The organism is Pedobacter cryoconitis, from assembly GCF_014200595.1.
Taxonomy (GTDB): domain Bacteria; phylum Bacteroidota; class Bacteroidia; order Sphingobacteriales; family Sphingobacteriaceae; genus Pedobacter; species Pedobacter cryoconitis_C.
In genome coordinates this window covers 115,344-173,014 of sequence record NZ_JACHCG010000002.1, presented here as the reverse complement: position 1 = coordinate 173,014, position 57,671 = coordinate 115,344, and the positions used below count along the sequence as shown (strand labels likewise).

Genomic DNA, 57,671 nt, shown 5'->3' with positions numbered 1-57,671 from the left:
TACCTTTAAAATCAGGTCAGCCAAGACCTGTATTAGAAGATGTAGCCGAAATCAGCCTGGTTAAACTTCCCGGTCAGGTGAATCGTCAGGGGCCAAACAGGTATGTGACTGTACTGGCAAATATTCACCAGAAAGATATGGGAGCAGCTTCAAAAGCAGCACATCAGGTGATTAAAGAGGCAGGTCCCCCACCCAGAGGTACGCTTGTTTCTACTGAAGGGCAGGTCGAACTGCTGGAAGAAACGCTTGCTGGTTTACAAACTGGTTTGTTGGTAGCAATCGTGGTTATCTTTTTAATGCTCACTGCTTATTATCAGTCATTTGCAGTTTCAGGATTAATATTATCTGTTGTGCCGGCAGTTATTGGCGGTAGTTTGATGCTCTTACTTTTATCAGGGAGCACCTTAAACCTTCAGTCTTATATGGGGATTATTATGTCTGTTGGGGTTTCCGTTTCAAATGCGGTTTTAATGATCAATCAGGCAGAAATTAACCGGTTAAAACGTAGTATGCAGGCTAAGCAGGCTATTTTTCTTGCTGCTTCTTCCCGGTTACGACCAATTACAATGACCACCATGGCCATGATTGCGGGAATGATTCCGATGGCTATTGGTATGGGGGAAGGTTCTGAACAGGTTGCTCCGCTGGGTCAGGCAGTTATTGGCGGTCTGATCTTGTCAACTTTGACTGCCTTGTTGATTTTACCACAGGTATATACCCTGATCATGAAAAATAAAACCAGAGAGAGCCTGACATTGGATCCTGATGATCCGGCAAATAAAAACTTATTGATTCACCCTGCTCCTACCCAGGCATAAACAGCTATTATATATGAAACTTAACAGTTATATCTTAAAAATTTCTATCCTATCTACTTTAATTTTTGCCGGTTGTTCTGCTGATCAGGTCAGGAAGAAACAACCACAAAATCAAAAGACCGGAGTGGTTCAGTTTATTCATCCAGTTTCTGATCAGCCTTCTTATGCTCTTTCTCTGCCCGGAGAGCTTAAACCTTATGAGGAAGTTATCATTTATCCAAAAGTGAAAGGGTTTGTCAAAAAGATATTTGTTGACAGAGGCAGCAAAGTGAAAAAGGGACAGCTGCTGGCCATTTTGGAAGCACCCGAGATCAGCCAGCATTATCTGTCAGCCCGGGCTGATGAGAATAAATTTCATGAAGATTATCTTTATAGTCTCCAGGCTTATGAGCGCTTAATGAAAGCGGCAACCAGAGCCGGAGCTGTTGCTGCAATAGAGCTGGATAAGGCAAGAAGCAAGTTCAGAAGCGATAGCGCTGCCTATGCAGCTGTAAAAGCAACCACAGGTGCTTCTGCACAATTACAGCAGTATTTACGGATTATAGCACCTTTTGATGGAACGGTCATCCATAAAAATATATCTGCGGGAGCTTTGGTTGGTGATCAGGTCCCTTTGTTTTCAATTGCACAGACGAGCCGCCTGAGACTAACTGTAGCTATACCAGAAAAGCATGTACAAGCTGTGGGTAAAGACACGAAAGTATCTTTTACGGTTAGTGATCATCCGGGGCAGCTCTTTTTTTCTGTCCTCTCCCGGAAAAGTGATTTATTACAACAGGAATCCCGCGCTGTCACCGCAGAATTTGATATATCCAATACGCAGCATGTTTTGAATGGTGGTGAGTATGCCCAGGTAAAGTTAACACTGCAAAGACCCCATGCTACTTTATGGGTGCCTGTAAGCAGCATTGTCGTTGCGCAATCGGGTATATTTATTGTGAAGATAGTGCAGGGTAAGAGTAAAAGGGTCAGCGTAACGGCTGGCACCCGTAAAGGAGAGCTTCAGGAGATTTTTGGCCCGGTCAGGGAAGACGATCAGATTTTAGTAAAGGGAACAGAAGAGCTGGCTGATGGAACTGAGGTCAGGTTGGAATAAAGTAATATATAGGGCTATCAATTAATTATAGCCCTATAATTATTTAAATGTTCCAAACAGCCTGTCCCATATACTTGTATAAAAACCGTAATTATAATCCTCTTTTAAGTGATGGTTATGATGAAAAGAGGATGTTCCCAAGTACTTGATCAACGGTAAATTCCGGGTTTTCGCAGGTAATGGCTCTATACCAAGATGACCAGTCATTCCAAATAAAACATTAATAATCAAATAAATGATAACAGCGTAAATATTAAAAGGATAAATAAGCAGCAATATCAGCCATAATGCACCAAAAGAGATTGTCTCTATTGGATGCAGGATAAATAAATCAATTGGTTTTGGATTAATAGCCTGGTGATGTAATTGATGGACAAATTTATAGAGTAATGATTTGTGGATCAGGTAATGGAAAATGAACATCAGCAAATCCATCGCAAAAAACAGGAGTAAAAAATCTTTGAAAATAGTCAGTGAAATATTTGTCGTCATCCTGATAATCCCATGTTTCCAAAGCCAGAATCCAGCGTAGGTAATAAGCGTATTCAGGAAATTGGTCAGGATGCAGATTTGCCATTCCCTTCGTGTATAAGTATAAGGGACGAAAGGGGCTGTTGCAAATTTTTGCTGTATTATTTTTCCAAAAACCAAGACCAAAAGTGTAATCAACCCATTTTCTATCAGAAATATCAGTCCTGCTGACAGTGCTGGTAACCGCGATAAATAATGCATTACGTTATTGAGATAAGAAACATCCGGCATAAGTGCAGTATAGTGAATTAAGTTAAATTTTGAATGTTTTTATTCAAATTATGTAAATCCATCAAAGCAGTTATGGAGTATATTTGTTTAACATGAAAATCCAGCGTTCCACTATGCTTAAAACAGCCTTTCTTATTATTGTATTCTTTTTGAATACGGTGGTAGGTTTTGCTTGTGTTCTCGGAGCTGATATGGGATTTAATATGATGCAGCATCATCAGGATGTATCACATCATGCTGAAAAAACCGGTGCCGATCATCACGATGCCGGGCAAAAAGATAATTGCTGTAAAGATGAGGTTACGAAGTTGACAACAGCTGATAAAGAAGCACAGTCTGTTCCTTCTTTTAGTTTTCAGCTCTCCTGTTTAGCCGTTTTACCTGCGCCTGTTTATATTCAGGATAGTATAATTGCTATTCCTGCGAATATTCCCAATACTTATTTTGCAAGGCATTGCCGTGCCCCTATCCCGGATGTACGCATTGCCATACAAAGTTTTCAGATTTGATTTAAGGGTTTAATTTTTACATGGGCCTGTCCTGTTGTTGTAATAATTCACCATTAAAATCAATAAAAATGAAAAAGATATTTTATATGATTGCGCTTATAGCCGTCATCTTCGTGCAACCTGGATTTGCACAACAAAACACGAGTCAATCTACCGGTTTGTTATCCTCTTATTACGAAATTAAAGATGCACTTGTAGCAGACAATTCCAAATTAGCCGCTACCAAAGCAGCTGAATTCGTCAAAATCCTGGCTAAAGGAGATCTTCAGACAATTGATGCAGCTCAACAAAAAGCCTTAGCAGCAGATGCAGCTAAAATTAACGCCAGCAATGCGCTGAGTAGTCAGCGCGACTATTTTTCCGTTTTGTCTGCGCACCTGATTTCGACAGCCAAAACTTCGAAATTATCAGCTGAGCCGATCTATGAACTTTACTGCCCAATGAAGAAGAGCAGCTGGTTAAGTAGTAAACAAGCCATTAAGAACCCTTATTATGGAAGTACTATGCTAACTTGTGGTAAAGTAACGGAAACTATAAAATAACTTATCTTTAAATAACCATTGATCTCCTGTAGATCAATGGTTTATAAAAACACAAACATGAAAACTTTCTTGTTAAGCATCGCTATAGCCACTATTTTTTTAAGTGCCTGTACCAGCAATCAAAAACCGGCACAGCATCCTGCTATTGCTACAAAACCAGCAGCTCAAACTTCCTCTTCTCCAATCAAAGAGGTCATCATGGCTTATTTACAGCTTAAAAATGCATTGGCAGCTGATGATGATCAGGGGGCAGCAGCGGCTGGCAATACCTTAAAACTGGCAGCAGGAAAAGTCACAATTGCTGCACTTAATCCAGCTCAGTCAAAAGTCTTTAGTGAGATTGCAGATGATGTTAAAGAGCATGGGGAGCATATTGGGGCTAACGCCGGCAACATCAAACATCAGCGGGAACATTTCGAAATGTTAAGTCAGGAGATTTATGAACTGGCTAAAGCTGATGGGAAATCTGGTCAGAAGTTATATTATGAGCATTGTCCGATGTACAATAATAAAAAAGGCGGGAACTGGATCAGCGAAACTAAAGTGATCAAAAACCCGTATCTGGGCAAAGAAATGGTCACCTGCGGAAGTATCAAAGAAGAATTAAATTAAGCCGGTGGACCGGGTTAAAGTCATATTGATTGTTATGCTGATTTTCTTAATCGCTATACAATTCGTACCGGTTATCAATAATCAGGATAACCAGTTTAAAAACACGGATATCACAAAGATTTATCCTGTACCTGCAAAGGTACAGGCAATCTTAAAAAAGTCATGTTATGATTGCCATAGTAACCATACGCAATATCCCTGGTATGCTAAATTGCAGCCTGTAAGCGGATGGATGGCTGCACATATCAGCAACGGAAAAAAAGAACTGAACTTTAGTGAATTCGGCAGTTATTCAAAGTATAAACAACAAAGTAAATTAAAGGCTATTATTAATAGTATCCAGGATGGAACTATGCCTATAGCTTCTTATACCTTCATTCATAGAAAGGCTAAACTTGTCCCGGCAGCGCAGACATTAGTTCTCAATTGGATGGAGAAAACGAAAGACAGTCTTTCCTTAACAAATCAGCAATGAAATCATTAATTATATATATCCTGTTCACCGGGCTCTTCGGTTTAACTTTAACGCAGGCCCAGGAGAAAAATCACCGGTCAAAAGTTGTTCGTTATGACCTTTATGTCAATGACACGACCGTTAATTATTCCGGGAAACCAAAAATGGCAATGGCTGTTAACGGAAGTATTCCCGGCCCTGCACTGGTTTTTACAGAAGGTGATACCGCAGAAATCTATGTGCATAACCTGATGGATATGGAAACTTCTATTCACTGGCATGGTGTATTCCTGCCTAATAACATGGATGGTGTTCCTTATTTAACTCAAATGCCAATTAAAGCGCATGCTACTTTCTTGTATAAATTTCCGGTTATTCAGAACGGTACTTACTGGTACCATAGTCACACTATGCTGCAAGAACAAAGCGGAATGTACGGAGCGTTAATTTTCAACAAGAAAAATGAGCCTGCTATCCCTGCAATTCCGGTTGTATTAAGTGACTGGACTGATATGAAACCAGAAGAAGTGGACCGCTCGCTCCACAATGCCAATGATTGGTTTGCCATTCGTAAAGGTACAACACAAGGTTATGCCGAGGCGATACAAAAGGGTTATTTTAAAACTAAAGTCATTAACGAATGGAAGCGGATGAATGCGATGGATGTGAGTGATGTGTACTATGAGAAATTTCTAACGAATGGGAAACATATCAATGAACAGCCTCAGTTTAAAGCTGGCGACAAGGTAAAACTCCGGATTGTTGGCGGCAGTTCGTCTACTTATTTCTGGTTAACTTATGCTGGTGGTCAAATTACTGTGGTGGCTAATGATGGTAACGATGTGCAGCCTGTTGAAGTTGACCGGCTGATTATCGCTCCTTCTGAGACTTATGATGTGATTGTCACGCTCGCTGAGGATAAAAGTTATGAGTTCTTATCTACAGCCGAAGACCGCACTGGCTCTACTTCTTTGTGGTTGGGCAGTGGAACCAAAGTACCTGCCAAACCTTTAGGGAAGTTAAAATACTTTGAAGGGATGAAGATGATGAACGGCATGATGAAGATGAATGGTGACATGGAGCCGATGGGTATGGAAATGAGCAATCAGCAAATGGACATGAACGCGGTTATGTACCCGGAAGTAACCGGAGATAATTACGGAAAGAAAAAAGCTGCTGCTGAACCTAAAATGAATATGCCGGAAATGAAAGGGATGGATATGGGTGAAAAGGCAGACTTGGTTACGCTTAATTATGGCATGTTAAAGGCCACTGAAAAAACGACTTTAAGAAAGGGCCCTGAGAAATTATTACGTTTTGAGCTGACTGGAAATATGAACCGTTATGTCTGGACGATTGATAATAAAACAGTCTCAGAGTCTGATAAAATCCTGATTAAAAAAGGAGAAAATGTAAAAATTATATTATACAATAATTCAATGATGCGTCACCCTATGCATTTGCATGGGCATGATTTCCGTGTGTTGAATGGCCAGGGTGAATATGCTCCTTTAAAGAATGTTCTTGACATTATGCCGATGGAAACCGATACAATCGAGTTTGCAGCGACAGAAAGCGGAGACTGGTTTTTCCATTGCCATATTTTATACCACATGATGAGCGGTATGGGCAGAATCTTTAGTTATGAGGATTCTCCTCCTAATATGCTGATCCCTGATCCTAAAGCTGCAATTCAGAAACTGTATGCCGATGACAGAAAAATGCACCTGATGACCAATATAGGATTAGAAAGCAATGGTAGTGATGGTATTGCACGGTTAGCAAATACCCGTTACAGTATTTCTACGGAATGGAGATTGGGATTACAGGCACGTCATGGATTTGAAAGTGAAACTTACTTCGGGAGATATATAGGCAAAATGCAGTGGTTCATGCCTTTCATCGGTTTCGACTATCATTATAACAGCAGAGATAATGATAGTGAGAAAAATATGTTTGGACAATTGACCAACCAGTCTAACAGAAAAGCATTTGTGATGGGTATGCAGTATACTTTACCGATGCTGGTAACCGCAGAAGCCAGACTGGATAGCAAAGGAAAATTACGTTTTCAGTTAAAGCGTGAAGATATCCCGATCACGAACAGGCTAAGGTTAAACCTTTCCGGAAACACAGACAGGGAGTATATGGCAGGTTTCAGATATGCGATGACTAAATATTTCTCCTTGTCTACACATTATGATAGTGATATGGGTTACGGCGGCGGAATTACAATAACTTATTAATAATTTTCAATTTCACAGATAACATTTCTATTTTTACGGGTCCAAAGCAATAAAAACACCGATTCAGACCAATATTAATTACATATTTAAATAAATGGAAGAAATAAACTACAGAAATGCCACAATATCCGACTTAAAAACTATAGTATCCATTTATAATTCAACAATTGCCTCAAGAATGGTGACCGCAGACACTGAACCGGTTACCGTAGAGAGTAAAATAAAGTGGTTTGAGCAACATACAGCAGAAAAACATCCACTTTGGGTCATTGAAAACAAAAATAATGAGATTATTGGCTGGGTAAGCTTACAGGCTTTTTATGGCAGGCCTGCCTATAACGGTACCGCAGAAATAAGTATTTATCTGGATGAAAATCAACGCGGTAAAGGAATGGGTAAAAGAACACTGGCTGATTCATTAAGCAAATGTGCTGCATTGGGCATAACCACTGTTCTGGGATTTATATTTGCTCATAATGAGCCTAGTTTAGGATTATTCAGGCATTTTGGCTTTGAAGATTGGGGTACTTTACCTGACGTAGCCATACTTGATGGTGAAGAAAAAAGCCTTAAGATCTTAGGAAAAAGAATCTCAGCTTAATAAAAGCAAACAGGACGTGCAGGTTTATCGGCATGTCCTGTTTGTTATTTTATTGACCAAGAGAAAAACTGATCGGAATATTATACTTTACCCGGACCTTTCTTCCATTCTGAATACCAGGAGTCCATGCCGGACTTGCTTTTAATACACGGATAGCTTCTTCATCCGTACCATAGCCCAGTTTCCTTTCTACCTTGATACCCGTCAGTTTACCATCTGTTTCTATGATGAAAGATACAAAAACCTTACCCTGCACATTAGCTTCCTGAGCTGCTTCAGGAAATCTTATTGCCTTTGACAGGTAAGCATAAAATTGAGCTATTCCTCCGGGAAAAGCAGGCTGAACTTCCAGAGTTACAAACTCATAAACCTTCGTGTCTTCTACTGCCGCCGCTTGTTTTGCAGGCCCGTCACCGGTTGGCCCCGTAACTACAACTTGTCCATCCGGATCACCAACGATGTTCTTTTGTCCCGGAGTTGCATTCACCAGATCTTTAATCTGCACCGGATCTGTTTCCACCTCTCTGTCCACAACAATCGGCGTTGTAAATTTAACATTTGGTACTTTTGCACGGGGTGGTACAACCGCAGCAGGTGGCGGAGTTTTATGTTCAACCACCGGAGGAATAGCCTGAACTGTGACTACTCTTGTCGTTTCCTGATGTTCGTCCAATGAACTACTGCCTTTGATCAGGCTAATAATTTTAGGGGATAAAAATAGCAGGATAAACAGTGTTCCTGCAATAAAAAGAGCTTTAACTGTATCGGAAGAACTTTGTCTGCGGAGCATATAAGCGCCATAATTTTTGTTTTTCTGATCAAATACTACATCAAGCCACTCATTGCCAAATAAATCGATTTTTGAACCTAACATTGCTTTAAAATTTAGAGGTTAGCACCAGACTATAAAATACTTCTTACCCATTTATAATATGGATGCTAATCGTTCTGGCTTTCCATAAGCTTAACAGCTATTTCTTTTTCAGCTACAACATTTACCATTTCGGTTACAGTCTTCTTTCAGTTAGTACTGACTTTTGTAATAGTTTATACATACACAATAAATACGATTCAAGATGAAAACAATCTTTATTACTGGCGCATCAGCCGGATTAGGTAAAACTACTGCTCAGTTATTTCAGGCAAAAGGCTGGAAAGTAATTGCAACCATGCGCGCTCCGGAAAAAGAAACCGAACTCAATCATTTAGAAAACGTGACGTTATTGAAGCTTGATGTAACGGATGATAAGCAAATTGAAACGGCGGTAAAAGCGGCCATTGAACTGGGCGATATTGATGTCGTATTTAATAACGCTGGTTACGGATTAATAGGGCCTTTGGAATCCTATACAACAACCGAAATCAGGAGTCAGTTTGAAACGAATTTCTTTGGGGTAGTCTGGATTACGAAGGCATTTATTCCTTATTTCAAAGCAAGAAGAAAAGGACTTTTTATAACCACGACTTCCTTATGCGGACTGGCCTCTTATCCGCTTAGTTCCATATACAATGCTTCCAAATGGGCATTGGAGGGCTGGAGCGAGAGTATGTCTTATGACCTCGCACAATTCAGCATCGGTATCAAAACTGTGGCTCCCGGAGGTATTAAAAGTAATTATATGAATGTTATGAAAGTTGCAGAAGATAAGAGCTATGATCCATTGATGCAAAGAATGACCGAAGGATTTAGCGATGGAACATTAATGGAGTTTTCTGAAACAAAGTTGATAGCTGATGTAGTATACCAGGCCGCTACTGATGGAAAAGATCAACTCAGATACCTTGCTGGAAATGATGCAGTAAGAATTTATACTAAAAGACTTGAAGAGGGCACTGAGGCTTACAGGAAAAACCTGACGACTTACCTTAATCTTGAAAGTCCATATGCTACGGCTACTTTATAAGTATTAACCCGGTCTGAGAATCTATAAAAAGATTTTCAGACCGTTGGTTATTAAAATCATCCTATATTTGGAAAAGATAAGTTCTGTTTCGATGAAAAGCGCAATTAAAAATTTCTTCCTGCTGGGTTTTACCCTATTGTCATCAGTGACTTTTGCACAAAACAAAATGCAAAGTCTGAATGAGTTAATTAACCAGACAGATCCGGCCTGGCCATTGGTTCAGAAGTGGGTTGATTCTGCAAAAAATAAAGTTCAGGTACTTGAATTTGATTCAGCCGAAGCTAAAAATGTATTATTCAATACCCAGGTTTCTACTTATTCCACTTTGGGTGCAGTGATTTACAATAGCGGCGGCATTATGGTAGATGATGGCTGGTTAAGAATTTTAGGCTCAGGCAGCAAAAAATTAAACCGTTCTGTTTCAGAGTGGAACAAAGGAAAAACAATTCAGGAATATGGTGATAAGCCAGCTTATCTTTTAGTAGCTGATGATGCTGCCGGTGGCTTTTTTGCTATAAATTATGGTGCATTTGGAGAGGACTTAAAGAACGTTTATTACCTGGCGCCTAACAGTTTAAAATGGGAACCGCTTGGTCTTGGTTACAGTGAATTTATTCGTTTCTGTTTTGACAGCGACCTTTCTGCTTTTTATAAAGGGTTAAGGTGGTCAACATGGAATCAGTTCATCGCAAATCTGGACGGAAGTAAATCTTATAGTTTCCGCCCCTATTTATGGTCGGAAGAAGGGACAGATATAGAAAAATGCAAACGAAAGTTAGTCTCCACTGAAGAACTTTTCAAGTTTAATATAGAGAAACAAAAGGAATTAAGTGCTAAAGGCACTACTGAATCGCAATAAAAAACGCTTTTCAACTTAATTGTATTTGATTCACATTAAGAAGACTTCCTGCCAACAAATCTGATTACGGCGCTTTTTCCAATATGATATTCTCCTTCATTTAAAAAGGCTTCCTCTTCCTCCAGAATCAGCGGATCATAATTTTCAAAGTCAGCAGCTATTTCTGCTTTAGAGAACAACATATCAATATCTTTTGGCCCGCCAACTTTAGGATCAAGGTTATTCAGGTGCAAATGCTTTTTACTGAAAGCTTCCAGGATAATGATACCTCCTGGTTTGAGGTAACCAGCTAATTTCTGATGAAGTAAAGATTTTCTATCTGCTGCAAAATGTGCATACACAAGCCCAATCGCATCAAATGATTCTTTTTCAAATTCAAGTTGTTCCAGGTCTCCAACAATGTATTCCATGGTAACCTGATTCTCTTTAGCAAGTTGTAATGCCTTTGATTTTCCTGCTGTACTCAGATCCAATGAAGTGACTTCCCACCCTAGCTGCGCAGCAAATACGCCGTTACGTCCTTCTCCGTCGGCAGGCATTAATATAGATCCTGGTTTAAATTTATAAAGCCATTCTTTAAAAAACAGATTAGGCCCTTTCCCGTAAGCATAATGCGCTTCCTGATAGCGGTTATTCCATTTATTTTCTTCTTCTACAGACTTATTCATATACATTGGTTTAAAATTTCCTGGAAACAATTCCTTTCCTTGCTACAAAAGTACCATCACGGGTTAAATGCATAGCAGGACAAAAAATTAGTATTATAGGATTTATTTCAGCTTCTGTCTGAATTGTTCAGGTGAATACCCTGTATGTTTTTTAAAGAACCTGATAAAGTAGGAAACATCTTCATAGCCTAAATGAGAGGCTATCTGATTGATTTGATTCGCTGTTGCCAAAAGATTTCTTTTAGCTTCCAGGATCATATGTGCGTTAATAAGCGCTGAACAGGTTTTGCCCAGCATTGACTTGGCGATTGAATTCAGCTGATACATAGAAAGATTTAATAGCGCTGCATATTGAGCTACCTGCTTATGTTCAAAAACATGTTTTTCTAATAATGCTGAAAACTTCTCCATTATTTCCTGGGAATAAAGGTTGTGATGTTCAGAAATACCACTGGTTTGCTGTCTGATAAGCTCAATTAAGAAAATGTCCAGGTTTGCTTTAATAACTTCCTGATACTGCTGTTCTTTGCTGATATATTCCTGAAAGATATCATTTAGTATGATTTGTATTTTTTGAAATTTATCCGGATTAAATTGATAATAATTGAGGCTGCCTGCTTTGCGTAATAGCTGTTCTGATACTTTTTCATTGGAGAAACAGAATTCATTTCCAAATTGTATCAGATACCCTGTACTTTCTGCTTTTAACCGGAGTTGGTGTACCTGCCCCGGACGCATGAAGAAAACAGAATGATCACAAACAGGATAAGCTGTGAAATCAATTTCATGATGACCAATTCCTTTTTTTAAAATGAGAACATAAAAGAAGTCATGCCGGTGAAGTTCCTGTAGCATATCTTTTCCAGCAAGCACATCACTGATATCCCGGATACTGAGGTTCCCGTATAAATCCGGTTCTTTTCTTGCTTCATTTATATGTCTGATCGGTATAGTTTCCATTTTAAGGTAATTGACATCAAGTCAAATGTAATTACATTTTGTAAAACAATGCAGCTGATGTTTCACAGAACAGCTGATCTGCAACCTGAACGTGTATCAGCAAGCGTTGTCAGGAAATAGTCAAATAATTATAAAAGCAGGGAGTTATAGTACTGATCATAGGGAAAACAAATACATTTGAAAACATACTAATTAGTATCTTATGAAGAAGGCAGCGCAAACACGTTTCAGCATATTGGAAAAATCATTTGAATTGATTTATGTCAAAGGCTATCAGTCAACCAGCATTGATGATATTCTTTCTTCTATGGAAGTAACTAAGGGTGCTTTTTTTTATCACTTTAAAAATAAGGAAGAAATGGGTTTGGCGTTAATTGCTGATATCCTCCATCCGCAGATGAAACACTTTTTGATAGATCCGCTGAATTCCTCAGCAGATCCGATAAAAAGCATCTATCAAATGATAGCAAACCTTTTGAAAGATACAGTGAATTTCGATGTCAGATATGGCTGTCCGGCAGTTAACCTGATCGAGGAAATGAGCCCGCTGAATACTGCATTCCATAAACAATTAAAGAACATCGTAATCGAATGGACTGGCGCAATAGAAAAATGTCTGATTACAGGAAAAGAAAATGGTAAGATTGGCTTAATGATCAACCCCGCAGATGCAGCTGCCTATATTGTATCAGGATATGCAGGGATTAGAAATATGGGCAAAACGTTAGGTACATCAGTCTACCAGGCTTATCTGAAACAGTTCAAATTATATCTTAACAGTTTAAACTAAAAAAATTTGCCCTTTCAACATACTAACCAGTATGTTATACAATCCAATTATTCTTATGTTTTCAATTCTGCTTTTCTTCCACTCCATTTTCAGGTGGCTGGTTTTAATCAGCCTTAGCCTCACTATTTACAACTCAGCAACCAGCCTGGTGACTAAGAGCCTATTTACTAAAAAGGATGACCAATACAGGCATTGGACAGCAACGATTATCCATATTCAGTTTATGCTTGGCATGGTCATGTATTTTAAAAGTCCCGCTGTAGCCCGTTTCAAAACAATCGGCATAGCTACGGCCAGAGGAATTACTGAATCAACTTTTTTCGGGGTTATACATATATCAATGATGATAACGGCAGTAATTCTTGTGACTTTAGGTTCTGCCTTTGCCAAACGGTACCAAGAGGATAAGAAAAAATTCAGCATCATGCTCTTGTGTTTCAGTATAGCCTTATTGATCATTCTGGCTGCGATTCCATGGCCATTTTCACCGATGGCTCAACGTCCATTCTTAAGACCTTAATAAACATATAACATGCTTAAACTATTCAAAACAAACATCGGTCGTTTAAGACTGATTGGACTATTAGAGGGTATATCCCTTTTAATCCTGGCAGGAATCGCCGTACCATTAAAATATGGACTTCATCAACCCGCTCTTGTCAGCAAGATGGGCCCTGTACATGGTACACTTTTTCTGTTATTTGTCTTCAATACCTTCAGTGTTGCTATACAGCAGAAGTGGGACAAAGCCACTACAGTTAAAATACTCCTCTCCTGCTTCATTCCTTTTGGCACCTTTTATATAGATTATAAAATTCTCAGACCATCCTATGAACAGGATATTAAGCTTAATAAAGGTTTATGAGGTCAAAGATCATTGTCGTTCTTACGCTTGCCCTGCCTGTTTGTTATGTTTTCTCCTGCAATAGAACAAACAAAGCAGTAGAAAATAATCAGCAGGTTTTCCCCGAATCTCTTGCTTCAACAGGGCTTTTTAAGGGAAAATTAGACAGTCTTTTACCAGCCGATGGTGTAGAGGTTTATCAGTTATCTTCAACCCTGTTTACCGATTATGCAGAGAAACAGCGTTTAATGAAGATCCCTGCGGGTAAAAAGCTCAGGTTAAATGGTGACGGATTACCGGAATTCCCTGAAGGCACTATTCTGGCTAAAACTTTTTTCTATTCCCGCGCAAAGACAGGGAAAAATATAAAGCGTCAGATCTTAGAAACCCGGCTTTTGATATTAAAAAACGGTAAGTGGTCAGCAGGTACTTACAAGTGGAATCAAAACCAGGATCGTGCAGTATATGATCCTTTAAGCGCCGAAGTTAAGGTGACCTGGCTGGACAAAAGCAACGCGCCTCACCAGGTAAAATATCATATTCCATCTGCAAAGGAATGCGTAAGTTGTCATCAATCTGCTGATGAAATTATCCCGATCGGCCCTAAAGGGATGAACTTAAATAGAGAAATCATGGTCGGGAAGAAAAAAATAAACCAACTGATTCATATGCAGGCAAAGGGAAAATTGATATTGGAAAAGAGTGCCGGCAAGTTATCAGCATTACCGGATTATGAGAATAAGAACATTGATTTGGAACACCGTGCCAGAGCTTATATGGAAATTAACTGTGCACATTGCCATAATCCGGATGGTATTGCTTACAGGCAATCGATCATGCTCAATTACAAGGTACCAGTTAAAGAGTCAGGAATAGCGTTCCAGAAAAACAATATCGTTGATCGTATGGGCAATATGGGACAATTCCATATGCCAAAGTTGGGAACAACAATTTTGGACAAGGAGGGTGTAGAGCTGATCAGAAAATATATGATCAGTCTGAATTAATGAGCTTTAAATTCTTCCAATCCCCACCAGAGCCATTCCCTGCCCAATAACCAATCATTTTTCCATGGGTATGAGACAATGATTTTACTTTAAGAACCGGCTGTTTACTGCTATTTACATAAACACTGACGAATTCTCCAGCTACGATTATTTTCACATGAAACCATTGATTTGGATCAGGGGCAGGTGAAATAGGCTGTTCATATTGATTGGGAAAACTGGCCCGGAGCTTTGGCCAGTCATATGCTGGATTAGCAATATATTGTACTGCGTGAGACTTCCTGTCGGGATCACTTGCACGGAAATTAAAAGGTCTGAAATAAATAGACTCATAAATACTGTCATTTAGTCCATGAAAGGCAATACCGAGAAAGCTGCCTTGAAACTTGTCCTTTCCCTTCACCTCAAATTCAATTGTCCCTTCGGTAAATTCCTTATTGTTGATCCAGGCAATACCAGCGCCTTCCGCTTCGTTGAGTTGTATGGCTCCGGATTTTTTATCCAGATTGATCACGCGGTTAACCACTTTGTATTTCTCCTTTAAATTCTGGGCCCGGGTGACTTCAGTACCCCCAATAATGCTGCTCATGATCAGTAATGAAACAGTAGTTTTGAATACTCCATTTTTTGAGCAATGAATAAGCCTTAAAAGACTGGTTACTATTTTTGTCATAAATTGTTATACTTTTAAATGAATAAGTTCAGCAAATGTGAATAATAACTATAACAGAGCATATTCAATGCTGCGCCAAATTCGTGCAAACGTATGCAAGTCTGTAATTGATTGAGATTAAAATGAATAACAACCCGGAAATAGTACCTATCAAAAAGTGTTTGGAGTTAATAGAGAATAAACTAAACCGGGGTGCAGGCAGTGAATGGACAAGCTACGATTTTGAAATGCTGAGTAATGATATCCAAACAGCCACTGGTGTAATATTGAGTGTCACCACCTTAAAACGATTGTGGGGAAGGCTGAAATATGGCAGCACACCTACCACTACCACATTGAATACATTAGCGAAATTTGCGGGATATAACGATTGGCGGGAGTTTAAGCACAAGCTGCCTTTGGATCATTTGCCAATGCCCATCGCAGAAAACTTACCATTAGAAACAGGTGTAAAGAAAGCAGATGGAAAATGGAAATATTGGTTATCAGGCTTATCACTATTACTGATTACAAGCTATGTTATACTTTTATTGTCTACTAAAACCAAAGCCTCCGTTGAGCATACCGTCTATAAATTCAGCAGTAATAAAATCAAAACAGCAGGCTTACCAAATTCTGTTATTTTTAATTACGATGCCACAGCTACTGATAAAGACTCTGTATTTATCAGCCAGTCATGGGATATAACCCGTAAAGTAGTGGTGCCAGCGCAGCAGCATACTTATTCTTCGATCTACTACACTCCTGGCTATTACCGGGCAAAGTTAATTGTTGGCCAGCAAATCGTAAAAGAACATGATTTGATGATCTCATCTGATGGATGGCTTGCTATGGTCCATAAAGATGGGGGTGTTCCGCTATATTTTAAAAAAAATGAGGTACTGAAAAACAATAAGATAGAAGTTAATGAAGAGGTATTGTCAAAGTATAATATTCCTTTACAGCCAGCATTGCCGGAATTGCGTTTTTATAATGTACGGGATATGGGAGATATCAGGAATGATCACTTTATTTTGGAAACTACACTGAAAAGTGATTTTCACCAGGGCAATGCAGCTTGCCAGCGTGTTGAAGTATTGATTCTTTGTAAAGATGAAACGATTATTATTCCGCTGTGTTCTAAAGGATGCGTAGGTGATCTTTCGCTATATGTGGCCGGTACCACGGTAGAAAGCAAAAATACAGATCTTTCAAAGTTTGGTTGTAATCTGGATGAATGGGTCAAAGTGCGGGTGGAAAGTAAAAACCGGCACATGCGTTTCTTTATCAATGGTGAAGAGGCCTATTCACTTAATTTTTCCAGTAAGCCTGCGGCTATAGTTGGATTGCAATATCGCTTCAATGGTACTGGCGCCGTGAAAGACACGCGGTTTATTAAAGATGAACGCATTATTAATTTTTAAAACACGAACTGCCATTACTAGTGTTGACAGCCCGTGTTTCTATTGCATTAAATAAACTAATATTTTAACTTTTAATAAAGGCTAAAAGATCTGCATTGATAGTTGCAGCTTCAGTAGTTGGCATTCCATGAGGAAAGCCCGGATATGAAATAAGCTTTCCGTTTTTTAAAAGCTTCACGGCTTTCGCTCCTGAAATAGGAAATGGAACAATCTGATCATCTTCGCCATGTAAAACCAATACAGGAATGTCTACGCTTTTAAGGTCTTCAGTAAAATCTGTTTCTGAAAAAGCTTTGATACCGTCATGATGTGCTTTTACTCCCCCCATCATTCCCTGACGCCACCAGTTATCTCTGACACCTTGTGATATTTTTGCTCCTTCCCGGTTATATCCATAAAATGGGATCGTAAAATCCTGAAAATATTGTGCCCTGTTTGTTGCAGTACCTTCACGTATCTCATCGAATACAGTTGAAGGAACGCCATCCGGGTTACTTACAGATTGTATCATTATTGGGGTAACGGCACTGATCAATACTGCTTTGGCAACGCGTCCCTGTCCATACTTTGCTACATACCGGATAACTTCACCGCCACCTGTTGAGTGACCTATATGTATGGCATCTTTCAGATCGAGTGCCTTTGTAAGTTCAGCAACGTCTGCCGCATAAGTATCCATATCGTGTCCGCCAGAAGCCTGACTGGATCTTCCATGCCCTCTGCGGTCATGTGCGATCACTCTGTATCCATGTTTCAGGAAAAACATGAGTTGTCCATCCCAATCATCTCCGGATAAAGGCCATCCGTGATGAAAAAAAAGTGGTTGTCCGGTTCCCCAGTCTTTGTAATAAATTTCAGTTCCGTCTTTTACTGTAATCTTACCCATTTCTTTTGATTTTAATATTTGTATTTAAGACAATTCAGGAGTCCTACTTGTTTGCATTCTTATGAATTTGTATGCCTATTCCCATCAGTATGTTACATAGAATGCTTACCGCTGCACTTTAAAATATGTAATTTAAGTTTTTAAACCTAAACTGCTTATGGGATATAACCGACGACATTTTATAGGAAACAGCCTTGCGGTAACCACTGCATTACTTTTACCTGCATTGAACTTATTCGGATCGTCCGGCCCCGTCTCCGATCAGCCGGAAAAAGGCTTTGCATTAAAAATCATGGCTCCCTACTGGGGATTCGATGGCTCAATAACTGACTTCTGTAAAAAAGCAAAAAATGACGGATATGATGGGATAGAGATCTTATGGCCGTCTGATCATATCAGGCAAAAAGAGTTATTCACCGCATTAAAAGAATATCAGTTAGCTGCGGGATTTCTTTGCCGGGGAGACGAACCAATCCCGGAGCATAATTTTATGACTTTCAAAAAGGTAATCGCCGAAGCAACTGCGAATAAATACCAGCAGCCATTATATATCAATGTCCATTCAGGAAGGGATTTTTTCACTTATGAACAGAATAAGCAGTTTATAGATTTTACTGTTCAGTATTCAAAAAAGACAGGTGTTCCTGTTTATCATGAAACGCACAGGTCACGCATGCTTTATTCAGCCCCTGCGGCTTTGCCTTATTTACAAAGAAACCCTGAACTGAGGCTTACACTGGATATTTCACACTGGTGTAATGTTAGCGAAAGCTTACTGGAAGATCAGCCGGCCACCGTTGAACTGGCTATTTCCAGAACTGATCATGTCCACTCCCGCGTTGGGCACGCGGAAGGCCCGCAGGTAAGTGATCCCCGTGCCCCGGAGTGGAAAGCGGAAGTGGCTGCTCATTTTGCCTGGTGGGACAAAGTTGTTGCCCTCAAAAAGAAACAAGGTAAAATGCTTACGATGTTAACCGAATTTGGCCCTCCTTCTTATATGCCAACCATTCCTTTTACGAATCGTCCTGTTGCTGATCAGTGGGAAATAAATGTGTATATGATGAATGCCTGGAAAAAAAGGTACCTGTAAATAACTTAGCTCATGAATATCTTTCAAACATTCTACAACGAACTCACTGGTTTCTTCGGTATCGGCGGTATTGTAAAAATGGTACAAACCGGAAATTACGGATCGCTTTCAACTTTTGAAGGTATACAGCATATTATTGCCCCGATTATACCTTTGCTGTTATTGTTAGAAATAATAAGGGCATTTTTTTATAAACGCTTTAAAATAGATGAATACCGCATCCCATTTTTCGTGTTTGTGGTCAACCGGTTTATATCCAGATTTATATCCATTGCTGCGGTAGCGTTCTGTATTGGAATACTTGAAAAACATGCTATTTTCACGACAACCTTTACCTGGTACTGGCTAATTTACGGTTATATTATCTGGGAGTTTTCTCATTTTGTTTACCACGCTTTAGCGCATAAAGTCAGGATTTTATGGTGCCTTCATTCTACCCATCATGCGCCGCAGCAAATGAACCTCTCTGTTAATTTTGCCCACTTCTTTTTAGAGGCACCTTATGCAGATGTAATCAGAACCTCAATTTGTATACTTCTTGGCGTTAATCCAGCTTTGTTATTTTTCATTATGTTCATCGATGGATTCTGGGGATCTTTTATTCATATAGGGGAAAACGTCATTAAGGACGGAAGATTGGGCTTCCTGAACAGGATTTTGCTTACGCCTTCACATCACCGGGTACATCATGCAAAAAACCCATTGTATATGGACACCAATTTCTGCAACCTGCTGAATATCTGGGACCGGATTTTCAATACTTATCAGGATGAAAGAAAAGATATCAAAATAGAGTATGGCATTACCAGGGAGATGAATCCCAATAGTCTGTGGGATGTTTATTTTGGCGAATTTATTTGTTTAGGAAAAGACATTGTTGCAGCACCTGGTTTAAAAAACAAGTTCTTGTATATCGTGATGCCACCGGGATGGAGCCATACAGGAGACCATAAAACTGCTAAAATTACCAGGCAATCATTTATTGAAGAACAGCAGCAGATGAACAACTCCCCGATAAACAGCTAGTCCCTGAGCTTCCCAACAATTGAAGTTTGGACTTTTCAACAAAGCATGATATCAGATTAGCTTTCATCTTTGTATCCTGATTTCATGAATATGCTGAAGGAAAATAATCAAATATTAATTTTAGTAACAGGTGGTACGGGCTTTGCAGGTATTCATGCATTCCATCAACTTTTGCAAAAAGGTTATCAGGTATGCTTTATTGCATTAGCAGGCGGCACCATGCCCCTACCAGAAAGTTTATTAAAATGTAACCTATGAAAATAATATTAACAGGAGCCACAGGGATGGCTGGTCAGGGTGTTCTATTAGAATGCCTGCAAAATAATGCCATTACAGCAGTATTAATGGTGAATAGAAAACATCTGGACATTATACATCCTAAATTAAAGGAATTACTGGTTCCGGATTTCCTGAAGATAGGAGATTATAGTGATGCGTTAAAGGGTTATGATGCCTGCTTTTTCTGTGCTGGTATCAGTTCTTTAGGGATGAACGAAGAAAAATACACCGTCATTACCTACGATACAACGATGCAATTTGCAAAAACACTGGTTGCGATTAACCCAGCTATGGTTTTCAATTACATCACAGGGACAAGTACAGACAGCACAGAGAAAAGCAAAACAATGTGGGCCAGGGTTAAAGGCAAAACTGAAAACGACTTGATGAAGTTGCCCTTTAAAGGACAATATAATTTTCGCCCGGGGGGCATGTCGCCTGTAAAAGGACAGAAAAATGCTAAAGTGCTCTATGTGATTATTGTAAAAATCATCAGCGTTTTTTCACCTGAGAGCGTTCTCAGTCTGAATGAGTTGGGACAGGCCATGATTAATGCAGTACGATATGGATATCCTAAACAAGCGCTGGAAATCAGTGATATAAAAAAACTGGCCAAAGAATAGATGAATGAAAAAATTCTTTAAAATTCTAAAACGAACCATGCAGATACTTTTAGTGCTGGTCGTATTGACAGCAATCCTTACATTTTTCTATATGCGCCAGGCCAGATTCGGAAAATTACCAGTCGGAGAACGCTTAGCAAGAATTGAAAAATCAGCACATTATAAAGATGGCAGTTTTCGAAATCTGATTGAAAAGCCTACGCTTACAGCAGGACATTCTATATTGGGTGAATTGTATAAAACACTTTTCATCAAATATCCTAACCGCAGCCCTGTTGATTCCCTGCCTTCGGTAAAAACTGATTTAAAGAATTTACCAATTGATAGTAACCTGATTGTCTGGTTTGGACATTCTTCTTTTTACATGCAGCTTGATGGAAAGAGATTTTTAGCAGACCCGGTATTCAGTGGATCAGCCTCCCCCATTCCGGGTTCAGTCAAGGCTTATAAGGGAAGCGATATTTACACAGCTCAGGAGATGCCTGAAATTGACTATCTGCTGATCTCCCATGACCATTATGATCATTTAGACTATGAAACTATACTCGCCTTAAAAAACAAGGTAAAACGGGTGGTCTGCGGATTAGGTGTCGGTGCACATTTTGAACTCTGGGGTTATTCGCCCGAACAGATCATAGAAAAAGACTGGTCTGAAAAAGTGGAAGTGGCTCCGGGTTATACCATCTTTACGGAATCAACACATCACGACGGTGGCCGCGGGTTTACACGAAGCAAAGCATTGTGGTTATCTTTTTTAATTCAATCTCCAACTATGAAAGTCTATTATAGCGGTGATGGTGGCCATGATAATCGTTTTGCAGAAATTGGCAAGAAATATGGAGCAATAGACTGGGCAATTATGGAATGCGGACAATACAATGAAGCCTGGCAATCTGTACACGAATTACCTGAAGAAGTGGCACAGGCAACGGTACAATTACAAGCAAAGAACATGCTGCCGGTTCATCATTCTAAATTTACACTGGCAAATCATGCATGGAATGAGCCGCTGAATAAAATAACTGGGTTTTCGAACCATAAACCATATCGTCTGGCTACGCCTATGATAGGAGAAGTTGTATACCTGAATGATCATGCACAGGTATTTACAAAGTGGTGGGAAGCTGTAAACTAGCATTGATCTGAAGATTACCGGAATAACATCCTGCTACTGTTATCAATTGACACATCGCTGTCCTGATTGTAAATTTGAATATATTTGAAATTATATTCAATTCATGCCATAAACGAAAATTTACGGAGGCAAAACTCACAACAAACCGAAACGGTTATGAAGACTTTTAAAATATATCAAATAGATGCTTTCACGAAAGAGAGATTTAGTGGAAATCCGGCAGGAGTTGTTGTAAATGCGGACGGATTGAATGAGGCTCAAATGCAACAGATTGCAAGAGAACTAAATAATTCTGAGACAGCTTTTCTTTTCTCTCCTGAGGACAATGATTCTGATGGCTCAATCAGATATTTTACGCCAACAGCTGAGGTTCCAATTTGTGGGCACGCTACAATTGCCGCGATGTATGCAAAAGCGATTGAATATAATTTGAATTCTTGTATTTTAAAATTTAAAACCAAGGTTGGTACGCTTCCTTTCGAGATCATTAAGGAAAATGGGGATTACCAGGTCATCATGACCCAGGGTAAATTTGAGCTTAGTCCTGCATTTGACACGATAACAACTGAACAAATATTAGCTGCATTAGGACTTGATTATGCTGATACTGATGAAAGATGCCCGGTTCAGATTGCTTCTACAGGACATTCAAAAGTTATGATTGGGATAAAAAGCAAGGAAAAGCTCAACGATTTAAATCCAGATTATAGTAGTTTGATTGCGCTGAGTAAACAGATTAATTGCAATGGATATTTCGTATTCACATTTGACTCGGATAATGACGACCTGTTAACTCATGGAAGAATGTTTGCCCCTGCAATCGGAATAAATGAAGATCCGGTTACAGGTAATGCAAACGGGCCATTAGGCGGATACCTGATACAGCATAAAATTGTTGATTTTAAGGGTAATCTATTTGAATTCAACGGTAAACAAGGAGAGAAAATAAACAGGCCCGGGGTAATTAATGTCAGCGTTAAAATTGAAAACGATTTACCTGTACTGATTAAAATAAAAGGTAACGCTACAGTGGTCTTTAAAACTGAGATCGAAATCTAATCTTTCAAACAGTGATTGTTTACTTTCTCAGAACCTTATCCATTGCCTTCCCTTTTGCCAGTTCATCAATCAGCTTATCTAAATAACGTATTTTTTGCATGAGTTCTTCCTTGATTTCTTCTACACGGTAACCGCAAATTACACCGGTAATTTTTGAAACATTTGAATTTATTTGCGGTGCCTGAACAAAAAAAGTTTCAAAATCGGTTTTGTTGTCCAGATGCTGCTGCAACATTTGCTGATCGTATCCTGTCAACCAAAATATGATTTCATCCACTTCATCTTTTGTACGGCCTTTTTTCTCTGCTTTTTGAATGTAATGTGGATAAACGGATGCAAAAGACATTTTATACACTCTAGTATTATTCATTTTACCTGTTTAATACTTAAAGATATTTATTCTGTTGGAGAAACTCAGATAAATTAATACGTAAAAAGCCTCCGATTTTACATCGCAGGCTTTTTACGTATTTTAATTATCAAGGGTTAAATTGAAAGGTTTAACCTTGCTCGATTTCTTTTAAACTATTCATTTTCTTGTAAGCCAGAAACCCTTTGATATCTTCAAAATGCTCTCTGACACGTTTATTACCAAACTCGAATACTTTTGTTACCAGTCCATCCAGGAAATCCCGATCATGGGATACCAGGATCAAAGTACCATCAAAATCCTTAAGGGCATCCTTGATAATATCTTTGGTCTTCATGTCCAGGTGATTGGTTGGCTCATCCAGTATTAACACATTTACAGGTTCTAAAAGTAATTTGATCATGGCCAGACGGGTTTTCTCTCCTCCGGAAAGTACCTTAACTTTTTTCGTGGTATCATCGCCACTGAACATAAAGGCGCCCAAAAGGTCTTTAACTTTTATACTCCCGTCGCTTAATGGAATCTGGTTAATGGTTTCGAATACTGTTAAATTCTCATCAAGTAATGAGGCCTGGTTTTGGGCAAAGTATCCAATCTTGGCATTGTGACCTACTTTTAAACTTCCTTCAAAATCGATCTCGCTCATAATGGCTTTGATCATAGTTGACTTACCTTCACCATTTTTACCGACAAAAGCCAATTTTTCTCCCCGTTCGATTACCATGGATGCCTTTTCAAACACTACATGATCGCCGTAAGTTTTAGTGAGTTCTTCTACAATTACCGGATACTGACCAGAACGCGGCGATGGTGGGAATTTTAATCGTAGTGCCGAAGTATCTACTTCATCGATCTCAATAACTTCAAGTTTTTCAAGCATCTTTACACGCGATTGCACCTGCAAGGTTTTGGAATAGGTTCCTCTGAAACGGTCTATAAATTCCTGGTTATCTGCAATAAAACGTTGTTGTTCTTCGTAAGCTTTCAACTGATGTACGCGACGGTCAGCGCGCAGCTGTAGATAATGAGTGTATTTGGCTTTGTAATCATATATTCTACCCATAGTCACCTCAATGGTACGACTGGTAATGTTATCTACAAATGCACGGTCATGTGAGATTACTATAACTGCTTTTGCAGAGTTGATCAGGAAATCTTCCAACCATTGTATACTCTCGATATCCATGTGGTTGGTAGGCTCATCCAATAAGATGAGGTCAGGTTTCTTTAACAAAATTTTGGCCAGCTCGATACGCATGCGCCATCCGCCCGAAAACTCAGAAGTTTGACGGGTAAAGTCCTTGCGCTCAAAACCTAAGCCTTTGAGCACTTTTTCTACCTCTGCATCATAATTAGTCTCTTCGATCGAATAAAATTTCTCGCTCAGTTCCGACACGCGTTCGATCAGCTTCATGTAGTCATCACTTTCGTAATCGGTACGAATAGTAAGTTGCTCATTCAGCTCATCAAGCTCTTTTTGCATCTGGTTTACCTCTTCAAAAGCTTTCATGGTTTCTTCAAAAACGGTAACCTTATCATCGGTAAGCAAATGCTGTGGCAAGTATGCGATTACTGCGTCCTTTGGACCTGTGACGTTACCAGAAGTAGGTTTGGTCACATCAGCAATAATCTTTAGAATGGTCGACTTACCTGCACCATTTTTACCCATCAGGGCTATTTTATCGTTCTCGTTTATCGAAAAGGTTACGTCGCTAAACAGGGTGGTTCCGCCAAATGAAACGGAGATGTTGTTTACATTAATCACAGTATGAGAATATTGAATTACCGGCAAAGATAAGGGAAAGAGATTGGATTACAGAGATCCAAAGTTATTTGTAAAAGATAAAACACTGTATACAGCAGAAAATATACAAACCCTGCTTTTCTGCACACAATAAAGATCAACCATAATTAAGCTCAGTAGGCGTCACGCCAAACTTTTTCTTGAAGGAATGAGAGAAGTGTGACAGGCTCTCAAAACCCAGATCAAGATAGATGGCTGAAGGCTTTTGGTGTTTGTTCGCGATAAGATGTTTTGCTTCGGTCAGCCTTTTGTCCAGCAGCCATTGACGTGGCGGTAAACTAAAAGTTTTTTGGAAATCACGTTTGAAAGTTGCCAGGCTGCGACCAGTCAGCTGTGCAAATTTTTCGACAGGGACGTTGAAATGAAAGTTGCTGAGCATAAACCTTTCTAAATTGATCTTATGAGGTTCTGAAAAGTCGAATAAAAAGTTGCGAAGTCCCGGAAGGGCAAGTAGCAACAACTTAACTGCTTCTTTCACTTTCAGAATGCCCATGGTATCTGTCATGGTCGCTCCTGAGCTTCGCGCGTACGGAACAATAGATTGAAAATACCCTTGCAGAAATTCGTTACATGGAATTAGAATATTTGGAGGACCTATATATTTCCGATCTGCTTCGAGCTTTTCTTCTAACACAATCTTGCGTAAAAGTTCTTCCTGCAGGGATATTACGATTGTTTCATAGTTTCCCCCTGGTTTTGGTGTTTTAATGATTGAACCCAGCTGATTTTTGCCGATCAGCAGCATTTCTCCTCCGTTCATCGAAATATTTTGCATAGACGTCTCTAAGATAAACTGCCCTGAAACCTGCAATACTAAGGTATGGTGATTCCATAAACATACTTTCTCTTTCCGTTCAGCAGATAGGTAAGAATAGAAGATCACGCCGGGAAGAATTTCAGCTGGACTTGTCATTTAGCGTTGTAAGTAAGTGCCGCCAGATATAGCGCCTATTGTAAATGTAGTGTTTAAAGTGTTCATTTCTTCCGGCGTAAATACAATATCCATCGCTGCAATATTTTCTGGCAAACGCGATCTGCGGCTCATGCTTACTAAAGACATGATATGATCTCCTTGCTCTTTCACCCAGGCGATCGCAACCTGTGTTGGCGTACAACCTTTATTGCTGGCTAATTGCTTTAAGACTTCTACTTTTTCCAGGTTATTAATTAGGTTTTCACCTTGAAAACGAGAAAAATGGTTACGGTAATCTTTTTCTTCAAGCGGCGCTTTCATTTCACCCGTCAATAAGCCCTCCGCAGTATTAGCAAAGGCCACTATGCCAATACCCAATTCTTTTGCTGTTGGCAGCAGGTCTCTTTCTATTTGGCGGTCGGCCAGAGAATAACCGATCTCCAGCGCGCTTATGGGGTGGATGCTGTTAGCTTTACGAAGTTGATCAGTTGTAATTTCAGATAGGCCAATGTGACGAACTTTACCTTCTTTAATCAGGTCGGCGATCGTTCCAATGATATCTTCCACTGGTACACTGTTGTCCATTCGGCTGGGCTGGTAGAGGTCAATTGTTTCAATACCCAAACGGGTCAGAGAGTAGTTTATAAAATTCTTGATAGCGATGGGCCTCAGATCCATTCCCACCCACCGGCCGTTGTGAAAGATGGCACCGAATTTTACACTGATGAAGGCATCGTCGCGCCTTCCTTTGATAGCTTTACCTATCAGCATCTCATTATGACCAGCACCGTAAAAGTCTCCGGTGTTCAAAAAATTAATATCATTATCCATTGCCTCATGAATTGTAGCGATACTTTCTGCTTCCTCAGGTGTAGAACCGCCCCAGATAGAAGACATACGCATACAACCTAAGCCAAGTTTGGAAACGAACGGGCCATTTTGACCCAACTGAATTTTGGTGATGTTTTTCATGCTATAAAGATCATGCTTCAAAATACATTACACTTGTTTCCACGGCTCAAATAGTTTGTCTGTATAGCTCAATTTATCAATGATATCCTATTAACAACTCAACTTTTAACGCTGATTGTTGGAAATTTTAGTTTTTGACAACTCCTGGTGCGATAGATCCATACCTTGTTCAGGCACATATTTATCATATTCCATTTGTTTTGCAACTTCTTCTGCCACGTCTTTACCTCTTAATTTTGAAACCAGGTGCAAAGCACCATCTATACCAGCTGATATCCCTGCTGTGGTGATTACTCTGCCATTATCAATATAGCGGACATTTTGACGTACTATAGCTTTCGGTACAGCTTTTTGAAGATTTGTTATGCTTTTATGAAAAGTGGTCACTGTAAGCTGATCAAGCAACCCCGCTTTCCCAAGAATAAATGCTCCAGTACAAACAGAAAAATAGCTTTTAGTAGTACTGTCTCTGGATTTTATCCAGGAAATAACTTCAGGATCATCTGTTGCCACTTCATCTGAACCACCAAATACTGCAAAAATATCTGTTTGCGGGGCGTCTTTAATGCTGTAATCAGGAGTGATCTTTAAAATTCCCTGTGATAAAAGAGGAGCTTTAGTTTTTGCGACTGTGATGATTTTGAATCCTGCATAAGAAAAGACTTCCATAGGCCCCGCAAAGTCAAGTATTTCTACTCCATCATATAAGTAAAAGCAAACTGATATTTTTTGATCCTTTGACATCCGTTGATTTTCCCCGGCTAATGTCATCCCACAATGCGCACAAACCCCGGGTTGCCGATAAGTAGCAGTATCACATGAATGGCTGCAAGGCGGACATACATATGTGGTTGCATTTACATGCGTAAACGCAAAGCATGGAATAAAAAAGATTAAGAGTAATAACTGCTTCATAAATGTATTATTTAAATTCAAAATTAATTGAATACAGTTCATAAATCAGGACAGCCATAGTAACAATCCGGCCATTATATCTATACTTTTGCTTCCTTAATTAACTTCCTCAGCTGAGCAGTGTTATTATAACCACATTCTTTCGCTACCCAAGTCACTTTTTGCCTGGTTTTAAGCAGATGTTTTGCTTTTTCCTGTCTTAACGATTGAATATATTGACCGATAGTAACTCCTGTGGCAGATTTGAACAACCGTGTAAGATTCCGCGGACTAATAAAGGCTAATTCAGCCAATTCTTCTATTGTTATTTTATGATTTAAATGCTTAGTAATATAATCCTGTACCTGATGTATACGATGGTTAATATGCTGCCTGTTTTGCAGATAAATGCTATTTTGTGCTTCCATTCCATCCCTGCGTATGTAAACAACCATATCTTTTGCCACAAGACATGCAAAAGCTGCTCCGTGCTGCTCTTCAACAAGGTAGAGTGCGAGATCAATACCTGTAGCAATTCCCGCGCTGGTGAAGATCCTGCCACTTTGCACAAATAGTTTATTCTCTATTACCTTAAGCAGAGGGTATTTCTGTTGTAAAGCTGTAGTCCATGCCCAATGCGTAGTACAATTTTGCCCATTTAAGAGTCCGGCAGCCGCAAGAGCAAAAGCTGCTGTACAAATTGAAGATATCGTAGCGCCAGTTGCAGCAGCAGCCTGTAACCAGGGTATCCAGAGGTGATCATCTGCTCTATTCCATTTTTTAATTTCCATTCCGGCTACGATGACAATATCATCCATACTAACTGTTACTGAACTTAGGGGCTCAACATTTGTAAACCCAAGACCTGATGAGGTGCCCGGATTGTCATATGGCGAAACATAATGCATATTGTATTTCTTTCCGCAGCATCCGGATTCATAAAAAACGGTTACTGCACCAGCCAGATCCAGAAGGTGAACGCTATTAAATATGAAAAATATAACACGATTGGGGCGCATTTTTCAAAGTTAATATATTAGTATAAGAAATAATATGGTCAGGACTGAATGTGGAGGTATCCGTTTCAATAAAAAAATAAGACCAGCTACCTTCAAGGTTCTTTTTCATGATATAGAAGCATCCAGGAAATTAACCCAAGTCTACGAAGAAGCTATATGCCAACATGATTTTCAGGTTTACGGTTATTCCATGGCTCAGCAAGCTCTAATTGTGCCGCCAGGTTAAATAACATGGCCTCATTTCCGATTTTTGTTGAAAATGTTATACCGATAGGCATTCCGGTACTGCTCCATCCTAAAGGCAGTGTAATGGCAGGGGCACCTGAAATATTGAATACCTGTCCAAAAGGGGCAACTTTACAGGCTTCGAGTACCCAATTGTGCCAGGTAAAATCATGTTCCTGAATTTTCGAACGATCTGCCAAAGGAGCCTGAACCGCATTTGTAGGCGTAATCATAATATCATACTTTTCAAAAAAATTACCCACGGCACGGGCTACGGTATTAGAATACTCCACGGCGGCTATCAGATGCTGTGCAGTATAAGTCATTCCATCGTAATACCCTTTAAGGGTACTTTGTTCAAGTGTTTTTGCTGAGATTTCTCTTCCTGTTATAACTTGCAGATTGTTGATGCCATAAGTAGTATAAGAAGCCCATATGGTTTCTATACAATTCAGCAACTGTCCTTCATCGAGGTCAAAGCGATTCATATCTACCAGATGGCCCATTGATTCACATAGTTTTGCGGCCAGCATAGTGGCTTCAAGTACTTCAGTATCTACATTTGCACTAATCCATGGCTCTACATTTACAGCAATTCTAAGTGGTGCTGGATTTTCTAACATAGCCGACAGATATGATGTCCCATTTTTGGGCGTGTAATAAAATTCACCCGCTGCTGGTCCGGCAGTTGCATCCAGTACAGCAGCAGAATCTCTTACCGTTCTGGTTAAAACATGTTCAGTAGCCAGGCCCAGGAAAAACTGACCGGCACCCGGACCTACTGGATTAAGGTTTCTGCTGGGTTTTAGACCAACCAGGCCGTTGAATCCTGAGGGCGTCCGGATCGAACCGCCAAGATCTGTTCCATGAGCGACAGGAACTATGCCTGCGGCAACTGCTGCGGCAGAGCCTCCTGAAGAGCCGCCCGGGGATAAATCTAAGTTCCAGGGGTTGCGGGTGATACCACAGGCCAGGGACCCGGTAAATGCTGCACTGCCAAATTCTGGGGTAGTAGTGCGGCCTAAAATATTGAATCCTGCAATTTTATATCGTTTTACCAGTTCGCTGTCATGATCAAACTTTAATCCACGGGCTATTCTGCTACCCATCTCTGCATTTTTATTTGCCTCATAGGAACCCAGATCTTTCAATAACATTGGAACACCATCGTAAGGTTCATGATTTGCTAAAAGCCCATTAGAGACCACTGCCCGCTCTTCGTAATATTCAACTATGGCATTTAATTTCGGATTGATCGTTTGAATAGCCTTTATTGCACATGCTGCAACTTCAGATTTAGTTACTTCTTTTTTTCTAATCAGCTCTGCCAGCCCCAGGCCATCAAAGGAGCTATATTCTTGTAAATTCATCTTTTTTATTTTTTGTAATAGCAAATTTATGCTGGTAATACACCTTTACATCTGTATTAATTTGCCATAAAAAAGGTAAATTTGGACGTGAAACAAAATCTTTATTACCCATTTGAAATCCTCTATAAGGAGATTAATGAATGTTTGAAATCTGGTTATAGCCAGAATTTCTTCGAACTGGTTTATATAGTGGAGGGTACCGGGATACAACATATTAATAAGAATACCTTTAATTATGCTGCTGGTCATTTGTTGCTAATCACTCCGGAGGATCATAACTCGTTTGAGGTGATCACAACGACGAAGATTTTGTTTATTTGTTTTAGTGATATTTATCTCAAGTCTGCCCCCGTTGGTGTGCATGAGAAAGAGCGGGCACAGTGGGTAAAAAGACTGAATTTTATACTTCATCATGCCAGCCATTTACCAGGATGCATTTTAAAAGAGGAGATTGATAAGGCATTAGTGAAATCGTTGGCCGCAAGCATTGTAGAAGAACAGCGGTATAGACAACTTTATAGTAAAGAGTTGATTCAGCAATTGATGAATAGTCTGATCTTATTGGTTGCGAGGTCTATTGCGGAAAGTTTACCAGAAAAAATCTCCCCGGTTACTGATCAGAAACTTTTAAGCGTGTTTCAGTATATACAGGACCATATTTATTTTCCTGATAAACTGAAAGTGTCAGTTATATGTATTCAGTTCAATATATCCCCTAACTATTTTGGTAAGTTTTTTAAAAGGCATACTGGTGAAACTTTACAGGATTACATATTGAAATCTAAGATAAAAATCGTTGAAACAAGATTATTGAGCAGTGATATGAGGATCAATGAAATTGTTAGTGAGTTGAAATTTTCTGATGAGAGTCACTTGAACAGGGTATTTAAAAAATATAAAGGAATGAGTCCTTCGTCATTTCGGAAAAATGGACAATTATTGAAAATATGCTAAGACACAAAAAAGCCTCCGATTTTCATCGAAGGCTTTTGAGTCGTACCCCCGGACGTAATAAGATCGAACCAATTTAAAGATGATCTTCTTAAAATCGCACTAATACCTATCTAAAGAGTACAAATGGGAATTGCTACAAGTTTTTTTATTGAAGTTGTATAAAGGACACTTACGATTAATCTACTGTCTATCATTAATTTAAACTTAAAAACTGCCAGCAACCAAATTGTTGATAAAACTCAATGTGGTTGCATATCACAGATATCTAAGGATTTGCACCTATGACTTCCCCATAATTGTCCTCAAATGTTTTTTTTACCTTTGCATCACCATGTCTGAAAAGGAAATTACTATTTGGCTAACTAAACAACTTCGTCTTTTTATCCCAATAAAAGATAACGACGCCGCTCAAATTGCTTCTTTGTTTAAATTTCGTACAGTATCCAAGGGTGGTTACCTGCTTAAAGAAGGTCAATACGGGGATTGGTGGGGATTTGTTTACCAGGGTTTATTACGGTCCTATTCGTGTGATGCTAATAATATTGAATATACGAATGCTTTTTTTAGAGAAGGCTCGTTTACTTGCGAATTGGTAAGCTTTTCCGGTGCAGCGGTAAGTCAGACCAATGTGATAGCAATAGAGGATTCTCATATACTTTGTGTAAATAAACCAACCTTAGATAGGTTATTTAGAAATTATCCCGATTTTGAAAGGTTTGGAAGGTTATTATATGAAAAGATTCTTATTGAATACAAACAGCGCAATCTTTTTAGGGTAAGACTAAACGCACATGAACGCTATCTTCATTTTCTTACCCATGAGCCTGAACTGATCCAAAGAGTTCCCTTAAAATATATTGCCTCATATCTTAATGTAACCGATACCAGTCTAAGCCGTATCAGACGAAAGCTGCAACGGTTAGTTGACTGATTTCTTGTCTAAAGACAAGCGCAAAGCTCTTCGAAGCGTTCTATCTTGCAAAAAAACACAAGATGGAAACACGGAAAAAAATAGCTCTAATTACAGGTGCTAACAGGGGATTAGGCTTTGAGATCGCGCGTCAGTTAGGGAAAAGGCAAATCAAAGTTTTGATAGGTGCCAGGAATGCTGCCGCCGGAGAGGCCGCCACCAATAGGCTGATTGCCGAAGGAATTGATGCTATATTCATTTTGTTAGATATTACCCAGCCCGCTGGTATATCTAATGCTGTAACACTTGTTACTGAAAAATTCGGATACCTGGATATTTTAGTTAACAATGCAGCCTGCTTACCCAAAGCGACAGATGTAGGCTCGCCGAGCCAGGTAGGGAAACAATTATTACTCGATTTTCTGGAGACCAACTTTCTGGCACAGGTAAACTTAACCCAATCTTTTCTGCCGTTGATCAGGCAAAGCACCGCCGGGAGAATTGTAAATATGTCGTCCACAATTGGCTCAGTAACTATCTCTAGTGAACATTTACATCAAAACGGACCTAAACCGCCACGCATTCCCTATGCAGTTTCAAAAGCTGCATTCAATATGTTCACCGTACTACTGGCCAAAGAATTGAGACAGGAGGGAATAAAGGTAAACAGTGCAGATCCAGGATTAACCCAAACAGACGCAGGCGGACCGAATGCACCATACACCGTGGAGCAAGGTGCACGACCAGCAGTATGGTTAGCCTGTGTGGGTGACGATGGTCCTACCGGCTGCTTTTTCACCCACGTAGACAACCATGTAGTTAATAATCCATGGTAAAAATCAATTTGTAAAATTATAATCCATTTAGAATTAGATATGATGATAGAAATCATTGAAGTAAATCCGGGCACATTATCTGCAAAGGCAGTTACCTATGAAAGTTTAGGCGGAGCAGAAATCATAAAAATAGTTGATCGGACTGTTCGGATACCGGAAGCGGGAGAAGTGCGCATTCGTGTAAAAGCCGCGGGTGTCAATCCAACTGACGCACTCCTACGCAAAATGGATAATCCTATGGTGCGTTTTCCCGTTATTCCTGGTGCAGATGCAGCAGGTGTTATTGAATCAGTCGGATCAGGGGTGTCAAGGCTTAAGATTGGTGATGAAGTAATGGCTGTGCTCACAGCGTTCCGACCGGATGGCGGTGCACAAATTGGGTACTTAGTTGTACCAGCGGCATCAGTAGTCCTTAAACCAAAGAATGCCACTTTTGGTCAGGCGGCGGGATTGCCTATGAACGGGCTAACTGCCCTGCGAGCGCTTGAGCTAACTCAACTCAGGGCAGGACAAACACTGGCTATTACTGGTGGCGCAGGTGTCCTGGCGCACTATACAATCGCCGCTGCTAAAAGACTCGGCCTTATTGTGATCGCTGATGCAAAACCTGAAGAACACGACCTGGTACGCAACTACGGGGCGGACTTTGTTATTAAACGCGGAGATAATTTCACAGATCTAATCCGGCAACAATTTCCGCATGGCGTTGATGCGCTTGTTGATACGGCAGTATTGGTGCAGAAGAGTTTTCCGGCTATTCGTGATGGAGGTACATATATTGCTGTACGCCGATTGGGTGATGTTCCCACTGAACGGAATATCCAAATAAATATGGTTTGGGTACCGGATGTATTGGAAAACACCAGGGGACTCGAATTACTGAGCGAAATGGTTGAAAGCGGAGAAATTAAACTTAAGGTTGGCGGTGAATATCCGCCAGAGCGGGTTTTCGAAGCACAAGAGTCACTTGCAGCCGGAGGATTACGTGGTCGTCCAGTGATCTTATTTTGATAATAGCTAATGGGATTTGATAAAGCCAAATGTCCTGACAAAATTAATTGCATTGCATAATACCTTCCTATCAAGGTGTTATGCACCCCCCGGACGTACTAAGGTCGAACCAGTTTATAGAAGATCTGATGAAAATCGCCCATATACCACTATATGACGTAGAAATATGACATCGGAAGTGATAAGATAATTATGGAAAAGCTTAGGTATCTTAAACTATACACTAGGGTAAAAGATTATGAGTCTTCTAGCTAACCGCCCTTATATTAGGCAAAATGTGCTTTTCTGAATTACAGAAGCTATTTAAGAACTATTTTTGAAACCGAAAAATTTTGCTCCGTTACGTATTTGTTACGGTTTTTCTCATTAATTTTTAGGGGCCATTAAGGTTTGATAATCCTTCATTTTATTATAGGCAAGTATATGCAGTGACAATCCATCTGCTTTTGGGTCTGCCGTTAAGGTAACTCCATATAAAGTTGATTGTGTATTATCTTTTAAATCTTGTATTCCATGCACATAATTGAACAGCCAACTTCTTCCCGTCCAAAAATCACTGTCATCTAAAAAGTCAAGTTCATGGGGCTGTAGCTCGCTGTCACCATAATTATCCTTTCCATATATGGATGCAATCTTGTCGCATAATATTATAGTCCTCGATGTATCAACTTCAAACTTACTGTAATATGTAATATGTGTCTGGATGTTTTCATCAATAGTTCTAGATTTGTCAAATATTCTTATTCGTACTTCTTCAAAAATGTCCAGTTCAGGCGGGTCAAGTTGAAAGGTATAGTCAATAAATTTAACCTCTTTATTTTCAAGGCGGGGTTCTGCCTTTATTTCCTGCTGATCTAATATGTTATCGATCTCGTGCGTTAATATATTTAAGATTGTGCCGTTGTTTCGTGGTGTCAAGTCTATTGCTTTTTCAGGAGACATCTTTACAATAAACAAAAGCTGTCTTAACGGTTCGATCCTATAGTTCAGGGTAAAACCAAATCTACCTGTATTCCATACGTGAATAAGCTCATCGTTTTCTGATTTGTATATTCCTGTAGCTAGACTTTTGATCTTTTCCTCGTCATTGAAAGAGGAAAATTTATGGTCCATCACAAAACCTCCACCTAAATTGGTTTTGAGTTGATTATATAATGATTGGATGGGCCCCACCTTATGTATTTCAGTATAAAACATTAGCTGAATAGAATTATCATCCCGGTACTTTACTATCAAAGAATCGAACAGATTAAAAAACAACATACCAAATTTCATCTCCACTTTGATTACCCCATCAGCTACATCACTTGGGTTGCTTAAAATCTGCTCATGTGTTGCTTCCAATACATCGTTAGATCTGAGATTGAGCGCCTCAAAATAGTTCCAATCATTGGAAAAAGTGCTTGAAAGAAAGACGGCGAGTGAAGTTGAATTTGTGCCGGGCCGATTGAAAGAATTAAAAGCCATAATTTAACGAGATTTGGTATCCAAAAAATACGATTAATCCCGACAAAATCCAGGCAGTTGCTAAATATCTTAGCGTAGGATTTTTAATCCATCAATACGTTTAAAATGCTTTTTGTTGAGGGTAACAATGGGAAGTTCGTGAACTATGCAGGTTGCTGCGATAAAAATATCTCTAAATTCGATCATTTGATTGCTTAATCTAAGTTTATGGTACAGCTCTGCGGCTTTTTGTGCCACACTATCCGTGAAAGGAAGTACAGTAAAATTTTCAGTTATAACCATGACATCCTTTTCTTTGTCTTTATTAGTAGCTCCCATATAAAGCTCATACACGGTTACAGCAGAAACATAAATGTCGGTGCTTTCTGAAATCTTGTAAAGGGTAGTTGAAAGTTTGTCTTTGGCACGAAGGTGTTCAATAAAAATTCCAGTATCCGCTACCATCGTTGGGGCTTTAAGTTTTCAAAAGCTGTTTTACTTTCTTCAAAAACCTTAAGATCAGCATCAGACCAAACAGAGACATTCGCTAACTTTTTTCTAAAGTCTGATATATTAGCTTGTTTTTCTGGCTGTATAACAACGCCAAGCTCTTTGAGAATCTGTTTTACCAGTGAGCTTTTTGTTTCGGGGATATTGATGGTCAACCTTTCCATATTCAAATTTACAAATATTTCAGGACAATAAGTATGCAAAATTATTTGGTGTGTGCCCAATTTGTTAAAGTCTACAGCGAGAGCCACCGTGAAACTTTAAAATGGTTTGCTATTTTTAAATGAAATTTAACAGCCTGCCACCATGCGAAGTCGGAAAAAAAACAACCTAAAGCGCAGTAGTTTGATCAACGCCTCCCTGCTGGATCGACAACAAATAGCGTTCCAGATGGAGCGCTAATTTGAGGGCGATCCACCAGGTATAAAATCCCGGATACATAAAAAACCTACCTGTTGAGTACAGGCCATGGGCAACCAGGTTACGGATGTTTTCACCAAAAGATTCATTTAACAAGCCTTCCAGATCAAAAATGAGATCATCATCCAAAACGCCCTGCAAATGGTTAAAGTAAGTGGTGAGGCCATTGGCGGTTTGAATTTCTTCGACAATCTTGTGGGTAATTTTATCATGGCTTTCAAGCAGTACCTTTAACCCGTTTTCAATCTGTGGCAATAGCAGGTGCACTGCAACGGCAAAATTTCCGCAAAAGCCATGGTATAGTCCATGGGCGTACAGGTCCTTTCGTTCTTGGGGAACAAACGCGCTATCTGAGATCAGCCAATACACTTCTATCTCAGAAATGGAGAACTTTTCCGAGAACTTATCAAACGAAGGCTTCAAGATTTTCTTACAAATCACTTCCCGAGTCAAAGCAGCATCCTTATAAATCAACTTGGCATTATCCGGACTGACATCCACGGTGTTCCCGTAGGTATCCGTTATGGTTGACCCCATATGCTTCAAATGAAAGTACTCCATCTTTTTACTCTCCAGATCGGACAAGAAGGCTGATTTGGGTGGAAGCTCCCAGCTGATCAACCAGTAAACGCCCTGGATAAAATTTTCAAATTCAGGCATGTCAAATTCCAGTTGCTCTAATGGAACCGGTGGCAGAGCTCCTATGAGCTGCTGTTGCGCAGCAGCTTTTTTAAGGATCACAACCAACTTTTGCCGGTAGCCCTCGGTCTCCTGATTTTTGATTCCTAGATTTTGAAATACTCGAAGTCCCTTTTTATACCCTTCGGCGACCATGTATTGCAACGCGTTGGTGCGGCTGTCCCAATCGTTCACATCCATAATGTAAGACCGGGCCACTTCTATTCCGTAGAGAACTGAATCATCGGGCAACAATAAAGCCAAAACGTGGTTGCATTCCCGATAATGTTTAAATTCCCCACTATCCAGAAAAGGCTGGACCGCAGCTTTAATTTTATCGATTAGCGGAAGATATTGATTTGGTTCTTCCTGTATAGGAATCATTTCCTCAGTCAGTTTGGTGACCGAATAGCAATCCTTGCTCATATCTGCTGCCAGTACGGCATTTTTGATAGTCTCAAAGTAGAACTCAGCAGTTTGTTTCCTGCCTTTCCCTAATCCTACTAAGATCCTAAGTACCCTGATATAATAATCACGTTTGTCGTTTAGGGTCTCGCGATGCTCGCAAATTAGCCAGTAACTCTGGATCGCAAGTTTCACATGAACAAACTTGTTGCATTTGTTCACTTGGAGAACATCCAGGAAGAACGCCTTGATGTAATGGTTGTTTATACGCGGAGCAATCGCCTCTAAAACCGCGAGTGTTTCCCGACCCGGTTTGTAGTCGTTAATATCTTTGGCTTTAGAGTTAGGGTTGAGTAATGCCAGTTTTAAAACAACCTCCAGATAGGTAAATACCACCCTTTCGAGTTCCGGCAATTCCAGATCCGCCAATAACGACTCAGTTTTTGCCAAGATATGCCCTAGACGGTCTCCTGCCGTGAAGTATTTATTGATGATTTCATTTGAAACACCTGTCATATCATTTTTGGTTTTGATTAAAATCCCTTTTAGGTGTCTGCATTATTCCACTATTTTGATTGGACATTGATCGGATCAGTTTTCTGATGCGTGGTGCGTAGCCCTGTCCAGAAAGGGCTAAATGTTTTGCAAACGCCACTTGCGTAATATGGTGGGTCTGGTTGTGCATTACACCTGGTGTGTCTTTATATTCTACGGAAATGTTCATTTACCTATTTACTTACAGTAAAGGTTGAAAAATCGATACGGAAGTGCACCAGAAGCACTTCACAAAAGCGACCTATATAATAACCCTTTGTATCCTCATCAGGCACATTACCTGTCCACCAATCTGTTTCAATAACAAGCGCTTTATCATTCGGGGTAAATTTAAGGATTACGAGGTCATACCATTGAGCAGGTTTATGGGTGAGGTACACCGCTTTTTCGCCAGTGCGGGTCGCCCAGGTTTCCAGTATTCCATCCTCGACAGCATCAAATATTTTCTTCTTCAGAGCCTCGCCCTTGGTAGTAGGTATGGTAATGGTCATATTGAAAGTAATTTAAACTAGTAGATTTATTAATAAACTATTTTTCTAATATACCTAACTTTTACACTACACTTAATACGGAAAACCGTAAGGCTAAAAAAACACCTGACTGCTTCTAGTGGGCATTTTACTCACAACATACTATAGGTAATATTTTGCATTCTTGTGCTCTGTTAATTCTTTGTGGACATTTGTAGCGAGAACTTTTAAGTCCTGTAGGCCCTTTCGAAAATAGGTATCAGTAGCGGTATTATTCTTTTTGTACAACTTAACAGCATCAACCTCGATTGAATCAATTTAAGGATATTTTTTTGACCAAAAGAACGTTGAATATATGATTAAACTCTTAATGGTTAAAGAAGTAAGTGAATCAACCCAATGACAACAGCTTATTTATATGTCCGTGTAAGCACAGACGAACAAAAAAGAAAAGGCTATTCTCTCCCTGAACAGGAGGATCATTTGTTAAAATATTGCGAGTTCAATAACATAGAGGTTGTGGATATTTATCGAGAAGACTTTTCAGCGAAGAACTTCAACCGCCCAGAATGGAAGAAATTAATAACAACAATCAAAAAGAACTCAGGAAAAACAAAAAATAATATTCTTTTCATAAAATGGGATCGGTTTAGCCGCAATATTGAATATGCCTATGAAATGATTGGCATACTTCGAAATCTTAATGCCACTGCAATGGCAATTGATCAACCCATAGATTTCACTGTTCCTGAAAGTACTGTAATGCTAGCCGTATATTTATCTATTCCTGAAGCTGAAAATACCAGGAGAGCGTTAAACGTATCAAATGGCATCCGAAGGGCGAAAATGCTTGGAAGATGTCCAAATAAGGCGCCATTGGGTTTTCTCAATTGTACGGGGTTAGATGGCAGGAAACAGATTGTACCTGTTCAACCTACAGCAGATATCATTAAATGGGCATTTAAACAACTTGCAAAAAATTCGTTTAAGATAGAAACTGTGAGAAAAATGGCTTGCACCAAAGGACTAAAATCTTCAAGATCAGCATTCTGGAAGCTTATACGAAATCCGATGTACTGTGGACTAATTCCTTTAACCTTAAAAGGGCAGGCATCCGAGTTGATAAAAGCGGTTCATCAACCTCTAATTTCGGAATCACTATTTAATGAAGTCCAAGCTATCATTAATACTAAGAGAAGAACCACAAGCAAATCAGATGGACTAAACAATTTTTTCTTCCTTAAAGGTTTTTTAATCTGTCCCGTTTGTGAAAGAAAACTCCGTGGCAGTTTTTCCCGAGGTTCAACAAAAACATATCCTTATTATCATTGTTCAAGGGGCTGTAAAACAAGAATAAAAGCAGACATAATAAATAATGACTATAGTGAGAAATTGCAAGAATTATCCCTTTCAAATGGAGCAACAGAATTACTTAGGCTTGTTTTAGAAGATCTAAACATTAGGATACAGAAGACCGAATACTTACAGGATAGGAGACTATTGATAAAGCAGATCGAAGAACAACAGTTGATGCTTTCAAAGGCCAGGAAATTATTTGTGCAAGAGAAGTTGAAATTTGATGACTTCAAGGAACTTAAAACAGAATGTCAGACAATTTGCAATAATGTCGGAATGGAATTAAACAATAATACTGCGAAACTAAAATTACTTGAGAAACAATTCAAAGAAGCAGATAGATCCCTCACTAATATCTTTTACAGTTATTCGGAACTAGACATAATCGACAAAAAACACATTGTCAGCCTAATTACACCAGTTATTAAAGATGCCACGAAAGGCACTATATCGATAAAATTCAACAAAGTTTTGTCAAGCATTTTTTCTTTCAAAAGATCTCCGGAAACATTTGAAGAGTTAAGTTCAAATAATGGAATGAAGAATTTTACAGACAGAAAAGTTCCAGTTAGAAGAGCGATTGCAATAATGGCAAAAAACAATATCCAGATAAACGAAGATGAAGCAGCAGTAATTTTAGACCTTCTATATCGTATCGCAAAAACCTATAATCTTTATAAGATTAACAAGAGCGCGACCTTAAGTAAAGGTCGAACCAAAAAAAACGTCGTAAAGACTACCCCAAAGCGATATTTTAGACCATAATTCAAAAAGGTCTGAGAGGCTTTTTAGTAAAGATCGAACTAAGAATAACTAGAATATAATAATCTGTCTATCAGATATTTATTGCCATAACAAAAGGAAACAACCTATTAGGGTTGTTTCCTTAAGTACCCAGTGCCGGAGTCGAACCGGCACGGTTTCCCACAGGTGTTTGAGACCAGCGCGTCTACCAATTCCGCCAACTGGGCATTGCTATTAAGCGGGATGCAAATCTATATATTCAAGTCAATATATCCAAGACTTATTTTCAAAATAATCCCTTATATTATGCTTTAACCTGACCTACAGGCTCTTCCTTTAACTTTTTATCTACATAAAACGGTGCAAAAGGCAATAATGAAGCTAAAAACACTAAAATCGTCTTTCCAATTTTCCATTTATACTCCATCCAGCACATGATGACCATTACTAAATAAAACATAAACAATACACCGTGCGCCCATCCAGTATATTTTACAGCCAAGGGCATGTTCGCAAAGTACTTCAATGGCATAGCGATAAAAATCAGTGCGATGTAAGAAATACCTTCAGCAACTGCTACTTTTCTAAAAAGGGATAAAGTGCTCATAAATTCAGATTTGTCCAAAAATAGAAAAACCGGGACAGCAATGCCCGGTTATCTTTATTTTTTACATTGGCGGGACACCTATCCCAGCTTAAGCAAGCTATCGTTGATCCTGTTCAAGTATTTCTTTCTATAGTACAAATCCTTAATCGCTGCTAAAGTAATCGCTTCAGTGTCCTTATTCTGCGTATCAAATACAACGATCAGTCTGTCCAGTTCCTGTTGCATGCTATCAGCAATACTATCAATCTCTTTTTTGATCTCTTCCAGCTTCACCGTATCCGGTTCAAATTGTAATTCCATCAAAGCTTCATTCACATCCATCATTTCCATCAGGAAACCCTGAGGAAGAGAATAATTCTCTCCTTCTGCCAGTATCCCCTTTAATTCAAGGATATAATGAAGACGCTTCTGCGGATCACTTAATACCTGGTAAGCCTTGTTGTTCAGCGTTGATAATTCTAAAACCTCCTCTTGCTTTTCAGCAGACTCATTGATATAAAAATCAGGATGATACTTTTTACTCAGCGCATAAAACTGCTGTTTCACCAGCTGTGCATCCGGATTAAAAGATACAGGCAGCTTATAAAACTCAAAATAGTCCATATAACTATTGAATAAAGGCTTTGAAAATATCGTTACCGAGCACAAAGACCATCAAACTTAATAAGATTACGAAACCTACCATCTGGGCACCCTCTAAAAACTTATCACTTACAGGCTTGCCTTTAATCATTTCCACAATCAGGAACACGACATGCCCGCCATCAAGTGCTGGTATTGGCAATAGGTTCATAAATGCCAGAGCGATCGAAATTAAAGCTGTAGAAGCCCAGAAATGTGACCAGATCCAAACCCCGCCATAAACCTTCTGTGCTAACGCAACAGGGCCGGCAAAGGCTTTATTTGCTTTAATCTTACCAGTTAATACTTTCCAGATCCCTTTACCATTATCAGTAAAAGTAATCCAGGCCTGGTTTGCACCAATAGGTAAAGCCTCAAAGAAACCATAGTTAATTGTTTCCAATTTGATTTCATTTGGATTGAAGCCCATTCCGATAGTACCCACACTATCTGTACTCACCTCAAAATTAAGTTTCTCAGTTCCACGGTAAGCTTCAACAATCAATTTTTTATTTTTCTCTTTCTTCAGTTCTCTGCGGATATCAGCATCAAACTTTACAGGTACTCCGTTAACAGCAACAATACGGTCACCTTTCTTCATACCCACTTTAAATGCAGAACGACCGGCAACCACTGTATCTACAACAGTGCTTAACAATGGTGTACGGCTGATGAATTCTTCCAGACCAAGATCTGCAACCTTGTTTAAAAGGTTATCAGGAACTTTGATATCTAAAGTTTTGCCATCACGCACAATAGTCAGGTTGGTGTTATCCAATAATACTTTTGAGCTTGTCAATTCATCAAAACGGATCACTTTTTTACCGTTTACAGCAATCACATGGTCACCTTGTTTCAAACCGATTTCTCTTCCGATACTTCCGGGATTGATCCCGTTTTTAACAGAACTGTTTGGAATAAAAGTCTCACCGAATTTAAACGTAAGCATCCAGAAAATAAAGATACCTACAACGATGTTCACAAAAATACCTGCAAGCATAACAATTAAACGCTGCCATGCTGGTTTAGATCTGAATTCCCAGGGCTGAGGAGGCAAGGCCATTGCTTCTTTATCCATAGACTCATCAATCATTCCGGCAATTTTAACATAACCACCTAAAGGCAGCCAGCCAATACCATACTCTACATCTCCACGTTTGATACTGAATAATTTTACACCCCATGCGTCAAAAAACAGATAGAATTTCTCAACTTTAATACCGAAGGCACGTGCCGCAAGAAAATGTCCCAATTCGTGCAAGATTACTAATATTGATAATCCCAATAACAATTGGGCAACCATAATTAATCCGTTCATATTTTATATAGTGTTTTTACTTTTGAATATTAGATCGCTAAATGTTTTTTTGTTACTAACTGACGGGCAAATATACGCGTATGCTGATCAGTTTCTAAATAATTATTCAGGCTGGGTGCTTGAATAAAGGTCAGATCAGCCATGCATTGCTCAATAACGTCGCTCATTTCGAGGAATCCGATACGATCATTTAAAAAGGCCTCCACCACGATTTCATTAGCTGCATTGATGATACATGGCATATTACCACCTTTTTCCAATGCAGTATAAGCCAGCTGAAGGTTACGGAAAGTATCCATATCAGGCTTGTAAAAAGTCAACTCAGGATAATCCATGAAGTTAAAACGCGGAAACTGGCTTTGTATTCTCTTTGGATAGGCCATTGCATAATGAATAGGCAATTTCATATCTGGTACGCCCATCTGTGCTTTCATTGAGCCATCGTTAAACTGTACGATAGAATGTACTACAGATTGCGGGTGTACAATAACATCTATCTGACTGATGTCCAGATCGAACAACCACTTAGCTTCAATCACTTCAAGCCCTTTGTTCATTAAGGAAGCAGAATCTATAGTGATCTTCGCCCCCATCACCCAGTTTGGATGTTTTAAAGCTTGTTCTTTTTTGACTTTAGCCACAAAATCACGGTCTTTGCCTCTGAAAGGCCCGCCAGAAGCTGTGATATATATTTTTTCAATCGAGTTCAGTTCCTCGCCTACCAGGCACTGGAAAATCGCAGAATGTTCAGAGTCTACAGGAATAATGGTTACCCCATTTTCAGCAGCCAGTTGCGTAATCAACTCTCCTGCAACTACTAAAGTTTCCTTATTAGCCAGGCCAATCTTTTTCTTTGCTTTAATAGCTGCGATAGTTGGCCTTAAACCAACAGAGCCCATAATTGCAGTGAGTACAAAGTCGGCAGCTGTTAAAGAAGCCGCTTCGCATAAAGCATCTTCCCCGCAAAGAATGTTCATTCCCTGACCAGAAAGTGCATTTTTCACCTCCGCATATTGGCTTTCATCACCAATAACAACCAATTGAGGCTTAAATTCCATTGCCTGCTGAATCAGTAAGGCAGCATTTGCGTTTGCCGTCAATGCACAAACCCGGTATAATTCAGGATTCGCACGAATCACGTCAAGGGCTTGGGTGCCTACAGATCCAGTGGACCCCAGTATAGCTATATTTTTCAAATCGTATTTATCAAATTAATCAGGCTGTCTGCAATCTTTCTATCATTAGACAGACGGGGAACTTTATTCTGCCCCCCCAGCTTACCTTCTGATCGCATATAGGTAACAAATGCGTCTTTTTGTAAGGTCCGAATAACCAGCGGCTGCAAAATTTTGCCTTCAATAAGGTCAAAGTAGTAAATATTTTTTTCTTGTAAAGCCTTATCTACTTTTTTACTAAAAGCAATCAGGTCTTCAGGAGCTTTGGAAAACTCAATAAACCATTCGTGGTAAGGTAGTTCACCAGCTCCGGGGTTCACTTGAGGGGCAACTGTAAATTCTGTAATTCCAACACCCTGCTCATTCGCCACAGTCAATAAGGCCTGTTCCACCTCTTCACCGATCACATGTTCTCCAAAAGCTGAGATAAAGTGTTTAATCCTGCCGGTCACAAAAATCTTATAGGGGTTTTTAGAGACAAACTTGACAGTATCACCAATGCTGTAACCCCAAAGTCCCGCATTCGTATTCAATATCAAAGCATAGTTTTTATCCAGTTCTATTTCTTCCAGACTCAAACGGGCAGGATTATCATTATAGTATTCATCCGCAGGAATAAATTCATAAAACATCCCTGCTTTAGCCAGCAATAATAAACTTTTATCCTGCTGACTATCCTGATAGGCTATAAATCCTTCTGAAGCTGGATAAGTTTCTATTGAATCAATCTTTCTGCCAATACTGGTTTCAATTTTCGACCGGTAAGGTTCGTAATTTACCCCTCCGTAAACAAACAGCTGGAAGTTTTTAAAGATATCCTTGATCTGTTTACCGCCCGATTTTTCGATTAACCGGTCAAAATACATCTGTACCCAGGGTGGTATCCCCGAAATCAAAGTCATATCCTGATGAAAAGTTTCTTTGACTATCGCATCAACTTTCTCTTCCCAATCTTCAATACAATTGGTTTGATAAGAGGGCAGCCTGTTTTTTTGTAAATAAGCAGGTACAAGGTTTGCAACAATACCTGATAAACGGCCTACTTTGATACCATTCTTCTCGGTCATAACAGGACTTCCCTGTAAAAAGATCATTTTACCGTTTACAAAATCAGCATTGCCTGTTTCATGGATATAAGTCAGCAAAGCATTACGTGCTGCTTTTAAATGTTCAGGCATCGATTCTTTGGAAATCGGAATGTACTTTGCACCAGAAGTTGTACCAGATGTTTTTGCAAAATAAGCAGGTTTCCCCTTCCACATTACATCTTTCTCCCCGGCTACTACCCGGTCAATATAAGGCCGCAGCTCTTCGTAATCCCTGACAGGAACCTGCTTTTTAAAATCTTCGTAGTTCTTAATGGACGAGAATTGATGGTCTTTGCCAAAAGCAGTATCCTTAGCAGCATCGATCAGCTGATGGAAAGTTTCCTTTTGTGCAGCTACCGCATCTTTTTTCCATCGAGTTACCCCTTTTACAATAAAGGCCGCAAACGGTTTACTTAATGCCGCTTTTAATCCCATAAACTGGTTTTAAACTATGTTGTGAATAATATCATTTTCGTCTCCTTTATAAGCGCCCATCATCATTCTATAAGCGATGGTTAAGGCCACACTTGATAAAGGAACAATAATAAATGAACTCAATATATTGACAAAAAATGCAATTACTGGCCATTGCAGGTAATTCAGGAATAGATACAGCACATGAAATCCACCCAGTACCAGCAATAACATTAATATTTTTGTAAAATTACCTTTAGTGATTGCCAAACTGAATTTTAAGGAACCAAAAGGAGGCTGGTTTTTATCAATAATAAAGAAAGGGAAAAAAGAAATTCTAACCCAGGTAATAAATATGGCCACAATACCTACGGATACAGCGATATTGGTAATAACATTCATTTTTATCCCCGTATAAATAAAAGGAAACGCAACAAAAATCACCACTGCATAAACGCCGATAATAACCAGCATAAAATAAAGCATCCCTACAATAAACCGGATAATTTGCTGGCGGGTAGGCAGCGTACTGACAATACTGACATCAATCTCCTCATTATCCAGGAGGTGAAAAATGTATTTCAGCAGCGAAAGATTGATGGTAAAGTACAATAAGGCGAAAAAGAAAGCCATCAATATACTTAAACCCTTGTTTACGTCTTTCAGAAAAAATGCCATTAAACTTGATGCATTCGATGTAATGAACATCAGAAAGCATAAAGTAGCAATGGAAAAATAATTCCTTTTGGTTACTTCCCAGGCTTTGCGGATCACTACATTCACTATAAATGTGCTCTCCTTTAAAAAATTTATCATTGTTTTTTAAGTACTATTCTTTTGAAAAAATCTTGTATAAATCCTAATCCATAAGCTGTCAATTGTATGAATGAGGAAATAATACTCAAAAATGCAACTTTCAACGATTTATTTAGCAACAGGGAATGAAAAAATATCAGCATAAAGTATACCAGAAGAAATATATTCCCCAAATAAGCCAGAGGCGGATAAAAAATGTTCAGTAATAAAACAGCAATGACGCCTAAAGTGAATACTGCCGGAAAAAAATGTACCAATTTCAGCTCAGCAGGAAAATGTTTATAGATATTGATCCTTGCACGGCCAAAAAAGTGAATTTGTTTATAAAACTGGAACATACTTGTTCTTCTTTTATGAAAAACCTTAGCTCCGGGAATCAGACCAATCTTAAATCCATGCTGATGGATACGGATACTGTATTCAATATCCTCTCCGAGCCTGGTCAGCTTAAATCCACCAACTTTCTCCCATACTTCTCTGGAAACCCCCATATTAAAGCTCCTTGGATGGAATTGGCCTACATGTTTTTTGTTTCCCCGGATTCCGCCAGTAGTAAAAACTGAAGTCATTCCATAACTGATTGCTTTTTGTACCGGGGTAAAACTATCATGTGCCGCATCCGGGCCACCATAAGCATCCAGATGATGGTCATATAAATAGTCTTTTACGGTCTCCAGGTAGTCATGCGGAATAAGGCAATCTGAATCAAAAATGATGAAATAATCGCCTTTTGCTCTTTCAAAACCATAATTCCGGGCAAAACCCTGTCCTTCATTTGGCTTGAAGAAGTATTTAATATCCAGTTTATCCGCGTACCTGTTTACAATTTCCTTTGCAGTGAGCGAAGATCCGTCTTCAATCACTACCACTTCGAATTGCATATAAGTTTGCAGGCAAAGTGTGGCCAGCAGTTCGTCTATCTCCTGTGGCCGGTTATATAAAGGGATAATGATCGAAAAAAACATGCTTAAAGTATTTCTTTTTCTATCAGATAGTCATTGCGTTCTGGTGCATTACGGGTAACCAGTTCAGCGACAAATCCAGTAAGGAAGAGTTGTGAACCTACAATAATAGCTACTAACGCAATATAAAATCCAGGTTGATCGGTAACTTCTCTTTTGATTGGCAGGTTCATCGAGATGTGATATAATTTCTCACCGATAATCCATAAAGCCATAATTGTACCGACCATAAAACTCAGTACACCCAGCGAACCAAAAAAGTGCATCGGTCTTTTACCAAATTTTCCAACAAAAAAGATAGATAACAGATCCAGGAAACCATTGATAAAACGGCTGAAACCAAATTTGGTTACCCCGTATTTACGTGCACGGTGTTCTACAACCTGCTCTCCTATATTCTTGAATCCCGCCCATTTAGCAATTACAGGGATATAACGGTGCATTTCACCATAAACCTCTATTGTTTTCACAACATCAGAACGGTATGCCTTTAAGCCACAGTTGAAATCGTTTAACTGTATGCCGGACATTTTACGGGTTGCAGCATTGAATAATTTCGTAGGAATAGTTTTGGTAATGGGGTCGTAACGTTTCTTTTTCCATCCGGAAATGATGTCAAATTTCTCTTCCCTTAATCTGCGGTATAATTCTGGGATCTCATCCGGACTATCCTGCAAATCCGCATCCATGGTAATAATCACATCGCCCTGTGAAGCTTCAAAAGCTACATTCAGTGCAGCAGATTTTCCATAGTTACGTCTGAACTTAATTGCTTTGACAGCTGGATAAGTCTTTTTCAATTCCTCAATTACTTGCCATGAGGTATCCGTACTGCCATCATCAACAAAAAGGATTTCGTAAGAAAAATTATTGTCAGACATTACCCTGGCGATCCAGGCAGTCAGTTCGGGCAATGATTCGTCTTCGTTAAACAGGGGAATGACAACAGATATGTCCATGCAGTATAAATTCAAGTAAAAATAACGTGCAAATTTTATCAATTAAAATGATAAAACCTGCACGTTTGCTATTTATCTTCTGTTTCGGGCGATGATCAGCCAGGAAATTGTTGCGACAATCTACTAAACAGCGGGGTTATCTTTTTTCAATACCGCAGCACCAATAAGGCTTAATATCAAGCCAAAAAGGGTATAAGTAATGGCAGCACCAAATCCTATAAATATAGCAAGATAAGGTCTCATCATTTCTACTCCCTTTATTGCTTTAGGATCGTCACCAGCTTTTTCAAGAGCGACATCAACAGAATGATTTAAAGCTGAAGTATCCAATACTTTATAATATAAGACAAACAACAGAGCTATAAATAAACCCGAATAAGCTGCCACTTTGAATCCGGCAGAGAATGCTTTGCCAAAACTCATATAACCGCCAAGCGCAGTTCTGTATTTAGTTTGTGCATACAAAATTGCCAGTATATAAGGCACATAGCTACAGATCATACTGATAATCCGTGTAGGTACACTGATATGCTCATCCTGTGTATCAATATTCAATAATTTGAATATAAATACTAACGCTAATGTGTAAAGTGAGAAAACAATAGCCGTCTGAAAAGCAATTTTATTCGGTTTAATCTCTATTTCTCTTAATTGTTGTTCCATAAAACAGCTTAGTTTTTTTCGTTAAAAACAGCAATCAAATTATATACAGCAGTATCAAATTCTTTATTTGCACTAAACTGTTCTAAATCTTTAAAAGCCTGTTCATTCGCTTTTGGCTGATTGAAGAAGCTCATAAAAGGAACAAATAGTTCTTCCATTTCCTCGCCAAGCTCAATCATTCCTTTGTGACTGATGATATCCTCAATGCTGCTTTCTGCTAATTGCTGATTGCTGATCAGATCTTCATAGATGTGGAATTCGTCCTGGAACTCATCTTCTTCTACCAATAAGAATTCTCTTAAGAAATCTCCCAGTTCAGGTTTGATCTGCTCATCGTGACATTCATTGATGTATAACAACAAGTTTAATAACTCAGTTCCACGGTCAATGGTATCTTCTTCGATATCTGCCCACTCATCAGTATCCAGGTAATCTTCTTCCAGTTTCTTAATATCGCTTGCGAAGAAGTTGATCATTAATAAATCAAAATAAACTTCTCTCAGCTCATCAAAAGCCGGGTATTCATCAAATACACCATCAAATTCTTCTACCTTCTCTAAAAAGCCCAGGTCCTTATTGAAAACATCCAGTAAATCCTGTTGTAATGTTAAAGAATCATTACCTGAAAGTGCTGCAAATTTATCTAATGAGGCTACAAGAGCGCTCTGTACTTTACTATCCATATACTTGAAATTGATTGTTGTTATAAACGAGTTGAACTTTCCCGGTCAGGGTTTGATTTAATAAAGGGGTATTTCTTGACTTCGAAAGGTTAGTGGTGCTATTGTATTCCCATTTTTCTGCGGGGTTGAACACTACGAAATTCGCAGTTTCACCAGCCGCAATTACAGGGACTTGCAGTTTAAGTAATTTACGGGGGTTAATGGCAAGTTTCTCTACGATCTGAGCTGCATCCAGTCCGGCCCTCACCAATAAAGGCAATACTGTTTGTAAAGCTGTGATTCCGTAAGCCGCAATCTCAAACTCCACATCTTTAAACTCTGGCTCATGCGGGCGGTGTTGTGAAGAGATGGCATCAATAGTCCCGTCCTTTAGTCCTGCCAGTAAAGCTTTAATATCTGCTTTGCCACGTAATGGTGGTTTAATTTTATAATTGCTGTCGAAATCGTTTAAAAGTTCTTCTGTGAAAACTAAATGATGTGCAGCAACATCACAGGAGATCTGTAAACCATCTTTTTTCGCTTTTTTAATCAGTGCTACAGAACCCGCAGTAGAGATACTCGTGATGTGCACTGGTGCCTGATGATAAGTAGCCAGGAAAATATCCCTTGAAATATGCATTTCTTCTGCTAATGCAGGCATACCTTTCATTCCAAGTAATACACTGGTTTTACTTTCATTCACCTGCGATTTACCGGCGATTGCTTTATTTTCAGGGTATACGATCAATAAACCATCAATTCCTTTGCAGTATTGCAGTGCGCGGCTCATAAAACCGTCATCTGTGATTGGTCTGTTTCCGTCCGTAAAAGCTATTGCCCCTGCATTTTTCATATCAAAAAGCTCAGCCAGTTCTTTTCCTTCCAGGTCATGACTGATCGCTCCCAGCGGATAAACATCGACCAGGTTATTTTTAGCTTTATTGATAATATATTCTACTTCGCCTTTTGAATGTACCACAGGTTTGGTATGCGGTAAAACAGCCAGACCAGTAAATCCACCTGCCTGTGCCGCAGCGGTTGCTGTTTGAATATCTTCTTTGGTTTCAAAACCAGGATCTCCAATAGAACAGTTCAGGTCAAAGAATCCTGGCGCCAGAAAAGCACCCTGACCATTGATCACCTGCTCATTTTCCAATGGCTTTAAAGTACGCTCTATCTCAGCGATTTTTCCCTGTACCACACGAATATCACAGATTTTCTGATTATGCTTGCTATTCGGATCGGTAACGGTTACGCCTGTGAGGAGAAGGTTCATGTCTTTTTATATTTTTAATTTGTTAAAAAATCGAATCAATAGGGCTTCAACGGCTAAAAAAACAGCACACAAAACTAGGCAAAGTTTCCATAACTCTGTGCGGTTATTTTCCACAGCTTTAAATGACAAATCATCCCCAGCTTTGGTCAGGTTTACTTTTTCAGCCCCAAAAATTGCCAGAAGAGCTTTATCATCAGCATAATGCAGATCTGATTCCGCGCGGCCCTGATTAAATGCATAAGTACTGAGCAGCGCGTCAGCTTTATATAATTCATAAACTCCGGGCGTTTTAATCTGGTCGGCAACATACAATAAAGTCTGACCGGGCACCTGCCTGATTTCAGGGATAACTTCCTGTTTTCCAGAAATTAAACGCAGTGACTGATTGGGGCTAATGGTAATGGGCGCCGAGCTCAGGTAATTACTTTTTCCGATCGTATAATATAAAGGCTGCTCCTGTACGCTGGTTAAAGCAATTTTATAAAGTAAAGGTACAAATACCGGGTGCTGAGGTAAATTACTGTCTTTGATGGCTAAAGAAGTTGCACAAAGGTACAGTTGTCCTGCCCCCGAACGGTATTTACTGAAAAATGGCTGATTTAAAGGCAGTCCCATTAAATCTTCTCTCCCGTTGCTGTTATTTCCTGCGTAAATAAAATGCTGGTTTACTTTCGGTAAGTCTAATTTTGCAGGTATCTCTTCAAATACATCATTAAATACCTTATTCTTTAGTGCAATCGTATTTACCGTAACCGTATCCTTACTTAAAGAAACAGTTTGTGGGATAGCTAAATCTTGTAAAAAGGAAGAGTAAACAGCTGCACCAGCTTCCAGATCCGGAAAAACAACAACTGCCCCCCCGTTTTTCATATAGTTTTTAAGCTCCTGTGCCAAACCGCTGGAAGGTGCTTTTAAGCCAGCAATTATAATCAGGTCATATTGATGGAAACCAGCATAAACAATAGCTGATTCAGGCATTGTGCTCAATTTAAAATAAGGGTCTGCTCCAAAAAGCGCGTTGATATATTTTCCGGAATTCTCTCCGCTAAGCTGGAGGACTTTCAGTTCAGTAGTTACTTTAAAAGTAAAAGCCAGGTTGTCATCAAAAGTGACTGGAAAATCTTTAATGCTAACCATTCCTTTTTGCCACCCGGCAGCTGAACCGCTAAAGCTTAAAGTGTCACGAACCGATTTTCCGGCCGGAATATTTAAAGTAGCCAATGCTTTTTGCTGATTGTTAATCGTCAGTTTTAAGGGAATTCCAGTACTGGCGTCAGCCGAATAATTGCGCAGCTGCACAACAAATTTCTCCCGGTCACCGGGTTTGTGTGCAGGAGACAATGACCAGATACTATCTACAGCAACATTAGGAATAGTATTGGCATTTAACCTGACCAGGTTGAGCGAATTATTTTTTTCAGTATGCAGTGTTGATTTCCCAACAAACTGTTGCTGAAAATCAGAAATCACATAGTTATACTGATTCCTTTTTCCTGCATCTGCTGAGTTTTGCCTGTTAATGACCTGTTGTAAGCTGCGTTCTACGGGAGAAACTTTGACTTCATCAACCAGGTTCGCCAGTTCCTCGGCATTGACCAGACGCTGATGCCTGCCTTCAAAATCATTAGTTGTTAATTGGAATTTATCATTCAGCTGAAATTGTTTGGCAATCGTTTTTGCTTTACGCTTTGCTTCGTCCAATAAAGAGCCTTCTTTATTAACCGCCTCCATGCTATAAGAGTTATCAATATAGATATTAACGAGGTTTCCATTTTCAGGAGATCCTGCTGATCCTGATGACCAGTATGGACGTGCAAAAGCCAGTACCAGGAAAGTAATTGCGAGTATCCGGCAGGCCAGTATTAATAAGTTACGAAGTTTTTCACGGGAAGAATGCTGTACTGTAACAGCCTTTAAGAAAGACACATTGCTAAAATATACCTTCTTAAATTTCCGGAAATTAAATAAATGAATAAGGATAGGTATAGCTACCGCCAGCAGTGAAAAAAGAAAACCTGGGTAGAGGAAATTCATTAAAAACCAAAGGTATAAATTTAATTACAATCATTCGGTAAAAAACAGAAATTTCAAAAGAATAGCTGCAAGCCCAAATAGAATTGCTGCTCTTGTCTGGCTCAAGTTGAGCTCGTGCTGGATCCCTGATTCACCATGGATCCAGTACGAACGCAATAAGGCCCGATATAAAATCAGGCCTTTAATCACTCATTAATAAATCTTTACAGGTATTTTTTCATTGCAGCATACAGTGCATCATCCAGCCCGTAAACATCATTGCGATATTCGATTTTTCCGTTTTCGGCCCAGGCAGTTTTATAATTGATAAATACAGATATATTTTTTCTGGTTCCAAACCATTTCGGTTTCAATTGAAATACATTTAAAGTATCTGCTTTTTTTGCCAGTTTTTTTCTGTAAATGCCCATTTTCGTGGTATCTACTGGTGGCAAGTTGACTTCCATCCTTAGCTGATCGTATTCAGCATCGTTATGCACCATTTTCTGTGCAAATTCCAAAGGTCTTTCTACACGTACACAACCATGACTGATTGCACGGCTGGCAGAATTAAACGCTGATTTATTATTGGTATCATGTAAATAGATACTTGCACCGTTATCAAACATAAATTTGAACTTGCCCAGTGCATTTCCTGAACCTGAACCTTGTTTAAACTGAAAAGGGAGGTTTTCTCTGGAATACTTTTCCCACTGAATAGTATCAGTATCATTGACCAGTTTCCCTTTGTAATAAACTTTCATATTATTATTTGATAAATAATATGGATCTCTTCTGGCCTGGTTATAAATTTCGTTCTTGGCAATGCTTACCGGGATATTCCAGACAGGGTTCACCTCAATTGCACTAAATTTACTTAGCAAGATTGGAGTCTGGTGATTTTTAGGCTTATCGTCCAGCGCATGTGTTTTTGAATAGATTTTCTGCTTTTCTTCAAAAGCCTTTTCTCTTCTTGCGCCTACACAAACCTTCATATGGGTCACCGTATCCTGCTCTTTAAACCAAGTCAGTGAAAAATCAGGAATATTAACTTCCACATACTCTGAGCTTAATCCGGGGATTTTCCATCTGGATCTTTCCATATTCACTTCAATAGCTTTAATAGCTGCTGCATTGCGGGATGGATCTTTTTCAAGGTTAGCCAGAGCTGCTTGTAATACTTTATAGTTTTCACCGGCAGGCTGAATATCTTTTAACAGTTTAGCCAGACTTTTTGTCTCCAGAACTTTGTTCATTGCCCCGCTGTCTGGCCTGCTGGTTGTGACATAATATCTGTTTAATACTTTTTTCGGATTGATACTTCCATACCCGATAAAAGTATCATACTTCAATAATGAGGAAGCTGTAAAAAGTTCCAGATCAGCCAGTACAGGGTACACTTCACTGATATTTTTAAATTTATTAGCAGTTAAAGCAGTTAAAGCCTGATCCAGGTCTTTATACCTGAATATTTCAGGATTAAATCCGTGTACTTTACTGTTTTCCAGATAACTTTTCAGGGTATCTAATTCCCCATTGCTATAAAAACGGGAAACCAGCAAATTTTTATGCTCATCATTCGTATAAAAATTACTAATTACTTTAGGATTACTTAATTTAGACTGTAAGGAATCGAGGTGACGGTTAAAAACTACATGATAAGCCGCGGTATCAAAATCTTTATAAAGTTTATTCTTAAAATGTTCTGATAAGATAACACCGATCTCTGGTGTGGTTTTAAACCAGTTGCAGGACGATAAAAAGAGGCAAAGGGGTAAAATAAGGACTAGTACTTTTTTCAAAATGAGCGTTCTTTAATTAAATTCAGCTTCGTTGTTATGCTGTATGACATCTCAATCAAATAAAATGCCATATATTTTTGATTTGTCAATTCTATCTATATATTTGTGCTACTCAGTGTGCAACGCATTATTGAATAGAGACATATATTATGAACAATATTTTGAACCACCACTCACATTTGTACCATCGCCAGTTATGGCGATAGATATGTAATGTTTTGTACTTCAAAACTTGTTTCCGAATTATTTTCCTGTTTCATTCAATAATTTCAATCAATTGAAAACACTTAAAATTGCTATCCAGAAATCTGGAAGGCTAAACGAAAAATCCGTAGAGATTCTTAAAAATTGTGGTCTATCATTCGAAAACTACAAAAGCTCCCTGATATCAACTGTTACCAATTTCCCTTTAGAAATTCTATTTCTGAGAGACGATGACATTCCTGAATATGTTCAGGACGGTATTGCCGATCTGGGTATTGTTGGTGAAAATGTAATCACAGAAGTAAATGCTGATGTTACCTATCTTCAAAAATTAGGCTTCGGAAAATGTACACTCAAAATTGCTGTTCCAAACGAAAGTGATATCACTGATGTAAGTGGACTCGAAGGCAAAGCGATCGCTACTTCTTACCCGGTAATCCTTCAGAAATATCTGGATGACAACAACGTAAATGCGGTTGTCCGTACCATTTCAGGATCGGTAGAAATTGGCCCTGGTCTTGGATTAAGTGATGCGATCTGTGACATTGTTTCTACAGGCGGGACGCTTAAAAGCAACGGCCTGAAACCTTTCGGTGAAGTGATGAAATCTGAAGCGGTACTGATTGCCAGTAAAGGCATGGAGCTGAACGAAGATGTCATTGAATTACTGCAAAGAATCCGTTCGGTATTACGCGCTAAGGAAACAAAATACGTGGTCCTGAATGTTGCAAAATCAAATCTCGAAAAAGTAGTGAGCCTGCTTCCGGGAGTTAAAAGTCCTACGATTGTGCCTCTTTTCGAAGAAGATTGGGTAGCAGTTCACTCGGTTATCGCAGAGCAGGATTTCTGGGAAAAAATCAACAGTCTGAAAGCTGCTGGTGCTGAGGGAATTGTGGTGATGCCGATCGAAAAGATCATCTCCTAAGCGACGCTTTTAATCCATATCAATCTTTTTAACGTTAACCATTAGTTAACACAAAAATATAAGACATTGAAACTCTATAAGTATACTGATTTATCTGAACAGAATATTGAAGAACTCTGTTTGAGACAACTAGCTGACGATGCGAGTATTGCAGAAAGGGTAAAAGAGATCATTGCACAGGTGAAAGCAGATGGGGATAAAGCCTTAAAGAACTACGCCTTACAATTTGACAAGGTAAATCTGGATCAGCTTTTCATTGAAAAAGAAGAGATCGGAAAGATTGCCTCTACCATTCCTGCCGAAGCAAAATCTGCTATTGATACGGCTTATGCGAACATCAAAAAGTTCCATGCAGCACAGCTTTACAAAGAAGCTAAAGTTGAAACTATGCCGGGAGTTTCCTGCTGGCGCGAGTCCAGGGCAATAGAACGGGTAGGATTGTATATTCCAGGTGGGACAGCAGTTTTACCAAGTACTTTTTTAATGCTGGCCACACCAGCAACTTTGGCAGGCTGTCAGGAAATTGTAGTTTGCTCTCCTCCGCAAAAAGATGGAAAAACCAATTGCTACCTGGCTTATTGTGCACAGCTTTTAGGGATAGAAAAGATCTACCTGGCAGGTGGTGCACAGGCTATTGCAGCGATGGCTTTCGGCACAGCAACCGTACCTAAAGTTTATAAGATTTTTGGCCCTGGAAACCGTTATGTGACCCAGGCAAAACAGCAGGTACTGGCTTCAGGCATCACCGCAATTGACATGCCGGCAGGCCCTTCGGAAGTATTGGTTTTTGCCGATGAAACTGCCAATCCTTCTTTTGTTGCTTCCGATCTTTTAGCACAGGCAGAACATGGTACTGATAGTCAGGCTATCCTGATCTCTACGTCAGAAATGCTGATCACTGACACGTTGAATCAAATTGAAATACAGTTAAATGATCTGCCAAGAAGGGACATTGCTGCGCAGGCTATTGCCAATTCTTATGCCGTGCTGGTAGCAGATAAAACGCAGGCCATGGCTTTCAGTAATACTTATGCGCCCGAACACTTAATTCTGGCTACAGATTCCTTTCAGGAACTGATCCCGCTAATTATTAATGCAGGTTCTGTATTTCTGGGTAACCTGACTCCTGAAAGTGCCGGGGATTATGCCTCAGGTACAAACCATACTTTACCAACCAGTGGTTTCGCCAAAGCCTATTCAGGTGTTTCAATCGATTCTTTTATTAAAAAAATTACTTTTCAGCAGATCAGTCCTGAAGGCTTGAAGGCCATTGGTCCGACTGTAGAAATTCTTGCGGCCGCAGAAGGGCTTCAGGCACACAAAAATGCAATCACCATTCGTTTAAAATCATCAGATGGATATTAAAAACCTACAACGCGAAAACATCAAAACCCTTCGCCCCTATTCTACAGCAAGAGACGAGTATAAAGGTCAGGCGAGTGTGTTTTTAGATGCAAA

At 39.3% G+C, this 57,671-nt stretch carries 61 protein-coding genes and 1 tRNA gene (2 of these 62 cut by a window edge); 29 read left to right on the top strand and 33 right to left on the bottom strand.

Going from position 1 to position 57,671, the window contains the following annotated elements:
• Positions 1 to 818, top strand: the final stretch of a protein-coding gene (locus tag HDE70_RS14720; protein WP_183891093.1) for an efflux RND transporter permease subunit. The gene continues 2,371 nt to the left of window position 1, outside the view; only the last 818 of its 3,189 coding nucleotides appear in the window; its start codon lies off the left edge, out of view; its stop codon occupies positions 816 to 818.
• 13 nt (positions 819 to 831) lie between these two features.
• Positions 832 to 1,914 (top strand): efflux RND transporter periplasmic adaptor subunit, encoded by a 1,083-nt coding sequence (locus tag HDE70_RS14715; RefSeq protein WP_183891092.1) that lies wholly within the window; start codon positions 832 to 834, stop codon positions 1,912 to 1,914.
• A 39-nt stretch (positions 1,915 to 1,953) separates the two neighbouring features.
• Here the strand turns inward: HDE70_RS14715 and HDE70_RS14710 are convergent, their stop codons facing one another.
• Positions 1,954 to 2,646, bottom strand: a complete 693-nt coding sequence (locus HDE70_RS14710) for a sterol desaturase family protein (protein ID WP_221302080.1) — start codon at positions 2,644 to 2,646, stop codon at positions 1,954 to 1,956.
• Positions 2,647 to 2,768: 122 nt separating this feature from the next.
• On the opposite strand from HDE70_RS14710, the gene HDE70_RS14705 reads away from it, so the two are divergent.
• The 6 genes from HDE70_RS14705 to HDE70_RS14680 all read left to right on the top strand — a co-directional run bounded on the left by HDE70_RS14705 (position 2,769) and on the right by HDE70_RS14680 (position 7,640).
• Entirely contained in the window at positions 2,769 to 3,185 is a 417-nt protein-coding gene (locus HDE70_RS14705) for a hypothetical protein (protein WP_183891090.1), read from the top strand.
• Between the two features lie 68 nt (positions 3,186 to 3,253).
• Complete coding sequence (locus HDE70_RS14700; protein ID WP_260160796.1) at positions 3,254 to 3,727, top strand: DUF3347 domain-containing protein; 474 nt, start codon at positions 3,254 to 3,256, stop codon at positions 3,725 to 3,727.
• Positions 3,728 to 3,784: 57 nt separating this feature from the next.
• Positions 3,785 to 4,339 (top strand): DUF3347 domain-containing protein, encoded by a 555-nt coding sequence (locus HDE70_RS14695; protein WP_183891089.1) that lies wholly within the window; start codon positions 3,785 to 3,787, stop codon positions 4,337 to 4,339.
• A gap of 34 nt (positions 4,340 to 4,373) precedes the next feature.
• A complete protein-coding gene (locus HDE70_RS14690) occupies positions 4,374 to 4,814 on the top strand; it encodes a heme-binding domain-containing protein (RefSeq protein WP_221270733.1) in 441 nt (146 codons plus the stop codon).
• Positions 4,811 to 7,039 carry a multicopper oxidase domain-containing protein gene (locus HDE70_RS14685; RefSeq protein WP_183869423.1) on the top strand — a complete coding sequence of 743 codons (2,229 nt, stop codon included), beginning with the start codon at positions 4,811 to 4,813 and terminating at the stop codon, positions 7,037 to 7,039. The genes HDE70_RS14690 and HDE70_RS14685 overlap by 4 nt, the downstream gene beginning before the upstream one ends.
• A gap of 94 nt (positions 7,040 to 7,133) precedes the next feature.
• A complete protein-coding gene (locus HDE70_RS14680; RefSeq protein WP_183869424.1) occupies positions 7,134 to 7,640 on the top strand; it encodes a GNAT family N-acetyltransferase in 507 nt (168 codons plus the stop codon).
• Between the two features lie 49 nt (positions 7,641 to 7,689).
• Here HDE70_RS14680 and HDE70_RS14675 read toward each other — a convergent pair whose 3' ends face one another.
• A complete protein-coding gene (locus HDE70_RS14675; RefSeq protein WP_183891088.1) occupies positions 7,690 to 8,514 on the bottom strand; it encodes an energy transducer TonB in 825 nt (274 codons plus the stop codon).
• Positions 8,515 to 8,716: 202 nt separating this feature from the next.
• On the opposite strand from HDE70_RS14675, the gene HDE70_RS14670 reads away from it, so the two are divergent.
• Together HDE70_RS14670 and HDE70_RS14665 are read left to right on the top strand one after the other, a co-directional pair.
• Positions 8,717 to 9,544 (top strand): SDR family oxidoreductase, encoded by an 828-nt coding sequence (locus tag HDE70_RS14670; RefSeq protein WP_183891087.1) that lies wholly within the window; start codon positions 8,717 to 8,719, stop codon positions 9,542 to 9,544.
• A gap of 67 nt (positions 9,545 to 9,611) precedes the next feature.
• A complete protein-coding gene (locus HDE70_RS14665) occupies positions 9,612 to 10,403 on the top strand; it encodes a DUF2625 domain-containing protein (protein ID WP_260160788.1) in 792 nt (263 codons plus the stop codon).
• Positions 10,404 to 10,438: 35 nt separating this feature from the next.
• Here the strand turns inward: HDE70_RS14665 and HDE70_RS14660 are convergent, their stop codons facing one another.
• Both HDE70_RS14660 and HDE70_RS14655 read right to left on the bottom strand, forming a co-directional pair.
• Complete coding sequence (locus HDE70_RS14660; RefSeq protein WP_183891086.1) at positions 10,439 to 11,071, bottom strand: class I SAM-dependent methyltransferase; 633 nt, start codon at positions 11,069 to 11,071, stop codon at positions 10,439 to 10,441.
• Between the two features lie 102 nt (positions 11,072 to 11,173).
• Positions 11,174 to 12,031 carry an AraC family transcriptional regulator gene (locus HDE70_RS14655; RefSeq protein WP_183891085.1) on the bottom strand — a complete coding sequence of 286 codons (858 nt, stop codon included), beginning with the start codon at positions 12,029 to 12,031 and terminating at the stop codon, positions 11,174 to 11,176.
• Positions 12,032 to 12,233: 202 nt separating this feature from the next.
• Between HDE70_RS14655 and HDE70_RS14650 the strand changes: the two genes are divergently transcribed.
• From HDE70_RS14650 to HDE70_RS14635, 4 genes are read left to right on the top strand one after another with little or no spacing between them, the layout of a single operon-like run.
• Positions 12,234 to 12,821, top strand: coding sequence for a TetR/AcrR family transcriptional regulator (locus tag HDE70_RS14650; protein WP_183891084.1), 588 nt, complete (start codon positions 12,234 to 12,236; stop codon positions 12,819 to 12,821).
• Positions 12,822 to 12,876: 55 nt separating this feature from the next.
• The gene (locus HDE70_RS14645) at positions 12,877 to 13,341 is read left to right on the top strand and encodes a hypothetical protein (protein WP_183891083.1); all 465 of its coding nucleotides are present in this window, start codon (positions 12,877 to 12,879) and stop codon (positions 13,339 to 13,341) included.
• Positions 13,342 to 13,353: 12 nt separating this feature from the next.
• A complete protein-coding gene (locus HDE70_RS14640; RefSeq protein WP_183891082.1) occupies positions 13,354 to 13,686 on the top strand; it encodes a DUF3817 domain-containing protein in 333 nt (110 codons plus the stop codon).
• Positions 13,683 to 14,672 carry a hypothetical protein gene (locus tag HDE70_RS14635; RefSeq protein WP_183891081.1) on the top strand — a complete coding sequence of 330 codons (990 nt, stop codon included), beginning with the start codon at positions 13,683 to 13,685 and terminating at the stop codon, positions 14,670 to 14,672. Before HDE70_RS14640 ends, HDE70_RS14635 begins: the two co-directional genes overlap by 4 nt.
• Here the strand turns inward: HDE70_RS14635 and HDE70_RS14630 are convergent.
• The gene (locus tag HDE70_RS14630; protein WP_183869433.1) at positions 14,659 to 15,345 is read right to left on the bottom strand and encodes a hypothetical protein; all 687 of its coding nucleotides are present in this window, start codon (positions 15,343 to 15,345) and stop codon (positions 14,659 to 14,661) included. The genes HDE70_RS14635 and HDE70_RS14630 overlap by 14 nt on opposite strands.
• A gap of 122 nt (positions 15,346 to 15,467) precedes the next feature.
• On the opposite strand from HDE70_RS14630, the gene HDE70_RS14625 reads away from it, so the two are divergent.
• Complete coding sequence (locus HDE70_RS14625; protein WP_183891080.1) at positions 15,468 to 16,748, top strand: hypothetical protein; 1,281 nt, start codon at positions 15,468 to 15,470, stop codon at positions 16,746 to 16,748.
• A 64-nt stretch (positions 16,749 to 16,812) separates the two neighbouring features.
• Here HDE70_RS14625 and HDE70_RS14620 read toward each other — a convergent pair whose 3' ends face one another.
• On the bottom strand, positions 16,813 to 17,634 hold the full coding sequence (locus HDE70_RS14620; RefSeq protein ID WP_183891079.1) for an alpha/beta fold hydrolase: 822 nt from the start codon (positions 17,632 to 17,634) through the stop codon (positions 16,813 to 16,815).
• Positions 17,635 to 17,791: 157 nt separating this feature from the next.
• On the opposite strand from HDE70_RS14620, the gene HDE70_RS14615 reads away from it, so the two are divergent.
• The 6 genes from HDE70_RS14615 to HDE70_RS14590 all read left to right on the top strand — a co-directional run bounded on the left by HDE70_RS14615 (position 17,792) and on the right by HDE70_RS14590 (position 22,846).
• Positions 17,792 to 18,724 carry a sugar phosphate isomerase/epimerase family protein gene (locus HDE70_RS14615; RefSeq protein WP_183869436.1) on the top strand — a complete coding sequence of 311 codons (933 nt, stop codon included), beginning with the start codon at positions 17,792 to 17,794 and terminating at the stop codon, positions 18,722 to 18,724.
• Positions 18,725 to 18,736: 12 nt separating this feature from the next.
• Positions 18,737 to 19,750 carry a sterol desaturase family protein gene (locus tag HDE70_RS14610; protein WP_183891078.1) on the top strand — a complete coding sequence of 338 codons (1,014 nt, stop codon included), beginning with the start codon at positions 18,737 to 18,739 and terminating at the stop codon, positions 19,748 to 19,750.
• 90 nt (positions 19,751 to 19,840) lie between these two features.
• Positions 19,841 to 20,008: an NAD-dependent epimerase/dehydratase family protein gene (locus tag HDE70_RS14605; RefSeq protein WP_183869438.1), complete on the top strand. Its 168-nt coding sequence runs from the start codon at positions 19,841 to 19,843 to the stop codon at positions 20,006 to 20,008.
• Positions 20,005 to 20,652, top strand: coding sequence for an epimerase (locus HDE70_RS14600; protein WP_183891077.1), 648 nt, complete (start codon positions 20,005 to 20,007; stop codon positions 20,650 to 20,652). The genes HDE70_RS14605 and HDE70_RS14600 overlap by 4 nt, the downstream gene beginning before the upstream one ends.
• Positions 20,653 to 20,689: 37 nt before the next feature.
• Positions 20,690 to 21,787, top strand: coding sequence for an MBL fold metallo-hydrolase (locus tag HDE70_RS14595; protein ID WP_183891076.1), 1,098 nt, complete (start codon positions 20,690 to 20,692; stop codon positions 21,785 to 21,787).
• Positions 21,788 to 21,943: 156 nt separating this feature from the next.
• Entirely contained in the window at positions 21,944 to 22,846 is a 903-nt protein-coding gene (locus HDE70_RS14590) for a PhzF family isomerase (RefSeq protein WP_183891075.1), read from the top strand.
• A gap of 19 nt (positions 22,847 to 22,865) precedes the next feature.
• Here HDE70_RS14590 and HDE70_RS14585 read toward each other — a convergent pair whose 3' ends face one another.
• From HDE70_RS14585 to HDE70_RS14555, 7 genes are all read right to left on the bottom strand, one after another.
• Positions 22,866 to 23,216 (bottom strand): DUF2200 domain-containing protein, encoded by a 351-nt coding sequence (locus tag HDE70_RS14585; protein ID WP_183891074.1) that lies wholly within the window; start codon positions 23,214 to 23,216, stop codon positions 22,866 to 22,868.
• 130 nt (positions 23,217 to 23,346) lie between these two features.
• Entirely contained in the window at positions 23,347 to 24,981 is a 1,635-nt protein-coding gene (locus tag HDE70_RS14580) for an ABC-F family ATP-binding cassette domain-containing protein (RefSeq protein WP_183869442.1), read from the bottom strand.
• A 136-nt stretch (positions 24,982 to 25,117) separates the two neighbouring features.
• The gene (locus HDE70_RS14575; RefSeq protein WP_183891073.1) at positions 25,118 to 25,933 is read right to left on the bottom strand and encodes a helix-turn-helix domain-containing protein; all 816 of its coding nucleotides are present in this window, start codon (positions 25,931 to 25,933) and stop codon (positions 25,118 to 25,120) included.
• The gene (locus tag HDE70_RS14570; protein WP_183869444.1) at positions 25,934 to 26,905 is read right to left on the bottom strand and encodes an aldo/keto reductase; all 972 of its coding nucleotides are present in this window, start codon (positions 26,903 to 26,905) and stop codon (positions 25,934 to 25,936) included.
• A 105-nt stretch (positions 26,906 to 27,010) separates the two neighbouring features.
• On the bottom strand, positions 27,011 to 27,820 hold the full coding sequence (locus HDE70_RS14565) for a DJ-1/PfpI family protein (protein WP_183869445.1): 810 nt from the start codon (positions 27,818 to 27,820) through the stop codon (positions 27,011 to 27,013).
• Positions 27,821 to 27,900: 80 nt separating this feature from the next.
• Positions 27,901 to 28,818 (bottom strand): GlxA family transcriptional regulator, encoded by a 918-nt coding sequence (locus tag HDE70_RS14560; RefSeq protein ID WP_183891072.1) that lies wholly within the window; start codon positions 28,816 to 28,818, stop codon positions 27,901 to 27,903.
• A 152-nt stretch (positions 28,819 to 28,970) separates the two neighbouring features.
• Positions 28,971 to 30,413, bottom strand: coding sequence for an amidase (locus tag HDE70_RS14555; protein ID WP_183891071.1), 1,443 nt, complete (start codon positions 30,411 to 30,413; stop codon positions 28,971 to 28,973).
• An 87-nt stretch (positions 30,414 to 30,500) separates the two neighbouring features.
• Here HDE70_RS14555 and HDE70_RS14550 point away from each other — a divergent pair, with 87 nt between their 5' ends.
• The 4 genes from HDE70_RS14550 to HDE70_RS14535 all read left to right on the top strand — a co-directional run bounded on the left by HDE70_RS14550 (position 30,501) and on the right by HDE70_RS14535 (position 34,124).
• Positions 30,501 to 31,367, top strand: coding sequence for an AraC family transcriptional regulator (locus tag HDE70_RS14550; protein ID WP_183891070.1), 867 nt, complete (start codon positions 30,501 to 30,503; stop codon positions 31,365 to 31,367).
• A 331-nt stretch (positions 31,368 to 31,698) separates the two neighbouring features.
• Complete coding sequence (locus tag HDE70_RS14545) at positions 31,699 to 32,298, top strand: Crp/Fnr family transcriptional regulator (protein WP_183891069.1); 600 nt, start codon at positions 31,699 to 31,701, stop codon at positions 32,296 to 32,298.
• Between the two features lie 62 nt (positions 32,299 to 32,360).
• Positions 32,361 to 33,113 (top strand): SDR family NAD(P)-dependent oxidoreductase, encoded by a 753-nt coding sequence (locus tag HDE70_RS14540; RefSeq protein WP_183891068.1) that lies wholly within the window; start codon positions 32,361 to 32,363, stop codon positions 33,111 to 33,113.
• Positions 33,114 to 33,152: 39 nt separating this feature from the next.
• Entirely contained in the window at positions 33,153 to 34,124 is a 972-nt protein-coding gene (locus HDE70_RS14535) for an NADP-dependent oxidoreductase (protein WP_183891067.1), read from the top strand.
• Between the two features lie 366 nt (positions 34,125 to 34,490).
• Here HDE70_RS14535 and HDE70_RS14530 read toward each other — a convergent pair whose 3' ends face one another.
• The 6 genes from HDE70_RS14530 to HDE70_RS27435 form a co-directional block, all read right to left on the bottom strand.
• Positions 34,491 to 35,591, bottom strand: coding sequence for a hypothetical protein (locus HDE70_RS14530; RefSeq protein ID WP_183891066.1), 1,101 nt, complete (start codon positions 35,589 to 35,591; stop codon positions 34,491 to 34,493).
• Positions 35,592 to 35,660: 69 nt separating this feature from the next.
• Positions 35,661 to 36,035: a type II toxin-antitoxin system VapC family toxin gene (locus tag HDE70_RS14525; protein ID WP_183891065.1), complete on the bottom strand. Its 375-nt coding sequence runs from the start codon at positions 36,033 to 36,035 to the stop codon at positions 35,661 to 35,663.
• Positions 36,029 to 36,304, bottom strand: coding sequence for a hypothetical protein (locus tag HDE70_RS14520; RefSeq protein WP_183891064.1), 276 nt, complete (start codon positions 36,302 to 36,304; stop codon positions 36,029 to 36,031). The genes HDE70_RS14525 and HDE70_RS14520 overlap by 7 nt, the downstream gene beginning before the upstream one ends.
• Before the next feature lie 106 nt (positions 36,305 to 36,410).
• Complete coding sequence (locus HDE70_RS14515) at positions 36,411 to 38,099, bottom strand: DUF4209 domain-containing protein (protein ID WP_183891063.1); 1,689 nt, start codon at positions 38,097 to 38,099, stop codon at positions 36,411 to 36,413.
• 212 nt (positions 38,100 to 38,311) lie between these two features.
• Positions 38,312 to 38,629 (bottom strand): hypothetical protein, encoded by a 318-nt coding sequence (locus tag HDE70_RS14510; protein ID WP_183891062.1) that lies wholly within the window; start codon positions 38,627 to 38,629, stop codon positions 38,312 to 38,314.
• 141 nt (positions 38,630 to 38,770) lie between these two features.
• Positions 38,771 to 38,917 carry a histone H1 gene (locus HDE70_RS27435; RefSeq protein WP_317617420.1) on the bottom strand — a complete coding sequence of 49 codons (147 nt, stop codon included), beginning with the start codon at positions 38,915 to 38,917 and terminating at the stop codon, positions 38,771 to 38,773.
• Positions 38,918 to 39,007: 90 nt separating this feature from the next.
• Here HDE70_RS27435 and HDE70_RS14505 point away from each other — a divergent pair, with 90 nt between their 5' ends.
• On the top strand, positions 39,008 to 40,729 hold the full coding sequence (locus HDE70_RS14505) for a recombinase family protein (RefSeq protein ID WP_183891061.1): 1,722 nt from the start codon (positions 39,008 to 39,010) through the stop codon (positions 40,727 to 40,729).
• A 126-nt stretch (positions 40,730 to 40,855) separates the two neighbouring features.
• On the opposite strand, the gene HDE70_RS14500 is transcribed toward HDE70_RS14505, so the two are convergent.
• The 14 genes from HDE70_RS14500 to HDE70_RS14435 form a co-directional block, all read right to left on the bottom strand.
• Positions 40,856 to 40,935 (bottom strand) — tRNA-Leu (locus tag HDE70_RS14500).
• A gap of 77 nt (positions 40,936 to 41,012) precedes the next feature.
• Positions 41,013 to 41,315, bottom strand: coding sequence for a DUF3817 domain-containing protein (locus HDE70_RS14495; RefSeq protein WP_183869449.1), 303 nt, complete (start codon positions 41,313 to 41,315; stop codon positions 41,013 to 41,015).
• A 78-nt stretch (positions 41,316 to 41,393) separates the two neighbouring features.
• The gene (gene hscB, locus HDE70_RS14490) at positions 41,394 to 41,918 is read right to left on the bottom strand and encodes a Fe-S protein assembly co-chaperone HscB (protein WP_183891060.1); all 525 of its coding nucleotides are present in this window, start codon (positions 41,916 to 41,918) and stop codon (positions 41,394 to 41,396) included.
• Between the two features lie 4 nt (positions 41,919 to 41,922).
• Positions 41,923 to 43,254 carry an RIP metalloprotease RseP gene (gene rseP, locus HDE70_RS14485; RefSeq protein ID WP_183869451.1) on the bottom strand — a complete coding sequence of 444 codons (1,332 nt, stop codon included), beginning with the start codon at positions 43,252 to 43,254 and terminating at the stop codon, positions 41,923 to 41,925.
• 29 nt (positions 43,255 to 43,283) lie between these two features.
• A complete protein-coding gene (locus tag HDE70_RS14480) occupies positions 43,284 to 44,450 on the bottom strand; it encodes a 1-deoxy-D-xylulose-5-phosphate reductoisomerase (protein WP_183891059.1) in 1,167 nt (388 codons plus the stop codon).
• Positions 44,447 to 45,952, bottom strand: a complete 1,506-nt coding sequence (locus HDE70_RS14475) for a GH3 auxin-responsive promoter family protein (protein ID WP_183891058.1) — start codon at positions 45,950 to 45,952, stop codon at positions 44,447 to 44,449. Before HDE70_RS14475 ends, HDE70_RS14480 begins: the two co-directional genes overlap by 4 nt.
• 9 nt (positions 45,953 to 45,961) lie before the next feature.
• Positions 45,962 to 46,747 (bottom strand): hypothetical protein, encoded by a 786-nt coding sequence (locus HDE70_RS14470; protein WP_111633735.1) that lies wholly within the window; start codon positions 46,745 to 46,747, stop codon positions 45,962 to 45,964.
• Positions 46,744 to 47,712 (bottom strand): glycosyltransferase, encoded by a 969-nt coding sequence (locus tag HDE70_RS14465; RefSeq protein WP_183891057.1) that lies wholly within the window; start codon positions 47,710 to 47,712, stop codon positions 46,744 to 46,746. The genes HDE70_RS14470 and HDE70_RS14465 overlap by 4 nt, the downstream gene beginning before the upstream one ends.
• Before the next feature lie 2 nt (positions 47,713 to 47,714).
• A complete protein-coding gene (locus HDE70_RS14460; protein ID WP_183869455.1) occupies positions 47,715 to 48,668 on the bottom strand; it encodes a glycosyltransferase family 2 protein in 954 nt (317 codons plus the stop codon).
• A gap of 123 nt (positions 48,669 to 48,791) precedes the next feature.
• Positions 48,792 to 49,331 (bottom strand): DUF4199 domain-containing protein, encoded by a 540-nt coding sequence (locus HDE70_RS14455; protein ID WP_183869456.1) that lies wholly within the window; start codon positions 49,329 to 49,331, stop codon positions 48,792 to 48,794.
• 8 nt (positions 49,332 to 49,339) lie between these two features.
• The gene (locus HDE70_RS14450) at positions 49,340 to 50,014 is read right to left on the bottom strand and encodes a hypothetical protein (RefSeq protein ID WP_183869457.1); all 675 of its coding nucleotides are present in this window, start codon (positions 50,012 to 50,014) and stop codon (positions 49,340 to 49,342) included.
• Positions 50,007 to 51,269 (bottom strand): dihydroorotase, encoded by a 1,263-nt coding sequence (locus HDE70_RS14445; RefSeq protein WP_183869458.1) that lies wholly within the window; start codon positions 51,267 to 51,269, stop codon positions 50,007 to 50,009. Before HDE70_RS14445 ends, HDE70_RS14450 begins: the two co-directional genes overlap by 8 nt.
• A gap of 6 nt (positions 51,270 to 51,275) precedes the next feature.
• Positions 51,276 to 53,303 (bottom strand): BatA domain-containing protein, encoded by a 2,028-nt coding sequence (locus tag HDE70_RS14440; RefSeq protein WP_183891056.1) that lies wholly within the window; start codon positions 53,301 to 53,303, stop codon positions 51,276 to 51,278.
• 203 nt (positions 53,304 to 53,506) lie between these two features.
• Positions 53,507 to 55,084, bottom strand: a complete 1,578-nt coding sequence (locus tag HDE70_RS14435) for a L,D-transpeptidase family protein (RefSeq protein ID WP_183891055.1) — start codon at positions 55,082 to 55,084, stop codon at positions 53,507 to 53,509.
• Between the two features lie 277 nt (positions 55,085 to 55,361).
• Here HDE70_RS14435 and hisG point away from each other — a divergent pair, with 277 nt between their 5' ends.
• The 3 genes from hisG to hisC form a co-directional block, all read left to right on the top strand.
• Positions 55,362 to 56,213: an ATP phosphoribosyltransferase gene (hisG, locus tag HDE70_RS14430; protein ID WP_183891054.1), complete on the top strand. Its 852-nt coding sequence runs from the start codon at positions 55,362 to 55,364 to the stop codon at positions 56,211 to 56,213.
• A gap of 66 nt (positions 56,214 to 56,279) precedes the next feature.
• The gene (hisD, locus tag HDE70_RS14425; protein WP_183891053.1) at positions 56,280 to 57,578 is read left to right on the top strand and encodes a histidinol dehydrogenase; all 1,299 of its coding nucleotides are present in this window, start codon (positions 56,280 to 56,282) and stop codon (positions 57,576 to 57,578) included.
• Positions 57,568 to 57,671, top strand: partial view of a histidinol-phosphate transaminase gene (gene hisC, locus HDE70_RS14420; protein WP_183869463.1) — the 5' end (the start) only. It continues 943 nt past the right edge of the window; only the first 104 of its 1,047 coding nucleotides appear in the window; its start codon is at positions 57,568 to 57,570; its stop codon lies beyond the right edge, outside the window. The genes hisD and hisC overlap by 11 nt, the downstream gene beginning before the upstream one ends.

Bases quoted from the DNA above. Each gene is read 5' to 3' on its own strand.
- HDE70_RS14715 (WP_183891092.1), top strand. From the start codon at position 832: ATGAAACTTAACAGTTATATCTTAAAAATTTCTATCCTATCTACTTTA.
- HDE70_RS14710 (WP_221302080.1), bottom strand. From the start codon at position 2,646: ATGCATTATTTATCGCGGTTACCAGCACTGTCAGCAGGACTGATATTT.
- HDE70_RS14705 (WP_183891090.1), top strand. From the start codon at position 2,769: ATGAAAATCCAGCGTTCCACTATGCTTAAAACAGCCTTTCTTATTATT.
- HDE70_RS14700 (WP_260160796.1), top strand. From the start codon at position 3,254: ATGAAAAAGATATTTTATATGATTGCGCTTATAGCCGTCATCTTCGTG.
- HDE70_RS14695 (WP_183891089.1), top strand. From the start codon at position 3,785: ATGAAAACTTTCTTGTTAAGCATCGCTATAGCCACTATTTTTTTAAGT.
- HDE70_RS14690 (WP_221270733.1), top strand. From the start codon at position 4,374: ATGCTGATTTTCTTAATCGCTATACAATTCGTACCGGTTATCAATAAT.
- HDE70_RS14685 (WP_183869423.1), top strand. From the start codon at position 4,811: ATGAAATCATTAATTATATATATCCTGTTCACCGGGCTCTTCGGTTTA.
- HDE70_RS14680 (WP_183869424.1), top strand. From the start codon at position 7,134: ATGGAAGAAATAAACTACAGAAATGCCACAATATCCGACTTAAAAACT.
- HDE70_RS14675 (WP_183891088.1), bottom strand. From the start codon at position 8,514: ATGTTAGGTTCAAAAATCGATTTATTTGGCAATGAGTGGCTTGATGTA.
- HDE70_RS14670 (WP_183891087.1), top strand. From the start codon at position 8,717: ATGAAAACAATCTTTATTACTGGCGCATCAGCCGGATTAGGTAAAACT.
- HDE70_RS14660 (WP_183891086.1), bottom strand. From the start codon at position 11,071: ATGAATAAGTCTGTAGAAGAAGAAAATAAATGGAATAACCGCTATCAG.
- HDE70_RS14655 (WP_183891085.1), bottom strand. From the start codon at position 12,031: ATGGAAACTATACCGATCAGACATATAAATGAAGCAAGAAAAGAACCG.
- HDE70_RS14650 (WP_183891084.1), top strand. From the start codon at position 12,234: ATGAAGAAGGCAGCGCAAACACGTTTCAGCATATTGGAAAAATCATTT.
- HDE70_RS14645 (WP_183891083.1), top strand. From the start codon at position 12,877: ATGTTTTCAATTCTGCTTTTCTTCCACTCCATTTTCAGGTGGCTGGTT.
- HDE70_RS14640 (WP_183891082.1), top strand. From the start codon at position 13,354: ATGCTTAAACTATTCAAAACAAACATCGGTCGTTTAAGACTGATTGGA.
- HDE70_RS14635 (WP_183891081.1), top strand. From the start codon at position 13,683: ATGAGGTCAAAGATCATTGTCGTTCTTACGCTTGCCCTGCCTGTTTGT.
- HDE70_RS14630 (WP_183869433.1), bottom strand. From the start codon at position 15,345: ATGACAAAAATAGTAACCAGTCTTTTAAGGCTTATTCATTGCTCAAAA.
- HDE70_RS14625 (WP_183891080.1), top strand. From the start codon at position 15,468: ATGAATAACAACCCGGAAATAGTACCTATCAAAAAGTGTTTGGAGTTA.
- HDE70_RS14620 (WP_183891079.1), bottom strand. From the start codon at position 17,634: ATGGGTAAGATTACAGTAAAAGACGGAACTGAAATTTATTACAAAGAC.
- HDE70_RS14615 (WP_183869436.1), top strand. From the start codon at position 17,792: ATGGGATATAACCGACGACATTTTATAGGAAACAGCCTTGCGGTAACC.
- HDE70_RS14610 (WP_183891078.1), top strand. From the start codon at position 18,737: ATGAATATCTTTCAAACATTCTACAACGAACTCACTGGTTTCTTCGGT.
- HDE70_RS14605 (WP_183869438.1), top strand. From the start codon at position 19,841: ATGCTGAAGGAAAATAATCAAATATTAATTTTAGTAACAGGTGGTACG.
- HDE70_RS14600 (WP_183891077.1), top strand. From the start codon at position 20,005: ATGAAAATAATATTAACAGGAGCCACAGGGATGGCTGGTCAGGGTGTT.
- HDE70_RS14595 (WP_183891076.1), top strand. From the start codon at position 20,690: ATGCAGATACTTTTAGTGCTGGTCGTATTGACAGCAATCCTTACATTT.
- HDE70_RS14590 (WP_183891075.1), top strand. From the start codon at position 21,944: ATGAAGACTTTTAAAATATATCAAATAGATGCTTTCACGAAAGAGAGA.
- HDE70_RS14585 (WP_183891074.1), bottom strand. From the start codon at position 23,216: ATGAATAATACTAGAGTGTATAAAATGTCTTTTGCATCCGTTTATCCA.
- HDE70_RS14575 (WP_183891073.1), bottom strand. From the start codon at position 25,933: ATGACAAGTCCAGCTGAAATTCTTCCCGGCGTGATCTTCTATTCTTAC.
- HDE70_RS14570 (WP_183869444.1), bottom strand. From the start codon at position 26,905: ATGAAAAACATCACCAAAATTCAGTTGGGTCAAAATGGCCCGTTCGTT.
- HDE70_RS14565 (WP_183869445.1), bottom strand. From the start codon at position 27,820: ATGAAGCAGTTATTACTCTTAATCTTTTTTATTCCATGCTTTGCGTTT.
- HDE70_RS14560 (WP_183891072.1), bottom strand. From the start codon at position 28,818: ATGCGCCCCAATCGTGTTATATTTTTCATATTTAATAGCGTTCACCTT.
- HDE70_RS14555 (WP_183891071.1), bottom strand. From the start codon at position 30,413: ATGAATTTACAAGAATATAGCTCCTTTGATGGCCTGGGGCTGGCAGAG.
- HDE70_RS14545 (WP_183891069.1), top strand. From the start codon at position 31,699: ATGTCTGAAAAGGAAATTACTATTTGGCTAACTAAACAACTTCGTCTT.
- HDE70_RS14540 (WP_183891068.1), top strand. From the start codon at position 32,361: ATGGAAACACGGAAAAAAATAGCTCTAATTACAGGTGCTAACAGGGGA.
- HDE70_RS14535 (WP_183891067.1), top strand. From the start codon at position 33,153: ATGATGATAGAAATCATTGAAGTAAATCCGGGCACATTATCTGCAAAG.
- HDE70_RS14530 (WP_183891066.1), bottom strand. From the start codon at position 35,591: ATGGCTTTTAATTCTTTCAATCGGCCCGGCACAAATTCAACTTCACTC.
- HDE70_RS14525 (WP_183891065.1), bottom strand. From the start codon at position 36,035: ATGGTAGCGGATACTGGAATTTTTATTGAACACCTTCGTGCCAAAGAC.
- HDE70_RS14515 (WP_183891063.1), bottom strand. From the start codon at position 38,099: ATGACAGGTGTTTCAAATGAAATCATCAATAAATACTTCACGGCAGGA.
- HDE70_RS14510 (WP_183891062.1), bottom strand. From the start codon at position 38,629: ATGACCATTACCATACCTACTACCAAGGGCGAGGCTCTGAAGAAGAAA.
- HDE70_RS14505 (WP_183891061.1), top strand. From the start codon at position 39,008: ATGACAACAGCTTATTTATATGTCCGTGTAAGCACAGACGAACAAAAA.
- HDE70_RS14495 (WP_183869449.1), bottom strand. From the start codon at position 41,315: ATGAGCACTTTATCCCTTTTTAGAAAAGTAGCAGTTGCTGAAGGTATT.
- hscB (WP_183891060.1), bottom strand. From the start codon at position 41,918: ATGGACTATTTTGAGTTTTATAAGCTGCCTGTATCTTTTAATCCGGAT.
- rseP (WP_183869451.1), bottom strand. From the start codon at position 43,254: ATGAACGGATTAATTATGGTTGCCCAATTGTTATTGGGATTATCAATA.
- HDE70_RS14475 (WP_183891058.1), bottom strand. From the start codon at position 45,952: ATGGGATTAAAAGCGGCATTAAGTAAACCGTTTGCGGCCTTTATTGTA.
- HDE70_RS14470 (WP_111633735.1), bottom strand. From the start codon at position 46,747: ATGATAAATTTTTTAAAGGAGAGCACATTTATAGTGAATGTAGTGATC.
- HDE70_RS14465 (WP_183891057.1), bottom strand. From the start codon at position 47,712: ATGTTTTTTTCGATCATTATCCCTTTATATAACCGGCCACAGGAGATA.
- HDE70_RS14460 (WP_183869455.1), bottom strand. From the start codon at position 48,668: ATGGACATATCTGTTGTCATTCCCCTGTTTAACGAAGACGAATCATTG.
- HDE70_RS14455 (WP_183869456.1), bottom strand. From the start codon at position 49,331: ATGGAACAACAATTAAGAGAAATAGAGATTAAACCGAATAAAATTGCT.
- HDE70_RS14450 (WP_183869457.1), bottom strand. From the start codon at position 50,014: ATGGATAGTAAAGTACAGAGCGCTCTTGTAGCCTCATTAGATAAATTT.
- HDE70_RS14445 (WP_183869458.1), bottom strand. From the start codon at position 51,269: ATGAACCTTCTCCTCACAGGCGTAACCGTTACCGATCCGAATAGCAAG.
- HDE70_RS14440 (WP_183891056.1), bottom strand. From the start codon at position 53,303: ATGAATTTCCTCTACCCAGGTTTTCTTTTTTCACTGCTGGCGGTAGCT.